Origin of the sequence: Asticcacaulis sp. SL142 (assembly GCF_026625745.1) — a bacterium.
Taxonomy (GTDB): domain Bacteria; phylum Pseudomonadota; class Alphaproteobacteria; order Caulobacterales; family Caulobacteraceae; genus Asticcacaulis.
The window spans coordinates 692,060-749,730 of sequence record NZ_CP113061.1 but is presented as its reverse complement, the minus strand read 5'-3'; the positions used below and the strand labels follow the sequence as shown (position 1 = coordinate 749,730).

39 protein-coding genes, 5 tRNA genes and 1 pseudogene (2 of these 45 running past the window's edge) are annotated in these 57,671 nt (G+C 54.3%); 30 read left to right on the top strand and 15 right to left on the bottom strand.

Annotation, left to right across the window (positions count from 1 at the left end; translation table 11 throughout):
* The 3 genes from OVA03_RS03430 to OVA03_RS03420 form a co-directional block, all read right to left on the bottom strand.
* Positions 1-1,067, bottom strand: partial view of an acyltransferase family protein gene (locus OVA03_RS03430; RefSeq protein WP_267526785.1) — the 5' portion only. 82 nt of this gene lie to the left of the window's left edge; the window shows 1,067 of its 1,149 coding nt (coding positions 1-1,067); it begins with the start codon at positions 1,065-1,067; its stop codon lies off the left edge, out of view.
* A 136-nt stretch (positions 1,068-1,203) separates the two neighbouring features.
* Complete coding sequence (locus tag OVA03_RS03425; RefSeq protein ID WP_267526784.1) at positions 1,204-1,755, bottom strand: GNAT family N-acetyltransferase; 552 nt, start codon at positions 1,753-1,755, stop codon at positions 1,204-1,206.
* Entirely contained in the window at positions 1,756-3,996 is a 2,241-nt protein-coding gene (locus tag OVA03_RS03420) for a S9 family peptidase (protein ID WP_420710469.1), read from the bottom strand.
* A gap of 156 nt (positions 3,997-4,152) precedes the next feature.
* Between OVA03_RS03420 and OVA03_RS03415 the strand changes: the two genes are divergently transcribed.
* Positions 4,153-5,061: a trypsin-like serine peptidase gene (locus OVA03_RS03415; protein WP_267526782.1), complete on the top strand. Its 909-nt coding sequence runs from the start codon at positions 4,153-4,155 to the stop codon at positions 5,059-5,061.
* Here OVA03_RS03415 and OVA03_RS03410 read toward each other — a convergent pair.
* A complete protein-coding gene (locus OVA03_RS03410; protein ID WP_267526781.1) occupies positions 5,058-6,833 on the bottom strand; it encodes an acyl-CoA dehydrogenase in 1,776 nt (591 codons plus the stop codon). The genes OVA03_RS03415 and OVA03_RS03410 overlap by 4 nt on opposite strands.
* A gap of 214 nt (positions 6,834-7,047) precedes the next feature.
* Between OVA03_RS03410 and OVA03_RS03405 the strand changes: the two genes are divergently transcribed.
* Positions 7,048-8,331 carry a YceI family protein gene (locus OVA03_RS03405; protein ID WP_267526780.1) on the top strand — a complete coding sequence of 428 codons (1,284 nt, stop codon included), beginning with the start codon at positions 7,048-7,050 and terminating at the stop codon, positions 8,329-8,331.
* Between the two features lie 36 nt (positions 8,332-8,367).
* The gene (locus OVA03_RS03400) at positions 8,368-9,285 is read left to right on the top strand and encodes an L-threonylcarbamoyladenylate synthase (RefSeq protein WP_267526779.1); all 918 of its coding nucleotides are present in this window, start codon (positions 8,368-8,370) and stop codon (positions 9,283-9,285) included.
* Here OVA03_RS03400 and yaaA read toward each other — a convergent pair.
* Positions 9,282-10,055 (bottom strand): peroxide stress protein YaaA, encoded by a 774-nt coding sequence (yaaA, locus tag OVA03_RS03395; RefSeq protein WP_267526778.1) that lies wholly within the window; start codon positions 10,053-10,055, stop codon positions 9,282-9,284. The genes OVA03_RS03400 and yaaA overlap by 4 nt on opposite strands.
* A gap of 181 nt (positions 10,056-10,236) precedes the next feature.
* Here yaaA and OVA03_RS03390 point away from each other — a divergent pair, with 181 nt between their 5' ends.
* Positions 10,237-11,025, top strand: a complete 789-nt coding sequence (locus OVA03_RS03390; protein ID WP_267526777.1) for a response regulator — start codon at positions 10,237-10,239, stop codon at positions 11,023-11,025.
* Between the two features lie 12 nt (positions 11,026-11,037).
* Here OVA03_RS03390 and OVA03_RS03385 read toward each other — a convergent pair whose 3' ends face one another.
* A complete protein-coding gene (locus OVA03_RS03385; RefSeq protein ID WP_267526776.1) occupies positions 11,038-12,471 on the bottom strand; it encodes an FAD-binding oxidoreductase in 1,434 nt (477 codons plus the stop codon).
* Positions 12,472-12,547: 76 nt separating this feature from the next.
* On the opposite strand from OVA03_RS03385, the gene OVA03_RS03380 reads away from it, so the two are divergent.
* The 4 genes from OVA03_RS03380 (at position 12,548) to OVA03_RS03365 (ending at position 15,339) form a co-directional block, all read left to right on the top strand.
* Positions 12,548-12,991: an NUDIX hydrolase gene (locus tag OVA03_RS03380; protein ID WP_267526775.1), complete on the top strand. Its 444-nt coding sequence runs from the start codon at positions 12,548-12,550 to the stop codon at positions 12,989-12,991.
* A gap of 65 nt (positions 12,992-13,056) precedes the next feature.
* Positions 13,057-13,986, top strand: a complete 930-nt coding sequence (locus tag OVA03_RS03375; protein WP_267526774.1) for an SPFH domain-containing protein — start codon at positions 13,057-13,059, stop codon at positions 13,984-13,986.
* 15 nt (positions 13,987-14,001) lie between these two features.
* Positions 14,002-14,484, top strand: a complete 483-nt coding sequence (locus tag OVA03_RS03370; protein ID WP_267526773.1) for an NfeD family protein — start codon at positions 14,002-14,004, stop codon at positions 14,482-14,484.
* A 75-nt stretch (positions 14,485-14,559) separates the two neighbouring features.
* The gene (locus tag OVA03_RS03365; protein ID WP_267526772.1) at positions 14,560-15,339 is read left to right on the top strand and encodes a hypothetical protein; all 780 of its coding nucleotides are present in this window, start codon (positions 14,560-14,562) and stop codon (positions 15,337-15,339) included.
* Here OVA03_RS03365 and OVA03_RS03360 read toward each other — a convergent pair whose 3' ends face one another.
* Both OVA03_RS03360 and OVA03_RS03355 read right to left on the bottom strand, forming a co-directional pair.
* The gene (locus OVA03_RS03360) at positions 15,340-15,801 is read right to left on the bottom strand and encodes a c-type cytochrome (RefSeq protein WP_267526771.1); all 462 of its coding nucleotides are present in this window, start codon (positions 15,799-15,801) and stop codon (positions 15,340-15,342) included.
* A gap of 346 nt (positions 15,802-16,147) precedes the next feature.
* Entirely contained in the window at positions 16,148-16,414 is a 267-nt protein-coding gene (locus OVA03_RS03355; RefSeq protein ID WP_267526770.1) for a hypothetical protein, read from the bottom strand.
* A 763-nt stretch (positions 16,415-17,177) separates the two neighbouring features.
* On the opposite strand from OVA03_RS03355, the gene OVA03_RS03350 reads away from it, so the two are divergent.
* The 12 genes and pseudogenes from OVA03_RS03350 (at position 17,178) to OVA03_RS03295 (ending at position 42,530) form a co-directional block, all read left to right on the top strand.
* Positions 17,178-20,171 carry a TonB-dependent receptor gene (locus OVA03_RS03350; RefSeq protein WP_420710467.1) on the top strand — a complete coding sequence of 998 codons (2,994 nt, stop codon included), beginning with the start codon at positions 17,178-17,180 and terminating at the stop codon, positions 20,169-20,171.
* Positions 20,172-20,422: 251 nt separating this feature from the next.
* Positions 20,423-22,994: pseudogene (locus OVA03_RS03345) on the top strand (GH92 family glycosyl hydrolase).
* A 126-nt stretch (positions 22,995-23,120) separates the two neighbouring features.
* Positions 23,121-26,234, top strand: a complete 3,114-nt coding sequence (locus OVA03_RS03340) for a glycoside hydrolase family 2 TIM barrel-domain containing protein (RefSeq protein ID WP_267526769.1) — start codon at positions 23,121-23,123, stop codon at positions 26,232-26,234.
* Positions 26,235-26,237: 3 nt separating this feature from the next.
* The gene (locus tag OVA03_RS03335) at positions 26,238-29,006 is read left to right on the top strand and encodes a glycosyl hydrolase 115 family protein (protein ID WP_267526768.1); all 2,769 of its coding nucleotides are present in this window, start codon (positions 26,238-26,240) and stop codon (positions 29,004-29,006) included.
* A 13-nt stretch (positions 29,007-29,019) separates the two neighbouring features.
* Positions 29,020-29,940, top strand: coding sequence for a family 43 glycosylhydrolase (locus tag OVA03_RS03330; RefSeq protein ID WP_267526767.1), 921 nt, complete (start codon positions 29,020-29,022; stop codon positions 29,938-29,940).
* A 16-nt stretch (positions 29,941-29,956) separates the two neighbouring features.
* Complete coding sequence (locus OVA03_RS03325) at positions 29,957-32,026, top strand: alpha-L-fucosidase (protein WP_267526766.1); 2,070 nt, start codon at positions 29,957-29,959, stop codon at positions 32,024-32,026.
* Positions 32,027-32,046: 20 nt separating this feature from the next.
* Positions 32,047-33,549, top strand: coding sequence for a tryptophan halogenase family protein (locus tag OVA03_RS03320; RefSeq protein ID WP_267526765.1), 1,503 nt, complete (start codon positions 32,047-32,049; stop codon positions 33,547-33,549).
* 14 nt (positions 33,550-33,563) lie between these two features.
* On the top strand, positions 33,564-35,216 hold the full coding sequence (locus tag OVA03_RS03315; RefSeq protein WP_267526764.1) for an alpha-L-fucosidase: 1,653 nt from the start codon (positions 33,564-33,566) through the stop codon (positions 35,214-35,216).
* A 307-nt stretch (positions 35,217-35,523) separates the two neighbouring features.
* Positions 35,524-36,255, top strand: a complete 732-nt coding sequence (locus tag OVA03_RS03310; protein WP_267526763.1) for an IclR family transcriptional regulator — start codon at positions 35,524-35,526, stop codon at positions 36,253-36,255.
* Positions 36,256-37,311: 1,056 nt separating this feature from the next.
* Positions 37,312-39,213 (top strand): methyl-accepting chemotaxis protein, encoded by a 1,902-nt coding sequence (locus OVA03_RS03305; protein WP_267526762.1) that lies wholly within the window; start codon positions 37,312-37,314, stop codon positions 39,211-39,213.
* 362 nt (positions 39,214-39,575) lie between these two features.
* Complete coding sequence (locus tag OVA03_RS03300; protein ID WP_267526761.1) at positions 39,576-40,718, top strand: carbohydrate porin; 1,143 nt, start codon at positions 39,576-39,578, stop codon at positions 40,716-40,718.
* A gap of 156 nt (positions 40,719-40,874) precedes the next feature.
* On the top strand, positions 40,875-42,530 hold the full coding sequence (locus OVA03_RS03295) for an EAL domain-containing protein (protein WP_267526760.1): 1,656 nt from the start codon (positions 40,875-40,877) through the stop codon (positions 42,528-42,530).
* A gap of 43 nt (positions 42,531-42,573) precedes the next feature.
* Here the strand turns inward: OVA03_RS03295 and sppA are convergent, their stop codons facing one another.
* The 4 genes from sppA to OVA03_RS03275 all read right to left on the bottom strand — a co-directional run bounded on the left by sppA (position 42,574) and on the right by OVA03_RS03275 (position 46,049).
* Positions 42,574-44,352, bottom strand: a complete 1,779-nt coding sequence (gene sppA, locus OVA03_RS03290) for a signal peptide peptidase SppA (protein WP_267526759.1) — start codon at positions 44,350-44,352, stop codon at positions 42,574-42,576.
* A gap of 119 nt (positions 44,353-44,471) precedes the next feature.
* Positions 44,472-45,344, bottom strand: a complete 873-nt coding sequence (locus OVA03_RS03285) for a rhodanese-related sulfurtransferase (protein WP_267526758.1) — start codon at positions 45,342-45,344, stop codon at positions 44,472-44,474.
* Positions 45,345-45,555: 211 nt separating this feature from the next.
* Positions 45,556-45,629 (bottom strand) — tRNA-Gln (locus OVA03_RS03280).
* Positions 45,630-45,973: 344 nt separating this feature from the next.
* A tRNA-Thr gene (locus tag OVA03_RS03275) sits at positions 45,974-46,049 on the bottom strand.
* A gap of 180 nt (positions 46,050-46,229) precedes the next feature.
* Here OVA03_RS03275 and metG point away from each other — a divergent pair.
* Both metG and OVA03_RS03265 read left to right on the top strand, forming a co-directional pair.
* Entirely contained in the window at positions 46,230-47,945 is a 1,716-nt protein-coding gene (metG, locus tag OVA03_RS03270) for a methionine--tRNA ligase (protein ID WP_267526757.1), read from the top strand.
* Between the two features lie 67 nt (positions 47,946-48,012).
* Positions 48,013-48,420 (top strand): DUF805 domain-containing protein, encoded by a 408-nt coding sequence (locus OVA03_RS03265; protein ID WP_267526756.1) that lies wholly within the window; start codon positions 48,013-48,015, stop codon positions 48,418-48,420.
* A gap of 413 nt (positions 48,421-48,833) precedes the next feature.
* Here the strand turns inward: OVA03_RS03265 and tuf are convergent, their stop codons facing one another.
* From tuf to OVA03_RS03250, 3 genes are all read right to left on the bottom strand, one after another.
* The gene (gene tuf / locus OVA03_RS03260; protein ID WP_267526755.1) at positions 48,834-50,024 is read right to left on the bottom strand and encodes an elongation factor Tu; all 1,191 of its coding nucleotides are present in this window, start codon (positions 50,022-50,024) and stop codon (positions 48,834-48,836) included.
* Positions 50,025-50,072: 48 nt separating this feature from the next.
* A tRNA-Gly gene (locus OVA03_RS03255) sits at positions 50,073-50,146 on the bottom strand.
* A gap of 104 nt (positions 50,147-50,250) precedes the next feature.
* Positions 50,251-50,334, bottom strand: a tRNA-Tyr gene (locus tag OVA03_RS03250).
* Positions 50,335-50,518: 184 nt separating this feature from the next.
* Here OVA03_RS03250 and rlmB point away from each other — a divergent pair.
* The 8 genes from rlmB to nusG all read left to right on the top strand — a co-directional run.
* A complete protein-coding gene (gene rlmB / locus OVA03_RS03245) occupies positions 50,519-51,397 on the top strand; it encodes a 23S rRNA (guanosine(2251)-2'-O)-methyltransferase RlmB (RefSeq protein ID WP_420710466.1) in 879 nt (292 codons plus the stop codon).
* Between the two features lie 69 nt (positions 51,398-51,466).
* Positions 51,467-52,240 carry a YjbE family putative metal transport protein gene (locus tag OVA03_RS03240; RefSeq protein WP_267526753.1) on the top strand — a complete coding sequence of 258 codons (774 nt, stop codon included), beginning with the start codon at positions 51,467-51,469 and terminating at the stop codon, positions 52,238-52,240.
* Positions 52,241-52,354: 114 nt separating this feature from the next.
* Positions 52,355-53,509 carry a GNAT family N-acetyltransferase gene (locus OVA03_RS03235; protein WP_267526752.1) on the top strand — a complete coding sequence of 385 codons (1,155 nt, stop codon included), beginning with the start codon at positions 52,355-52,357 and terminating at the stop codon, positions 53,507-53,509.
* Between the two features lie 90 nt (positions 53,510-53,599).
* Positions 53,600-55,807, top strand: a complete 2,208-nt coding sequence (locus OVA03_RS03230; RefSeq protein ID WP_267526751.1) for a S9 family peptidase — start codon at positions 53,600-53,602, stop codon at positions 55,805-55,807.
* 105 nt (positions 55,808-55,912) lie between these two features.
* A complete protein-coding gene (locus tag OVA03_RS03225; protein WP_267526750.1) occupies positions 55,913-56,782 on the top strand; it encodes a GIN domain-containing protein in 870 nt (289 codons plus the stop codon).
* 186 nt (positions 56,783-56,968) lie between these two features.
* A tRNA-Trp gene (locus tag OVA03_RS03220) sits at positions 56,969-57,044 on the top strand.
* 74 nt (positions 57,045-57,118) lie between these two features.
* Positions 57,119-57,445: a preprotein translocase subunit SecE gene (secE, locus tag OVA03_RS03215; RefSeq protein ID WP_267526749.1), complete on the top strand. Its 327-nt coding sequence runs from the start codon at positions 57,119-57,121 to the stop codon at positions 57,443-57,445.
* 12 nt (positions 57,446-57,457) lie between these two features.
* Positions 57,458-57,671, top strand: partial view of a transcription termination/antitermination protein NusG gene (nusG, locus tag OVA03_RS03210; RefSeq protein ID WP_189487074.1) — the start only. The gene runs 359 nt beyond the window's last position; 214 of the gene's 573 nt are visible here — the first part of the coding sequence; its start codon is at positions 57,458-57,460; its stop codon lies off the right edge, out of view.

Below are 57,671 nucleotides of genomic sequence, written 5' to 3'. Positions count from 1 at the left end.
ATCCCCGGTTTTATAAGCGGTAAAACCGCTATATGCCCTGCCGTAATAAGAACCGACCATATTAGCCATGCCCATGGTCTGAGTGAGATGTGCGCGGCCAACACGGGCGTAGCAAGTACCAGAAAAGCCCCGTTTAAGATCAGCAGGCTCAGGGTGTTTTGACCTATCCAAACCAGAAAGACTGATGCACGGAAGGATTTCACGGCTTGCGCGAGTAAGATCAGGCTAGCAATGCCCAGAAATGCGGTCACCAGAAACAGGGGTAAAAAGCCTAGCTGTCCGGCAACGATATTAACACCAAAGGACGGGTAAATGCTTTGGTTGCAATTTGAAATCGGATCTAAAGCGCATCCCTTATTCAGGGGATGAAGGATGGTAACAAGCCCTATTGTTACCAAGGCCGCGACGGCCGCGAGCCAAGGTGTGACGCTTGGCTTTTTAAGGCCGCTGAACGCACGTCCCATCAGGAAAAAGAATAGACCGATGCCCCAGGTGTTATCCATGAACACGACCTTGAGGCCGTTGGCATCAGCTATGAAAATAGCTATCAGACTGGTTGCAAGGGCTATCCTGACCATGCGCGAGCTATGTAGATAAACCCAGGCCAAGCATTGTACGGCTGCCAAGGATATCAGGAACCACGGTACCATGAGTGCGAAATCCTTACCCAATAACAAGGGACGCACGGCCATCTTAACGAGGCTTGCAGGATGGCTAAAATCGCCGTGAACAGCACCCACTAAGGGCACAGCTATAAGGTGTGTGGTGTAGGCAAAGAAGACGAGCGTTAGGGCTTGCGACACAACCTGGTAAAAATTACGCTCATGCAGGCGCAAGGCCGCCATACCGGAAATGAAATAAAAGGCAGGCATATGGAAGGATTGTATAGCCTGAGCCGTCGCAAAGGCATGAGGATCAAATCCACCATCAGGACGGGCAAGGAAAAAAATCAGCAAGGTATGGCCAAAGATGACGAGCAGCATGGCACTGCCGCGGGCAATGTCTATGACCGGGTCGCGCACAGCACTCACCGGGGGCTGTGGTAATAAAAATTGAAGACTGGTCATATGACACCGTTGCTACGATCTGCTTGTTGGGCAGACTGAGCAATTTCCGGGCCACAATTTCGGGGCACAAATTCTGGGCCATGAATAAGTCGAATTTTCCGAGCTTAAGCGGAATTAGTTATGACAACAGGACGACCTACTGGCTCCAGCCCATCCCCACGGGGGGATTGTCTAATGGCCGCAGTTCGCGACACATGAAAACCACGTCTAGCCAACGGCCAAGTTTGTAACCGGCATTGGGCAGTCGTCCGGTTTCCACAAAGCCCATGGATTTATGAACGCTGATTGAGGCGGCATTTTCACCATCCCCGATTACGGCGATCATGGTGTAATAGCCCAGTTCGGTTGTCGTGGTTACCAATTCGGACAGCAATGCTTTTCCGATACCCTTTCCGTGGTGGTCTGGGTGGATATAGATGCTGTCTTCAATGCCGTAGCGGTATCCGGGGCGGGTGCGGAAGGGCGATGCATAGGCAAAGCCAAGCACATTATTGCCTTCCACGGCCACCAGATACGGCAGGTCCATCTGGCGGATCTCATGCCAGCGCGACATCATCTCCTGCGGTGTCGCGGGCTCAAGCGCAAATGTGCCTGTCCCGTAAAGGCAGTTATGGCCGTAAATTTCAGTGATGATGGAAAAGTCCGCAAAGGTGGCTTTGCGGACTGTGATTGATCCGGTGTCAGACATTTACGCTTTCAAGTACCCTTTATCGACAGCCCAGATAGCAAAAGCATAATCGAACGCGATTTCCTTCAGAAAGTCAAAGCGCCCCGACGCCCCGCCGTGACCAGCTTCCATATTGATTTTCAGCAGCATAGGGGCATCCGACGTGTTGTGCTCGCGCAGAGCCGAAATCCACTTCATCGGCTCCCAGTAGGTGACGCGCGGATCGCTCAGGCCGCCGGTCGCCAGTACAGGCGGATAGGCCTTGGCCGTGATGTTGTCATAAGGGCTGTAGGAGACAATGTAGTCATAGGCTGCCTTGTCCTCAATTGGATTGCCCCATTCCGGCCATTCGGGCGGGGTGAGAGGCAGGGTGGTGTCGCTCATGGTGTTGAGCACGTCAACAAACGGCACAGCCCCGATCACGCCAGCCCACAAATCTGGCCGCATGTTGGTAATGGCCCCCATCAATAATCCACCCGCCGAGCCGCCATAAGCGACGATCCGGCCTTTGGAGCCATAACCGTTTGCGGTCAGGTGTTCGGCGCAGGCGATAAAGTCGGTGAAGGTATTCTTTTTCTTGAATTTTCGGCCATCCATGAACCAGCCACGGCCTTTTTCAGAGCCGCCACGAATATGGGCTGTGGCATAGATCCAGCCGCGATTAACAAGGCTCAGGTTACGGATCGAAAAGCTGGGCTCCATCGGAATGCCATAGGAACCGTACCCATAAAGTAGCATGGGAGCGCTGCCATCCAGCTTGACGCCTTTTTTTATCAAAACCGTGATCGGCACCTCAACACCGTCCGGTGCCTTGGCATACAGGCGTCTGGCGATGTAATCAGCCGGATTGTGGCCGGACGGAATAACCTGCGTCTTACGCAGGCTTTTCTGGCGGCTGTCCATGTCATAGTCGTAGGTCTGCGCGGGCGTCGTGGGCGACGTATAGGTATAGCGCATCACCGTTGTGTCATATTCCAATGATCCACCCATGCCGAGGGCGAAGGCTTCTTCATTGACGGCGATGGTGTGTTCGCTGAGGTCGGCTTTTTTCGTCACGACTATGCGGGAATTGGCATTTTCACGCTCAACCCGCACCATATGGCCCTTATACAGACCTAACCCGGTGATGTAAGTGCCGGGGCGATGGGCGATCCACGGCTGCCAGGTCGATTTTGAGGGCAGGGATGCGGTTGAGGTCATCACCTTGAAGTCCATGGCGTCGTCGGCATTGGTCAGGATGACAAAGCGATCATCCCAGTGATCCACTTCATACATGACGCCTGTCACGCGGGGTTCAACGCAGACCGGAGCCTTGGTAGGATCGGAGGCCGGTATCAGCCATGATTCAGACGTTTCCTGATTGCCAATGCTGATGACGATGTACTTATCGGACGACAGGGTGCCGACGCCAATGAAAAAGCCGGGGTCTTTTTCTTCGTATATCAGAACGTCGTCACCGCCTTTAGCGGGACGGCGGTAAATACGCGATGGGCGGCCATTGTCGTCACGGAACGTCCAGAACAGATATTGCGAGTCCGGCGAAAAGACAAAATCACCGGTCGCACTTTCAACCGGCGTGCCTAGGCGCTCACCCGTTGCCATATCCTTCACGTAGATTTTATAAACTTCAGACCCTTGGGTGTCTTCAGACCAGCCATAAAGCTTGTGGTCGGGGCTGTGGGTCGTCGTACCGGTAGAGTAGTAGTCTGTACCCTTTGCGGCGGCATCTTCATCCAGCAGGATTTGCTCATTGGTCGGGATGGAGGCAAACGGGATGATTTCTTTGCTGATCTTGTCTTTGCCGCGCGGTTTACGGGCGTTGATCGGATGCTGCGCGCCCTTATTATAGCGGACGTAATATTCCCAATCCCCGTCTGCGGCAGGCACCGACGAATCGTCTTCCTTGATGCGGCCCTTCATTTCCTCAAACAGAGTGGCCTGAAGCGCTTCGGTCGGCTTTAGCATATCCTTGGAATAGGCGTTCTCAATGATGAGGTGGTCTTTGACGTCGGCCTTAATCAGGTCGGGATCACGCAGCACCTCTTGCCAACGGTCATCCTTCATCCAGTTGTAATTGTCGATGCGGGTATAGCCCAGTTGCTCGATCTTTAAGGGGATCTTTTTAGCCTTTGGGGCGGTAAGTTTAGACATATGACTTCCTGAAGCGGATAGGGCGGGTGTGACACCAAAACCAGAGTTGACCATAAATCCAACACTTATGCTGCTTACAAGCATGTTTCTGCGATTTATGCGGCTTTTCATGTGATTACACCTTTGACAGATTGCCCGATGACCGGGGATGATGGGGATGGAAATGGTTAATCTTTGTAATGAGATTGCGATAGTTCTTAACCATACGTCAAATGACGGTTTGGTAAGATTCACCGCCAGCCGGGTTTATTCGAGGGCAGAGTGCTTATGGACGCTGATTTAACGCTGGAACTCATCAAAGCAACCGTGCAAATCGATCAGCCTCTGGCCGATGGGAAGCGCATGGTGGGGACTGGCTTTCTGGTGTCTGTGCCCAGAGGGTATAATTCTGCCAGCAATCCCCCCGAAATTGTTCTGGTCACCGCCGCTCATGTTTTTGAGAAGATGCCGTCCAATGATGTCCGTATCGGTTGGCGTTTTGAAGGCGCAACGGGCAAGTGGCAATATGGGCCGTCAAAGCTGACTATCCGTTCTGATCGTGGTCCTTTGTGGGTGCAGCACGGCAAGGAAGATGTGGCGGTAATTCCGGTTGAGGTGCCCGCAGCGTACAAAGACAATGTAGTGCCTATCGGCTGGCTGGCGGATGAAAAGACCTTTAGCGACTACCGCATCGGGCCGGGCGATGAAATGATGACGCTCGGCTATCCGCATGGGTTGTCGGCTAATCCGGCCGGATTTCCTATTCTGCGGGCGGGTCGTGTGGCCTCATATCCCTTAACACCCAGCACGAACTATCCAACATTTCTTATTGATTTAACAGCTATTCCTGGCAATTCAGGTGGGCCCGTATTTATGACGGATCGTACGACCCGTCGTCCGGGCACTGAGCAGCCGTCGATTACCTTTATTGCGGGTATTTTGACTAAGCAGGTTGAGCAGGACAATCGCCGACTTGAACTTGGGTTGGTGACCCACGCCGTGTTTGTGCGGTCTACGATTGATAAGCTGCTGAAATCTCAGGACGAAGAGGCGTTGCGGCAAAAGCTGGTGGTTCGGCCAGTATCGTCAGGCCCGCCAAAGACGCCTGACAATTCAACCGGTGACATTGTGCCAGATCCGACAAGACCGACCAATAGTGGCGCCAAGCCGTCTGCGGTTAAGACGACTAAGCCCTAATCAGGATAAATTGCGGCTGCCATTAAGACCTCAAGAGGGGCGTTGGTCATCTTGATGGCCGTTAAATGAGCGGGGGCTGCGCTTAAAACCTGCGTGCTGTATATTTCATAGAGAGCGATTTTGGACCTTAACCAGTCGTGATCGCCATCACCCTGATCCAACAATTTTTGCGCCGCAAGTGCGCCTTTCGCCAGCAGCCATCCGCCGATAAGATCGCCACACAAGGTCAGGTATCGGCTGGCTGCGGTCGCAACGGCCGCAGCATTTTGCGATTTTTGCATGATCAGCCAGTCTGTGGCGTCATCAAACGTCTGCAGTGCGTTATGCAAATCTGATAATGTGATTATATTCTTATTTTCAGTAGATTTTATGAATTTTCTGATGTCTTCACTTAACTCTTTTGCCGCGAGTCCGTTATCCTGCGATAATTTGCGCCCCACCAGATCAGCGGCCTGAATACCGTTGGTGCCCTCGTAAATGGGGGCAATGCGAGCGTCGCGGTAGTGCTGAGCGGCGCCGGTTTCTTCGATGAAACCCATGCCTCCATGCACCTGCACGCCGGCAGAGGCGACATCGCAGCCGACCTGCGTGCTCCATGCCTTGGCGATAGGCACCAGAAAATCTTCTCGGCGTTTGGCGCGCGCACGATCATTTTCTGATCCTCTGCGGGCGCGGTCAAAGGCTTGCGCGGTCAAGAGGCATATGGCGCGCGCCGCGTCTATTTTGGCCTTTGATACCGCCAATGTCAGACGGACATCAGGGTGATCATAGATGGGGGCATTGGCTTCACCCGTAAGGACCGACTTCCCCTGACGGCGTTCCTGAGCATAGGTTTGCGCCTGCTGCCAGGCCCGGTCAGCGATGCCAACGCCCTGCGTGCCGACGGCCAGTCTGGCGGCGTTCATCATCACAAACATGGCGGCCAGCCCTTCGTTGGGCGGCCCTACCATCTCAGCGATGGCCTCTTCAAAGGCCATAACGCATGTAGGTGAGGCATGAATGCCCATCTTGTGTTCAAGCCCAACCGCACGAACCGTATTGCGATCACCGAGGCGCCCGCTGTCATCGACCAGATATTTCGGACATAAGAACAGTGATATGCCTCTGGTGCCTGCAGGGGCGTCCGGCAGGCGCGCCAGAACCAGATGCGCGATATTATCGCAGGCTTCGTGATCGCCCCAGGTGATGAAGATTTTTTGTCCGGTTAAGCGGTAAGTGCCGTCGCCAGTCGGTTGCGCCACAGTAGTCAAAGTCGACAGATCCGAACCAGATTGGGGTTCGGTCAAATTCATGGTGCCGCACCACGCTCCACTGACCAGCTTTGGCAGATAAATCGTTTTTTGACGCGCATTACCATAGGCGCTCAAGGCTTCGATCGCGCCAAGGGTGAGGGTGGGGTTGAGCGTAAATGCCATATTGGCGGAATGAAACAACTCAAAACAGGCCTGCTCAAGGGTTTTGGGCAAGCCCTGGCCGCCATGCTCAATTTCGGCCGTGAGGCCATTCCAACCACCTTCAGCATAGGCTTTCAGAGCCTCACCGAAACCCTCAGCGATAATAACCTGCTCATTTTCCCGACGCGCGCCCTGATGATCGCCAATGACGTTGAGCGGGGCCAGAACATCCCGCGCCAGATCACCGGCGGCTTCCATAACCGCATCAACTATGTCGGCATCAAGGTCGGGGAAACCTTCGCTTTGATAAAATTCATCAATGCCTATAACCTGTTGCAGGCAAAAGCTGATATCTTTGATGCTGGGGCGGTATGACATTGGGTTTCCTCAGATGTGACGAGTCTCAGTTACGCCTTGGCTGGCGCTTAGGGCTGAGCCGATCTGCAGTATGATCCACATAATAAAAAGATCAAGAAAAGTTTACGTTCACGTCATCTTATATGTAACAATAATAATTACATATGGCTCTTGATTAATCGTTGCCATTGTTCAATATGAAGTACTGGACGCAAACCGTCAGATGAGAGTGACCATGCCTGTTGAAACCTATAACCGTTATAGCCGCTGGCTTCACTGGCTGATGGCTGGCCTGATTATTTTCATGATCATCCTGGGGTGGCGGCTGGAAGATGAAGATGCAGGCCGATTTGCCCGCTTTCAGCTTCATAAATCCATTGGCATCACCATACTTTTTCTTAGCTTTATCAGGCTGGGGCTCCGCTTTGCCTATAAGGCACCGTCGGAAGTTGAAGGCCCGAAATGGCAGATGGCGGCGGCAAAAGCCGTCCATTGGGGATTTTATGTTGCGATGATCGGCTTGCCGCTGACGGGGTGGGCGATGGTATCGGCCAGTCCTATGGCCATTAACACGGTGCTTTATGGTATTCTGCCATGGCCGCATTTGCCGGTTCCAGCTTCGGAGCAGGCCCATGATGCGTGGGTAGCGGTGCATGGTATTCTGGCTAAGTTGATCACCTATGTGTTGATTCCCCTGCACATAGGGGCCGCCCTTAAACATCATGTCATTGATAAGGATAGCACCATCACCCGGATGATTCCAGGACTGACACCGGAGCCGTTATTGAATTGGCGCTGGATAATCCCGGCCGCTACCGTCGCGATCGGCATTATAACGGGTGCTATGATCTTTGGTGGTGCCAAACCTGAAATCCCTGCAACGGCCGCGGCCGTTACCGAGGAGGTGCCTCCTGGCGAAGGCGCCATCTCAAGTTCAGATGCGTCGGAGACGGTGAGCGCTGTCGCAACTTCTGAAGCGTCAAGCCCTTCGACGGCGGCCCCTACGGTTGCGAAATGGACGGTAAACAAGGCCGAAACCCGTCTCGACTTTGTGACGTCTTTTCAGGGTGCTAATATCCGCGGGCGTTTCAGTGACTATAGCGCTGACATTCGCTTCGATCCAGCAGCGCTTGAGTTGTCATCGATTAAGGTCGCCATCAACCTGAACTCTGTGAGTACAGAAGACGCTGAACGCGACAACACGCTCAAAAGCGATTCGTTTTTCAACGTCGCCAGCTTCCCCAAGGCGACATTCGAAGCCAAGTCTTTTACAAAAATTTCCGAAACGCGCTTTGTGGCTAAGGGCAAACTCACCCTACATGGGCAGACAAAGCCATATGATCTGCCCTTTAATCTTAAAATCACTGAATCTGGCGGTAACAAAACGGCCAATGTCACAGCACAGGCCGACCTGGACAGATTGGGTTTTGGGGTCGGTTCAGGCGATTGGGCGTCGACAGATCAGATTCCGGCCAAGGTAAAACTGGACTTCACCCTGCGCGCGTCTGCCGCGAAATAGGTTGAGACCATCAGGGTGGTTTGGTAAGGGCAAGGTATGACTTCTGTTAGCGATGCCGTGGCCGCTCTTAATGCCGGAAATCTCATCTTTTTGCCAACCGAGACTGTGTATGGTCTGGGGGCAAGCGCCAGTGATTCCGTGGCGGTTGCCAAGGTGTTTTCCGCAAAGGGCCGCCCGCACTTCAATCCTTTAATTGCTCATGTCGCTGATCTGGCTATAGCCGAGGGCCTTGCTCACTTTGATGACCGCGCCTGCGCTCTGGCCAAGGCGTTCTGGCCAGGGCCTTTGACGCTCGTTGTGCCATATAGGAATGATGGGCAGGTATGCGATTTGGCACGGGCGGGTCTGGATAGCGTCGCCATCAGAATGCCCGCTCATCCTCTCGCCCTTGAGATATTGAGGGCCTTTGGCGGGGGGGTGGTCGCGCCCTCTGCTAACCGCTCTGGCCGGCCGAGCCCAACCCGGTTTTACGATGCGGTTGAGGAAACCGGCGCCTATGTGGCGGCGGCGATCGACGGCGGTGATTGCCAGATTGGCTTGGAATCCACGGTTGTCAGTCTGATGGACGGTGTTCGTTATCTGCGGGCCGGCGCTGTGACGCGCCAGCAAATAGAAGCCGTGATCGGGCCTCTGGAGGGCGATGATCATGATGGGCACCGTTCCCCTGGGCGCCTTACCCTGCATTACGCTCCTGAGGCTAAGGTTGAGATAAATGTGGCGCTTCCCGAACCGGGCTGTGCGTATCTGGCGTTTGGTCCGACCAATTACACCGGCCCGGTGTTTCAGCTAAGTGCTTCATCTGATTTATCCGAAGCTGCCTCTAACCTTTTTAAATCCTTAAGAGATGCGGATAAACTTAAACCGTCAAAAATTTGCGTAGCCCCCGTTCCGGATGAAGGGTTAGGTGAAGCTATAAACGATCGCCTGAAACGCGCGTCCGGTTTTATCGGTTAGGCCTTTACGGGTGGCTGCGGGCGGGAAAACACCCACTCAGTCGGCGTCGATTGATCGGCCTGGAACCTATAGCCATCGGTATCGAAAGCCTTGGCCTGTTCGACCTCTTCGATGCGATGGTCGATGACGTAACGCGCCATCAGACCGCGGGCGCGCTTGGCAAAAAATGACACTATGCGCGCCTTGCCGTCTTTTTCATCCAGAAACCGCGTATTGATAACCTTAAGCTTCATGGCCTTGGTAAGGGCGGCCTTGGCATATTCCTGACTTGCCAGATTAAGTATCGTGTCCGCCTTTACGGCCTTGGCATCTTTAAGAAGCGCGTTTGCAATATCATCGCCCCAATAAGCATACAGGGACTTCCCCTTATCTGTCGGCAGGGATGTCCCCATTTCGAGGCGATAAGGGCGCATCTGGTCAAGCGGCCTCAGCACGCCATAAAGACCAGATAAAATACGGACACGATCCTGCATCCATGTCAGGGCTGGCTCATCTAGCTCGCGCGCCATCAGGCCATCGTAGACGTCTCCATCGAATATCATGGCAGCCGGCAAAGCATCCTGGCGGGTAAACCGCTGATAGCGACGGTAATTTAACTCCGCTAGATCATCCGATATATCCATCAACCCGCGCAAATCATCCGGACTTTTGGTTTTCATCACGGCCAAAAGGTCTTTGGTGCGAGCGGAAAACCGGGGTGAGGTGGATTTGATCCAATCGGCTGCTGGAGATGTATTGAGCGATTTGGCTGGGGATAACAATATGAGCATGAACGCTTTTTATACTGATTTGGCCTAGTGCGTCATCTTTGTTTTTAAACGCAGACCGTGTTTTGAGGGTATTATTTAGCTGGCTTGAGTTCAGCATCCCTGTCTGTTTAGTTATTGCGTATTAATCATATACACACTGATAACGCGTACTCTGCGAGGATGCGCGCGGGGAGGTTTTCACATGTCTCTGGGGACGGTACTGATTTTAGAAGATAGTCGCGTACAGGCTCAACTGATTTCCAGAATCCTTGAGGGGCTGGGATGCCTCACGCTCGTCAGCCACGATCTTAAAACGACCTATTCTATGCTGCGGGACTTTAAGGTTAATCTGATGTTACTTGACGTTTATGTCGGCGATGGCAACAGCTTGAAATTCATACCAAACCTGCGTGAGCGTGCGCCTGATGTGCCGGTTGCGGTTATGACATCGGGAGGGGCTGGAGGTGCTGCGCTTGAAGAGACGCTCGCCATGGCACGACAAGCAGAAGCCGATTTTGTACTGGCGAAGCCATTCACCCCCCATGCGATCGCCAATATCCTTACCCAGACTAAACTTATAAAGGCCACACCTATACGCCGGCGTCATATGTTAGTCATTGATGATTGCCGTATTGTACGCAAACTTGTGGCAACCGCGCTTGATGATAAGGGCTACCGTGTCAGTGAGGCGGGCTCGATGGAGGAGGCGCTTGAGCGTGTTGATATTGCCCACGTCGATGTGGTGATAACGGACATTTTCATGCCGGGCATGGGCGGGCTGGAAGGTATCAACATAATCCGCAGTCAATGGCCGGAAGTTCACGTCATTGCTATGTCAGCGGGGGCTGAACTTGAGCAATTTGACTGCCTGAAAGCTTTGTCCGCCGCGCGAAAAGTTGGTTCAACGGCGCAACTTCCCAAGCCATTTACCGCGTCAGATCTGACCATGCTGGTTGATGCGGTTTTATCTGAAAAGTTTTTAGCGGCTTAACATCTGAAACTATTAAAATAGTACATGCGGGTTCATGATGCGCTTTGGATCGAGCGCCAGCCGTACCGCCCTCATGGCGGCCACCGCAGTAGGATCCTTGTACAACAGGGCCTCTTGAGTTTTCATGCGGCCAAGGCCATGCTCGGCCGAGATGGAACCTTCATATTGATGCACCAGATCATGAACCACTTTGGAACCTTCATTACGTAAGTCATTGAAGACTTTGGTATCCATGCCTTCAGGCACTATGACGTTAAAGTGGACATTACCATCGCCGACATGACCAAACGCCACCAGTCGGGCACCTGGCAGGAAGGCTTCGATCGCCTTGGCGCCTTCTTCCATATATTCTGCCATGCGTGACAGCGGGACGGAAATGTCATGTTTCCAGGCAGCCCCTTCGACTTTTTCTGCGGCTGAGTGTTCTTCGCGCAGACGCCAAAATGCGGCGGCTTGGGTATCGTTCTGGGCGATGGCCGCATCAAGAATCAGCTCTTCTTCAAACGCTGCCCCCAGCAGACGCTCCATAGAGGTTTCAGCGCCATCAGGATCACCCGATGCGACCTCGATCAGGGCGTACCACGGATATTCACCCTCAAGCGGTTCGCGGGTATCAGGAATGTTCTTGAGCACCAGCGACAGGCCGTAGCGCCCCATCAGTTCAAAGGCTTCGACCTGCCCGCCCGTTTCCTGTTTGGCGCGGGCCAGAAGATCAATGGCTTTTTGTGAGGTTTCAAACCCGACAATAGCCACCGATCGCGAATTCATAACCGGAAACAGCTTAAGCGACGCCGCCGTGATGATGCCCAATGTGCCTTCGGCACCGATGAACATCTGCTTGAGGTCGTAGCCGGTATTGTCTTTGCGTAGGCGTTTCAGGCCATGGAAAATGTCACCATTGGGCAAAACCACCTCAAGACCGGACACCAGATCGCGGGTGACGCCATAGCGCAGAACGGCGGTGCCGCCGGCATTGGTGCTGATGACGCCGCCAATGGTGGCCGTCCCCTCGGCCGCCAGAGATAACGGGAAGTGCCGTCCGGCTTTTTCGGCAATCTGCTGCGCTTCCAACAGGGTGATGCCAGCCTCCAGTACCATAGTGTCATCGGTCGGCGCGACATCACGAATGGTACGCATGCGCTCCAGCGACACCAGAATTTCGCCAAATGGAATTTGCCCGCCGACCAGGCCTGTGTTGCCACCTTGCGGGGTAATAGCCACGCCATGTTCATAGCAAATCTTGACGACTTTAGAGAGTTCCTCAGTCGTTTTGGGTAAAACGAGTAAGGGGGTATGCCCCTTCCACTTGCCGCGCCATTCGGTCAGTTTGGCTTCGACGCGTAAAGAGTCTTCGCTATAGCCACCTTCGCCCAGTACGGACTTGATCTCTGCCAGAATTTCCGGTGCAACTGGCGGGCATTCAGCAAATTGGGCGGCGGCGGTCATGGCAAGTATCCCTAAAAGCAGCGCTGTTGTAAGTGTTTGGCTTATAAGGGTTGGGGTTTATACGGAGAATCTGTAAGTGCAAGTCAAAACTCACTATCCAATACCGGCGATCGGCGTTGTGTGCTGGCGAGGTGATGAGGTCTTGTTGATCCGGCGCGGTCGAGCCCCTCGCCAAGGCCAATGGTCGATCCCCGGTGGCAAGATGGATCGGTTCGAGCCGATAGCGAATACGGCTTTGCGGGAATTGCGTGAGGAAACCGGCATTGAGGCTGAACTTGGCCCCTTGATCGAAGTTTATGAGATTATGGAACCGGCCTCCGAGGCGTATCCGGATGGGTTTCACTATGTGCTTATTGATTATCTGGCGCGCTGGCTGGCCGGAGAACCTGTGGCCGGTGACGATGCCGATCAGGCGTGTTTTGTGACGCTGGAGGCGGCATTGGATATGGTCGTTGAAGATGATCTCAAAGATGTGCTCCTGAAATCGAGCGCACTTATGGGTACACGCTGGACCGATTAGGCTTTGAAATCGTGTGATTTAGGGTAGAGTTAAACCGGGCAAAACAAGGCAAGAGGGAACCCTGAATGTTTGTAAGTGCATTTTCCGCAGTCACCCTTATTTTGGCGATCGTTATCGCCTTCAGCATCATTAAAATCGTACCGCAGGGGCGTGAGTTTACGGTGGAGCGTTTTGGCCGCTATACCCGCACCTTAAAGCCCGGTATTTCTTTCCTGACGCCCTTTGTTGAAAGCATCGGTCGGCGGGTCAATATGATGGAGCGGGTTGTTGATGTGCCCCAACAGGAAGTCATCACCAAGGATAACGTGGTGGTCAAGGTTGATGGTATTGTCTTTACGCAAGTCATGGATGCCGCGGCGGCGGCGTACCGTGTCGATAATCTCGATAATGCCGTCACGCAACTGGCCATGACCAACTTGCGGACTGTGGTCGGCGGTATGGAACTGGATGAAGTTTTGTCGCAACGCGATTCCATAAATTCGCGTCTTCTGACCGTGATTGATCAGGCGACCAGCCCGTGGGGTGTTAAGGTAAATCGGATTGAAATCAAAGATTTGAAACCGCCTCTTGATATCACAGATTCTATGGCCCGCCAGATGAAAGCTGAACGTGAGCGCCGCGCTCAGATCATTGAAGCGGATGGTGATAAGCAGGCGGCCATCACCCGTGCTGAGGGTAATAAACAGGCGACCGTGCTTGAAGCTGAAGGCCGTCGCGAAGCGGCCTATCGTGACGCCGAAGCCCGTGAACGCGCCGCCGAGGCTGAGGCCAAGGCGACGGAAATGGTGTCCGAAGCGATTGCCAAGGGTGATGTCAACGCCATCAACTATTTTGTTGCGCAAAAGTACGTTGAGGCGTTCGGTAAGTTTGCAATGTCTCCGAATACTAAGACCATTATTTTGCCGACCGAATTGTCCAGTCTGGCCGGAACCGTAGGTGGTGTGACGGAACTCGTAAAATCCCTGACCAATGATCAAGCTTCAGCTAAAAAGTAAGGACAGGAGATAAATATGCCTGATTTTGCAACGCTTTTGACGTCTGAGCCGGTGGGCATGCAGGCCTTTTGGGTATGGCTGACCTTGGGCGTTATTGTGCTTGGTCTTGAGATTATGTTGGGTACGGAATGGCTGCTGTGGCCTGCGGCATCAGCCGGGGTTGTGGCCTTGCTGACCCTGACCGGGTTGCCCATTGGCTTTGTGTTTCAGGTGATTATCTTTTCCGTTCTGACCCTTACCCTGTCGATATTGTCGCGCCGCTTTATGAAAAAGGACGCGCCAGCGGGTGACATTAATGATCCCGGTCAGCGTTTAGTCGGCAAGACCGCCACTGTGCTTGAAGGCTTTGGCGGCTCACATGAAGGCCGCGTAATCTATGACGGTGTAGAATGGCCGGCGGTCATTGAGGGGGAAGAGGACGCCAAGCTTAAGGCACGGGAGCCTGTGAAAATTGTGAAAGTCAGTGAAGGCAAGCTGGTGATTTCGCGCGCCGCCTGATGCGCGCCATTAGGGAACTTTTTACCGATTCGCCCAAAGCTTGATTTATCGAATGAACTGGCTTCGGGGGCGAGGATGAGGCTTTTCTGTAGAGTGTTTGCGGTATTTGCGCTTTTGGTTACGCCCAGCCTAAGTCTTGCCGGTGGATGGCCGCAAGAAAACGGTCGTGGGCAGGTCATTATTAAGCTGGAACCTTCTACGGCCAATAAGGGCTTTGATGGCGATGGCAACACAGCGTCTATTGGTAAGTGGGATACGCGTAATGTCTCGGTCTACAGCGATTATGGTCTTAATGATCGCGTAACTGTGTATGCTAAGGCTGATTATCAGGACTTTAAAACCGACAGCACATCCTATTCGGGGCTGGGGTCTGTTGAGATTGGCGGGCGTGTGACTGTGGCGAAGACAGATACGGCCATCTTAGCGGTGGGTGCAGGTGTCGAAGGGCTGGGCAAGGGACGCCGTAGTGATTTTGATCAGGCAAGGTCCAAAGGCACCGATACCGAGGTGCGGGCCTATGGTGGCAAGAGTTTTAAGGTCGCGGGCAAGGACGCCTTCGTTGACCTACAGGTGGCGAAACGCTGGCGCGAAAAAGAAGCCGATCAGGTGCGGGTGGATGCGACGGTTGGCATAAAGCCCGATCCGAAATGGATTGTCATGGCGCAAGTCTATGCGGGGCAAACCGATAAGGAATCCTGGGGGCGTGCCAAGTGGACAAGCGCTGAGGTAAGCGTTGTGCGCCACTTCGGAGGCAAACAGGATATTAGCGTACAACTGGGCGCGCGCCAAACTCTATCGGGTGAGAACGTCCCGCAGGTAAAAGCCTTATCCTTATCAATATGGAAGCGGTTTTAGTTATTGCGGTTTCTTAGCCGTTTCAACCGCAATATAGGCCAGCAGGTTCTCGCGGTCTTTAGCGTCTTTGATGCCTAAAAATGCCATTTTGGTGCCCGGAACCGCGTCGCGTGGTTTGGTCAGGAACGCATCAAGCGTGGCGAAATCCCAAGTCACATCATGAGCTTTCATGGCATCAGAGTAGGGGTATCCGCCTTCGGTTCCCGCTTTGCGACCAAATACTCCGTATAGATGAGGGCCGGTCGTGGTCGCGGTCGTCTCAATCAGCACATGGCATGACCGGCATTTGCCGAACTGCTTTTTACCCTCTTCTAGGCTGGCGGCATTATAAGGTGTAGGCAGTGATGCCAGAACCTGTGCTTTTTCAGCTTCGCTCAGGTCGGCCGAAGGCGCATGAGATGACGATTCAGGGGACGTGGTGGGTTTGGGAGCCGGTTCGCACGCCGTCAGAGAGACGGCCATGGCTAATACAAAAAACCGTGATTTTACTCCGAACCGCATGTCCAAACCTCAAGCTTAACCTATGAATTACATGGCTTTTACAAGACAGATCAGCCTTTGGCGAGCCGGAAAGTGCATGGACAGCATTTGTTGATAATGTGATTAGTTACCTTTAGTTGCAGGGGATAATGCGTACGGCCCCCCGTTTTTACGCAGACTATTATTGAACATTCGGCCATGTATGAAAAGTTGGTGCAAATTGTCGAACGCCTGCGACCTGAATACAGTAATTCGTATTGCGCGTGACGCTAAGCAGAAATTGCTTGATGCGGGTTCGGAGGGCTCGGCAACTCAATTTACCATAAGGCTATGACCTTCGATAACCGTCTTCCTGATCTTGGGTGTTCAGTATCTCTTCGGCACCATCAACATAGACGAGCAGTTCCACTTCGTCGCCCTGTTCATCACCGGCTTCAACACGATTTACGACCGCGGGGCCACCATAGCGTTCCCGAAATTCAGGATCAGATATCCGGTGGTTTATCGCGGGCACGGCTGTAAAGCGGAAGTCATCGGACGCATAAATTTCCTCGCCGGTATTCTTATCGAAAAAGCGATGGCTGTAGGTAGTCATAGTTGTCTCCCATAGGTTTTATGAAATGTAGCTTACGCCTGATTATTTTAAGATGCGATGCGGCGTGTGCGCACATAAAGAAAATGTGAACCCTGACCTGTAGGGTCGGCCGCCGATTATGAGACCGCACCCCAATTCGGCACTCATCAGGCTAAAGATAAAGTACTGATAGGGGCCGCCACCGCCCAAATGCAGTTCTCCGATCCCGACATTTGGGTCAACCTCATTGACCGACTACCCAAAACCCTCATGGTTTCAGAGGGGGTATCCGGGACAAACCTTGTACGTGCGTCGAGGCCTGATGCTTTCTGCGCAATCGACCTACTTATGGCATTACCAATTAAGTGAAGTGTTTATTGAGGTTAGCGTGGTTTGATGCGGTATTGGCCTTACCATTAAAAAATTTCGTAACCAACCTTGGCGCACACGATGGCGCGCGCAAATTGTGTTTTAAAAATAAATATTTCAAATATTGTATTTAAAACCGAGCAAAAACAATCAATTATGTCTATAATGTGACTTTTTTATCTCATTGTCAAAATTTAAGAGCGGTGTATGGTCATACAAATTGACGACTCTATCTGACCTTGATAGTAAATTGGTCAGACCTATAACGCCGCTGTTGGCGTGAGGCTTTGAAAAGAAAAAAGAAGTCGGCTTAAGACCGGCATGCAAGGAAAGGAAACCTGCGGTGTACTCAATAAATTCTCGTACCAGGCATGCCTGGAGGGCGGCGCTGCTTTGTGCCACAGTTATCGGCGGCATGCCTATGATTGTCAGTGCGCAGGAGGCGGCGCCAGCGCCTGCGGAAGATGATATTAATACGGTCGTTGTTACCGGTATTAAGAAGAGCTACCTCGATGCGGTTCGCGCCAAGCGCAGCAATATTGAAATCACTGACGGTATTTCGTCGGACGGTCTGGGGCGTTTCCCGGATCTGAACGTCGGTGAAGCCTTGCAGCGCGTGCCGGGTGTGCAAATCAACCGTGAGGCCGAAGGGCGCAACGCCACGATCAATGTGCGGGGTATGCCGGGCTCTTATGCCCAGACAACCATCAACGGGGTTTCGTTTGCCGCGCCGCCATCTCTGGCTAATGATCAGGGAACGCCTCTGGGGGCTTTCAATTCCGATATCTTTTCGGCATTTGTGATCCAAAAGTCACCTATGGCCAATGCGCCGTCCGGCGGTCTTAGCGGCAACGTCGATATGCAGATTGCTCCAGCCTTGTCACGCAAGGATGGCGGTACGTTCAAGGCGTCTTATGAATATAACGAGCTGGGCAAAAATCTCGCGCCAGCCTTTACGCTGGGCTACAACAAGCACCTGAGTGAAAGCCTAGCGGTATTTGGCACGGTGGCCTTCAAAAAAGAAAACTTCCGCCGCGATACCCTGCGCTTTAACGGCTATAGTCGTCTGACCCCGACTCTGACAGGTCTGACTAATGCGCAGTTTGCGTCGACCTATGGTGATTACTATTCGGCATCGGATTGTCCGTCGGGCTCTACGTCATTTTGTTATTCGCTCAAGAATGCGCTGGGTTTACCAGCTACAGGCGATGTCACGCCCTTCCTGAGTAGTGCTACCGGCTCAAAAGGCAATACGGGCGTTTATGCGCTTGATGCGATCCGTCAATATACCCGCACCAACGAAGGTGACCTGTGGACGGCCTCGGGCGGAATTGAATGGAAGCCTAACGACAGCACCAAGTTGGGTATCGTTGGTTACTACACTGACCGCGACCTGCCCAAGACGACCCAGCACTTCCTGATTAATGCGGTCTGGGCGGGTGCGGGTACTATGACTCCGTCGGGCACGCCGGTGCAAACCTCAGACGGTCGTTGGCTCTATGAGACGGTAACTCACGACAACTTCCCGGCCAAGATTTCGACGCGGCAGTATGGTCAGCACCAGAAGGCCGGCGGTATTGTCGCCAATGCTGAATGGTCGAACGAAGACTGGAAGGTTGATGGGGTGCTCGCGCTCTCAAAGGGCGAGAACTCATCGATTGAAACCGAACTGAATCTTCAGACCAACTCGGTCAGTGGTGGCGGAACCAATGGCATCAGCGGGACGATCACCACCGGTTTCGGCGATCTGGATGACTTCAGCTATACGGTTACGCCCTCGCCACAGAACATACTCTTTACGTCGGGATGGGTCTGGCAGGGCGCCTCCAACAGCATTAATGCAAATGCCTCTGATCCAGCCGGATATCTGCAACCGGGCGGTGTTTATTACTTCAGCCTGAGCGGTTCTGAGTCGCTGGCGGAAGAAACCGTCAACTCGGCGCAGGTCAATGTCGAGCGCTTCGTGAACTTCGGCCCGATCAAAAGTATCAAGGGTGGCGTTCAACTGCTGCAAAACAAGTTCGAATCCCGCGGGTTCCGCAATATGGGCTATGGCCTTCAAATGCAGAACATCACGGCGGACATGGTTTATACGCCGTCGTTCGTCGGTGACTTTATGAATGGAAATGCCGATATCACCACCAACTGGATCACGTTTGATGCTGAACGCTTCATTGACGCTGTAACGCCGGTGACGCCCTATACCGCATCAGGCGGCGGGCTGACGACGGCGGGCTTTAACATCCAGTATGCCGATGGCGCTTTCGCCGACTATAACTACAATACCCAAAACGATGTCTCTCAGGCCTATATTCAGTTCAAATTCGATACGGATATATTGGGGCATCGCGTTCGCGGTAATTTCGGCACACGTTATGAATCGACTGACAATAAGATCGATTCCTACGATGTCATCACGCCATTCACCAACTCCATCGGTTCGCTATCGAATTTCGAGTGGCAGAGCATTGAGAACAGCTATGATTATTGGCTGCCGTCGGCCATTTTTGCCGCCGACATCACCGATGACCTGATCCTGCGCGGGGCTTACTATAAGACCTATGTCCGCCCGCAAGCGCGTCAATATTCGCCGGTCACGCGCATCTCACCTTCCCCGATCCTCAACGCCAATCTGTCGACACCATCCGTCAGTATCTATGATACCAGCGTTCGTATCGGTAATAATAAGCTCGAACCATATCTGGCCGACTCTTACGATCTATCACTTGAATGGTACAATCGTCCGGGCGGCATGGTCTCTCTGGCCTATTTCAAGAAGATCATCACCGGCCGCGTGGTGGCAACCTCTGACCCGGCCATTCTGTGTCCGTCTGACGGTTCGACCTGGGGCTTTGGCTCCTTGTCATGGGATGGGCAATATTGTACCGCAACGTCCCTGTCTACGGCGAGCAGTATTGTTCACGTCAATGCTTCGGGGGCCTATAACCTTGACAAGGACACGACCGTTGAAGGGGTTGAGTTCAGCATCCAGCAGAATTTCGACTTCCTGCCGGGTTTCTGGCGTAACTTCGGCGGTAACTTCAACTATGCCTATACAGAATCCAAGAGCCCGGACATCGCGCCGTTCCCGGGGATTTCAAAGCATGCCACCAACGCAATCCTGTTCTATGAAACGTCGAAGTTCGGTGTCCGGGCTGTTTACAACTACCGCACGGATTACCCGCTCAATGCCAACGGCACCTATACCGGCGGCGCCCGTTCGGTGAAGGAGCGCGGTCAGCTTGATCTGTCGGCATCCTATAACCTCACCGACGCGATCACGCTGTCTCTGGATGCTTACAACATCACCGATGAAAAGCGTTACGAGTATGAGAACGATGAGCGTTTCGTGCGCTGGATCGATTATGACGGTCGCACGTTCACACTGAGCGCCCGCGCCGTTTTCTAAGGTCTTCCTCCCCTGGGCGGGCCAGTGTCTCCTGCTGGTCCGCCATTTTTCTTGTGAAGATACTTTATCAGATGCGGGATGGCTCAAGGCCAATAGTCGTCTGGTCATCGATCAAATCACAATGATTGGTCTTTTCGGCGGGCCTTTAGGCATCGCCATATTTTTACTCTGACCAGTGACCTTAGGGCTTTACCGGCAGGTCTGCTGGTCTAGAGTGCGTAATATAAAAGCATAAACAGGTAGGGACTCTCATGACGGAATTCTATCGTGCCTTGTGGCTGGCGTCAGGGGTAGCTAGTCTGTCTCTTATCAGCGTGCCTGTGGCCGCACAGACGGCTCAAGACCTCTATACCCTGCCGGATCTTCGCATCGGGCTCGGCAACGATAATGAAGGCGATACTATCCCCGGTGTCGCGCGTCCCAACGGTTCGATCCATCCGTCGCCGGAAACGCTCAATCCCAATAATTCCGGTTACAATCCCGTCGAAAAGATCAGTGGTTTTGGCCAGTTGCACACCCAGGGCTCCGGTGGGGTCACGACCTATGGCACCTTCCTGTTGTCGCCGCAGGTGGGGGTGCCCGAATTTGATGAACCGGCGCACCTGTCGGACAAAGCCAATGTGACGATGGCCGCCGACTACTACAGCGTCGATCTGGCCCGCTACGCAACGCGGGTGGAGATCACGCCGGCCCATTATTCGGCTATTTATCGTCTGACCTACCCCAAAAGTAACGAGGCGCAACTCGTCTTTGATGTGACGCGTAAAGTGGGTGGGGTGGTTGCCTCGGAACTGGCGGATGTAAAGCTCTACCCGAAAGAGGGTAAGGTTGTCGGTCACGTTAAGGCTAAGGGCTATTGGAATCCGGCGCTGATTGACATTTGGTTTGTTGCCCGCGTCAGCCAGATGCCCACAAAGTGGGGCATTTTCGACAAGGGGGCGGTAAAGGCGGGTGCCACACAGGCTGAGACCGGCCTTGATGAGCGTCTGGGGGCATGGCTGACCTTCAAGGGTGCGCCGGACAAGCCCGTTCTGGTTAAACTGGCCGTGTCGTTCACCAGCGCTGAAACGGCCGAAGCTCTGCTTGATAAGGAAATTCCGGGCTGGGATTTCGAGCAGGTGCGCAAAGACACGCAAACGGCCTGGAATACGCGCTTGTCGAAGATTGAGGTGTCCGGTCTTGATGAGGCTCAAACCCGCCGCTTTTATACCGCCCTGTACCACAGTTCGATTCAGCCGCGCGACCGCTCGATGGACCAACCCGCCAAGGAAATGGGGCGGCCAAACTGGGATGATCACTATACCTTATGGGATACCTATCGGACCCTGTTCCCGCTGATGTCGATCCTGTCACCGAAGGATTACGCGTCAAACATTAATTCGCTGGTCCATACCTATGATAAGCTGGGCGCGGCGGATACGGCCATCATAGGTGGTCAGAACTATCATGTGGGCCAGGGCGGCGACGAAGCGGACAATGTGACCGGTGAGGCCCTGCTGCGCGATGCCACGGGCGTCGACTGGAATGAAGCCTATCGTCTGACGCATTTCAATGCATTTGAGCGCCGCCGTCCGCGTTATCTGGAAAGTGGCTATTTCGGTGTCGGTGATCTTAGCCCCGAACCGAATAATCAGCGCGCTAAATCGGGCTCATCGACGCTTGGGTTTGCGCTCAACGACTATTTCGCCGCTCAGGTGGCTAAAAAAGTCGGTAAGATTGATGAGGCCGAACGGCTGATGACGCGCTCCGCCAACTGGCGGAAAGTCTGGAACCCGGAAACGACCAGTGACGGTTTCAGCGGCTTTATCATGCCTCGCTATCCCGATGGCCGGTTTCAGGACATCGACGCCAAGCTGGGATGGGACGGTAAAGTTCACAATAATGTCGGCTATTACGAAGGTACGGCCTGGATCTATTCTTACGGCGTGCTGCACGATATCGACGGCATGGTCGAAGCCATGGGTGGGCGGGTGCGCTTTAATGAGCGTCTGGTTCACGCCCTCAGTTCCCAACCTGATCGATATCACCAACGAGCCGTCGTTCTCGACGCCGTGGCTGTTCCACAATATTGGCCGTGCCGATCTGTCGTCCTATTGGGCGCGTGAGGTATCCCGCCATTTCACGGCCACCGCCTATCCCGGTGACGAAGATGCCGGGGCGATGAGTTCCAACTATGTCTTTAACCGTCTGGGCCTATTCCCCAAGCTGGGCAGTGATCGTTATTACCTGCATGGGCCACGTCACGCGCGCAGCGTCATTCAGCTTGGCGAGGATAAGTCTCTGGAAATCATGGCGGATAATGCGGGGTACGACCGGCCCTATATTGCGGGCGTGACCCTGAACGGCACGCCACTTGAGGCACCGTTTGTCACCCAGGCGCAGGTACAGGCAGGTGGGAAACTGGCCTTTAGCATGAGTGCCGCACCGGGGCGGTGGCTCTATGACGGGGCGGTGGTGACTGCATCCTCAAGCGTGGCTGAACTGGTTGATGGTAAATCCGCAACGGTCTGGACCGCCAAGGCCGGCGATCACGCCACCTTTGAGCGGACGGCGCCAGTATGTCTTAAGGCCTACACGGTCAGCACCAGCGCTCAGGCAGCGCCGCCGTCAGCCTGGCGCGTCGAGGGCTGGGATGGCAAGCGCTGGGTCAGGCTCGATACCCGCAAGGGTGAGATGTTCGATCAGCCCTATATGACCAAAACCTATGGTCTGAAAGCCAAGGCCTATTCCCGCTATCGTTTTGCCGTGACGGCAGGCAAGGCGGTCAAGGTTGCTGAAATTGAACTGATCGCGGCAGCGCCATCGACCTGTATGGCTAGCTAATCGGAAGTTAAGGCCGCGTCCGCGGTGCCTGATAATATCCGCAGTCTGAATTAATGGTCTAAACTGCGCTTGCAAATTGGCAAACCAATTATATGGTGCTGTGTTTACGTTGTGAATGAGGAAGACATGCCTAATATATCTCGTAGAACTAGTGCGGTTATGGTGACTGTCCTCATTCTGTTTTTGTCGCCGTCAGGATTGGTCGCCCAATCTGTACCCGCGGAGTGGGAACAACCTGATGTGGTGGCGGTGAACCGCGAGCCGATGAAGGCGACGTTCTTTAACTTTGAGAGCCGCGATCTGGCACTCAAAGGGGATAAGTCAGCGTCGCGTTATTTTCAGTCGCTGGACGGGACATGGGATTTCAAGTTCTCCAAAGGCGTAGAGGCGCGCCCGAAGGACCTGCCCACCGCCGATACGTCCGGCTGGGACAAGATTCAGGTGCCCGGCATGATCCAGGCGCAAGGTGAGGGCAAGTTTGGGACGCCGGAATTCTGGAACATCAAATATCCGTTCCCGGCCAATGAGCCCTATATCCCGCACGATCTGATCGAGGTCGGATCGTACAAGCGCAGCTTTGAAGTGGCCGCTGACTGGTCGGGTAAGGATGTATTTCTGCATATCGGGGCGGCGGGGGCGGCCTATTATATCTGGGTTAATGGCGAAAAGGTGGGCTATTCCGAAGATTCCAAGCTGCCGTCGGAGTTCAATGTCACCAAATTCCTGAAACCCGGCGCGAACACTGTTGCGATTGAAATCTATCGCTATGCCGATGGCTCTTACCTTGAGGATCAGGATTTCTGGCGGCTGTCGGGGATCGAGCGCTCGGTCTATGTGTATGCCGAACCGAAGACCCGTTTGAGGGATTTCACGGTCACGGCAGGGCTGGATAAGACCTATACGGACGGCACGTTTGCGCTGGAGGCCGAACTGGCGGGTGCAAAAGGATCGGGCACCATCACTGCCACGGTCTATGACGGCGACACGCAGGTGCTGAAAACGTCGACTAAGGCTTCGACCACCAAGCCCGCCAAGCTGACGGGCACGATAAAGGGCGTTAAATCCTGGTCGGCGGAGACGCCCAACCTCTACCGTCTGGTGATTGAGTACACAGACGCCAAAGGTAATCTGATCTCGGCGACCTCACGCCAGATCGGCTTCCGTACGGTCGAAATCCGCAATGGCGAGGTCCAGGTCAACGGCAAGCGCATCATGATCAAGGGCGTCAACCGCCATGAGCATGATCCTGAAACCTATCGCATCATGAGCGAAGCCTCGATGCGCAAGGACATCGAGCTTATGAAGCAGGCCAATGTCAACGCGCTGCGCACCTCACACTATCCGAACGATCCGCTCATCTATGATCTGGCCGACGAATACGGCCTCTATGTCATGGACGAGGCCAATGTCGAGAGTCACGAATATATGACGCTGGGCCGCGACAAGGGCGATACCAGCGTCCAGTTGGGCTTCAAGCCGCACTGGAAAACCGCGCACCTTGACCGCATCTCGCGCATGGTTGAGCGCGACAAGAACTCGCCCTCAATCATCTTTTGGTCGTTGGGCAATGAAACCGGTGTCGGCCCGAATTTTGAAAATGCCGCTAAATGGGTTCGGCAAAATGACCCGACGCGCCTGCTATCCTTCCTGGGCTATAGCGCGCTGACTGAGGAACATAGGCCTAACTCCTATGTCGATATCTATGCGCCTATGTATGATGACATCGACCGGATGCGCGACTACGCCGAAGACCCGCAATTCACCCAACCGATGATCCAGACCGAATACGCCCACGCTATGGGCAATTCTCTGGGCAATTTTGAAGACTATTGGCAAACCATCCGGGCCCACAAAAAGCTACAAGGCGGGTTTATCTGGGACTGGGTGGATCAGTATGTCTATGCCAAGGACGACAAAGGCCGCACCTACTGGGCATCGGGCTTTGATCTCAACCCCAAACGCGGCGACAACAGTGTCATCGGCGACGGCGTTATCAAGGCCGACCGCACCCCTGATCCGGAATATTACGAGCTGCGTCAGGTGCAGGCACCGGTCGCTTTTGAGCGCGATGCGGGCGGCAATATTGTCGTAGAAAACCGCTACGACTTCATCGATCTGTCGGGCTTTGACCTGCGTTGGGACGTCCGCATCGATGGCCGTGAACATGCGCGCGGTGTGCTCACAACGGTGCCGGTCAAGGCCGGACAACGCCAGGCGATCCCCCTGAGCATGCCCGCTATCGGTGATGAGGGCGAGGCCATACTGACGGTGCGGGCTGTGGCGCGTGAGGGGGCCATTAAGGGCGTGCCTGCGGGTACCGAACTGGCCTTTAATCAATTCACCTTGCGGGCGACAGCACCCTTAAGTGTCGCCGCCTCCGGCGGTGTGAAAATCGCGAAAGCCGCCAACGTCATCTCCTTAAGTGCGGCGCGCAATCAGTTGACGGTCGATACCCGCACGGGCCTGATCCGCTTTGATGAGGCGGGCAAGGTGCTGCTGAATGGGGGTGCGCCCAACTTCTGGCGCGGTCTGACTGATAATGATGTGGGCATCGGCCTTGAGAAAAGCCACCGTATCTGGAAGAACTATACCGAGCACCGCCGCGTGCGCGGCATTGAAACCGGCGCTGATTTCGTCCGGGTCAATTATGCGCTGGGGCAGGGCGGGGGCCGCTTTGATATCACTTACCGGATGGCCGGCGACGGTCAGGTCGATGTGACGGCGGCGTTCACCCCCGAAAAAGACGATTTGCCTGATCCTTTGCGGATCGGCCTGCGTTTCAATTTCGATCCGGCGATGGATGACCTGAGCTGGTACGGCAAAGGCCCTCACGAAAGTTACGGCGACCGCCATACGGGCGCGGCCCTTGGCCTTTATCGCGGTTCGGTTCGGGCTCAGTATCATGACTATGCCCGCCCGCAGGAAAGCGGCAATAAAACCGATGTGCGCTGGGTGTCGCTGTCGGACGATAAGGGGCACCGTCTTAAAGTCACCGGGGCGCAACCTCTGTCGGTCAATGCCTTGGCCTTCCCGTATGAAGACCTTTACGTCCGGCCGCAGGGCACCTGGAAGTCCTCCGATATCGCGCCTCACGGTGAAGGTTCGCTGCTGATCGACATAACTCAGTCGGGCGTAGGCGGCGATACGGGCTGGAATTCGATCGGACGGCCACTGGTGAAGTACCGCGTGCCACTGGCGCCGGTCAGTTATAGTTTCCGTCTGTCGTCCGGTCAGGAATAGGAGATGTCCATGCTGCGCTCGTGGCTTTTGTCCGGAGTCATGCTGCTGTCGGCGTCGTCGGCGCTCAGTGCCGAGGTTACCCTGTTTGACGGCACGAATAAGATTGGCGTCGTCCACGATAAGGGCCGCACACTTGAGCTGGCCGCGGAGATGTTGTCGCGTGACGTTGAGGCGCTTACCGGACATACCGCGAAGGTCTCAACCCGTCTGCGCGATTGCCCGCAGGTGTGTGTTATTATTGGCACCTATGACTCAGGCGTAGTGGCAGACCTTGCCAAATCGGCAGGTATTGATCCCTTGGCCCTCAAAGGGCAGTGGGAGCGCTATGGCCGGGCCGTGCTGCAAAACGACGGTAAAACCTATGTGCTGATCTATGGCTCTGATCGCCGGGGCGCCGTTTACGGTGTCACCGACCTGTCGCGCGAACTGGGGGTATCGCCGTGGGAGTGGTGGGCCGATGTCAAGCCGCGCCGGACTGAGCGGCTGGTGATGGATGACACGGCGCGCCTGTCGAACGCGCCGTCGGTGCAGTACCGCGGCATATTCCTGAACGACGAGGACTGGGGCCTTGAGCCCTGGGCGGGCAAGACATTTGAGCCCGAAGTCGGCAATATCGGGCCAAAGACCTATGCGCGGGTCTATGAGCTGATGTGGCGGCTGAAGGCCAATACTCTGTGGCCAGCCATGCACATCAATACGGTGCAGTTTTACGGGCTTAAACAAAACCCGAAAGTGGCCGATGACTATGCCATCATTATCGGCACCTCCCATGCCGAGCCGATGATGCGCAACAATCTGCGCGAATGGGATGAGGCCCGCGACGGGCCGTTCAATTTTACCGTCAACCGCGATAAGATTCTCAAATACTGGCGCACCCGCCTTAAGGAAAGTGCCGCTTATGAGAACATCTATACCGTAGGTCTGCGCGGGATTCACGATGGACCGATGCAGGGCGCCGATACGCTGGAGGCGCGCAAGGACGTGTTGCAGTCGGTGATCGGCCTTCAGCGCAAACTGTTTAAATCAGCTCTGGGACGGTCGCCGGAGACCGTGCCGCAGACCTATGTGCTCTATCATGAGCTTCAGGAAGCCTATGACGCCGGGCTGAAATTGCCGGACGATGTCACCCTGATGTGGGCCGATGACAATTACGGCTATATCCGCCGCCTGAGCAATGCTGAGGAGCGTAAACGCTCCGGCGGGTCAGGGGTATATTACCATGTCTCCTATTGGGGGCGGCCCCATGATTATCAGTGGCTGGGGAGCAACCATCCTGAGTTGCTGCGGTCGGAAATGCAGAAGGCCTATGAGCTTGAAGCGCGTCGCATCTGGATACTCAATGTCGGTGATGTCAAACCGCTGGAATATCTGACGCAGTATTTCCTTGATCTGGCATTTGATGCTGACCTTCTGAAATCAGGCCCAAGGGCGCATCTGACGCGGTGGGCTGATGAAACTTTCGGAGCCGGGAATGGCGCCGAAGTTGCCGATATCATGATGGGCTTTTATGATCTGGCGTTCGAGCGAAAGCCTGAATATATGGGCTTTTCCGAAACTGAGCCGGTGACGCCGGTCACCCAGAGCGATTTCGTAAAGCCCGACGGCGAAAAGGCGCAGGCGCGACTTGCGGCCTATGCCGATCTGGTGACACGGGCCGAGGCCTTGGGGGCGCGGTTGCCGGCGGATCGTCAGTCGGCCTATTTTGAACTGGTGCTCTATCCGGTCAGAGGGGCGGCCAATCTGAATGCGCGGGTGCTCAATATCGATCTGGCCGGTCTCTATGCCCGTCAGGGGCGGGCCAGTGCCAATATTTACTCTGACCGTGCCCGCGCCGCCCATCAGGCTATCGTGGCCGATACCGCGACCTATAACGGTCTGGAAAATGGCAAGTGGAACCGCATGATGGACATGGCACCGCGGCGATTACCGGTGTTTATGGAGCCGGTCTATCCGCAGTGGTCACCGTCATCACAACCGGGCTGTGCGACGGCCGTTGCGGGCGGCTGGTGGAATGATGAAAACGCCCTGACCTTTGTGACGGGCCAGCCACGCAGCCGGGTGATCGAGCTTTTTTCGCGGCAGGCAGCGGATCAGAACTGGACGCTGAAAGCCCCCAAAGGGGCGCTTAAACTATCATCCGAAAGCGGCACCCTTAATGCCACCAATGGCTGGGAGCAGCGCCTGACCGTCACCTATGACGGCACAACCGAACTGGGCCCGATCGATATCCAGTGCGGCGGCAAAACCATCCGCATCCACACAAAGCTTTTGCCCGCACCGGCTCCGGCCGATTATGTTGAAAATGACCGGCGCGTGATCATACCGCTGGCCAGCCAAAGCGATGCGCGCTGGGAGCGGCTGGAGGAACTGGGTCATACTGGCGACGTGCTTCGGTCGCGCCTTGATCTGCCAACCTTACAGAGCCCTGATGGTGAGCCGCTGCGATACCGGTTTTCGACCTACAGTTCCGTGGGCGGTAGCCTAAATCTGGTCGCCCTGCCGGTTCATGCGCTCAATCCGGGCACGGGGGTCAGGATTGCGGTGCAACTGGATAGCGGCCCCATCGAAGTGCTCGATTTTTCCACCATCGGCCGCAGTGATCAATGGCGGGCCCATGTGCTGACGAATAAGGCCGTACAAACCCTGCCGCTGCGGATGCTCAACGCAGGGGTCCATGAGCTTAAAGTTTGGCCGCTCGACCCCGGTGTGGTTCTGGACCATGCTGAGATCCGGCTGGACGGGGCCGATAAATATTATGGCATTGTCGAATAATAAGGAACAGGACATGAAACGCAAAATAGCCGGGTTTATCGCGGCGGCTTTGATGATCTCAGGCAGTGCGGCCTTGGCGCAGACCCCAATCTCGCCACGCTTTAATGCCGATCCTTCGCCCCATGACTTTAAGGGCAAGGTCTATGTCTATGCCACCGATGATGCGTCTAATTCGGGCAAGTACTGGGACTCGACCTCATGGCGGCTCTATTCGTCAAAGGATATGAAAACCTGGTCGGACGACGGCGCTTTCCTCAGCGTCAGTATCTTTAAGTGGGCCAAGCCCGACGCCAAGGCCTGGGCGCCGGAAGCGGCCTATCGCAACGGCAAATATTACTTTTATGCGCCAGTCGGAGGTGACAAGATCGGCGTCGCCGTCGCCAGCAAACCGCAGGGACCGTTTAAAGATGCCCGTACCGATGCCCTGATCGACAAGGCCCGCGACGCCAATGCCGGTGATGAACCCATTGATCCGGCGGTGATGATTGATGATGATGGGCAAGCCTATTTGTTTTTTGGCGCGCGCGTGCCCAAGGTCATTAAGCTCAATAAGGATATGGTCTCAACCTCCGGGCCGATCATGAACGTCGAAATCACTGGCTTTCCTGCCAGCGACCCCAAGAAGAAATACGGCGAAGCACCCTTTTTGCATAAGCATAACGGGCTATATTATTTCAGTTTTTCAACCGGATGGCCGGGGCAAATTGTCTATGGTACCTCTAAATCACCTATGGGGCCGTTTGAATATCGCGGCGTGATTTTCGATTATCTGTCGATCAGCACCAACCATCAGGCGATCATGAAACGCGGCGGTAAATGGTGGTTCTTTTATCATGACAATCTCCTGCCGGGAGGCGGCAGTCACCGGCGCTCAATCAGCTTTGCGCCCCTGACCCATCTTCCTGACGGCACGATAGAAGAGATCAAGCGCTAAAATCAGGATACAGCCTATGTTTCACCTATCGCGCAGGCAAGTTATGTTGGGCGGGGCCGCGGGCGCCAGCGCTTTTGGGACCGGAGCCTTTAGGAATGGGGCCTTTGCGGCCTCCGGTATTCAGCCCTTTGGTGCCTTACCGTCTGCACGTCAGGCGGCGTGGCATCGGCTTGAAACCTATGGCTTTGTGCATTTCACCATTAATACCTTCACCGATCGGGAGTGGGGATACGGTGACGAACCTGCGTCTCTGTTCAATCCGTCTGACTTTAGTCCGGATCAGATTGTTGATGCCGCACAAGCCGGTGGCCTGAATGCCTTGATCCTGACGGCCAAGCATCATGACGGCTTTTGCTTGTGGCCCAGCGCCTATACCGAACATTCAATCAAAAATAGCCCCTACAAAGCCGGTAAAGGCGACATCGTGCGCGAACTGGCTGAGGCCTGTGCGCGTAAAGGGCTTAAATTCGGCACCTATCTGTCGCCGTGGGATCGTAACCACGCCGAATACGGCCGCGACGCCTATGTTCGCTATTACCACAATCAACTGGAAGAACTGACCACACAATACGGGCCCTTGTTTGAGGTATGGTTTGACGGTGCCAACGGTGGCGACGGCTATTATGGCGGGGCGCGGGAACGCCGGCGCATTGACGGCGCCACCTATTACCAGTGGGACCGCGTGCGCGACATCGTTCGCCGCAATCAGCCGCAGGCGGTGATGTTTGCCGATGCCCATATGGACATCCGCTGGGTGGGCAACGAAGAGGGCCACGCGGGTGATCCATGCTGGCCCACGGTTGACGCGACGCCGTTCACCAAGGCCAAGGGCAATAGCGGCACACGTAATGGCGACATCTGGAATCCGGCGGAAACCGATGTGTCGATCCGCCGCGGCTGGTTCTGGCACGCCGACGAAGCGCCGCGCAGTGCCGCCAATCTGCTTAGGATATATTTTGAGTCCGTAGGACGGGGTTCCAACCTGTTGCTTAATATGGCCCCAGACCGACGCGGGCGTGTGCCCGACGAAGATGTGCGCGAACTGAAAGCCTGGAAGGCCCTGCGTGATCAGCTTTATGCGGTCAATTTGGCAAAGGGCGCCACGGTGACGGCATCAAGCCACCAGTCGTCGCACTATAAGGCCGCCAACCTGCTGTCCGACACGGCATACTGGGCGGCTAAGGCTGAGGATCGCAACCGCGCGTGGGTTGAGGTCAAACTGCCGACAGCTCAGACCTTTGATGTCATCCGGCTGGCCGAAGATATCGGGCTGGGCGTTCGGGTGGATAGCTTTGCCATTGATGTATTTAAGGCGAGCGGCTGGCAACAGGTGGCGCAACTTCAGTGCATTGCCTATAAACGCCTTGTGCTGCTGCCGGAGCCGGTCACGACCGACCGTGTGCGGGTGCGCTTCGTTAAGGCCGATGCTTCGCCGGTTATCGGGCAGTTTGCCCTCTTCCTGAAGCCGGCCGTGGTTGAAGCGCCGCAGATCCAGCGCGACCGGGCAGGCATGGTCACACTTGTGGCGGCTAACCCGAAAGCATCGATCCATTTCAAGACTGACGGTTCAATGCCTTCCGTATCCAGCCCGGTCTACACACAGGCTGTATCTCTGGTGAACGGTGGTTTGATTAACGCGGTCGCCCGGCTGCCGGACGGCACAGTCAGCGAGGTGTCATCGGCCAGTTTTGATGTGTCGTCGGCGTCATGGCGCCTTGTGAAACCAGATGTCATGCCGTTCTCAGACGCAAAGTTTTCAGGCCCTGTCGACGCCGCCTATGAATTGATTATCGACCTGAGCCGTTCTTACGATCTTTTGGGTATTACCTTGTCACCGGGGGAGGCCAATCCCTTGCTCAACGAAGGGCCGCCCGCCGGATATCAGATATGGATCAGCACGGACGGACAAAACTGGGGTGCGCCGGTGGCGCAGGGCGAGTTCTCAAATATCGCCAATAGTCGCGCGGTTCAGACGGTTCGGTTCAAAGCGTCTGTAAACGGGCGCTTTGTCCGGCTGGTGCTGCCTCAGCCCGTCGTCGGTAGTAAAAAAGTTGCTTTCAAAGACTTTGGTATCGTCACGCGCTAAGCGCCTATCGGGATTTCACCATGTCTCAACCCATCAGAAAAGTAGTCATTGCCGGGGGCGGCACCGCCGGGTGGATGACGGCGGCGTGGTTTGCCAAAACGCTCAAATCTGATGTCGAAGAGATCATTCTGGTCGAAAGCGATGATATCCCGACCGTGGGGGTCGGTGAGGCGACAACGCCCTATATTCAGGTTTATAATCAGGTGCTCGGCATCGATGAGGCCGCCTTTTTGAAATTCACCGGCGGCACCTATAAGCTGGGCATCGAGTTTGAAGGCTGGGGGCGGGAAGACAATCGCTATTTCCATCCGTTTGGAGCCTTCGGGCGTGATTTTGGGGCCTTGCCGTTTCATGCGGCGTGGTTGCGGCATGCGCTGGATAACCCTTCGGATAGTCTTGAAGCCTATAATCTTCAGGCGGTAGCCGCGCGGGCGGGGAAGTTCATGCCGCCAGCCGGGGCCAATTCCCCGCTGGCCGAAATCACCTATGCCTATCACTTCGATGCCTCGCTCTATGCCCGCTTTCTGCGTCAGATGTCGGAAGCCGGCGGGGTGACGCGGATCGAAGGCAAGATTGAGACGGTGCTAACCGATGATCGCGGTTTTATCACTGGCTTGAAACTGAATGGCGGTCGTCAGATTGATGGCGATCTGTTTATCGACTGCACCGGCTTTCGGTCACTGTTGCTGGGTGAGGCACTAGGTGTCGGCTTTGAGGACTGGTCGCACTGGCTGCCCTGCGACCGCGCCTATGCTGTGCCCACGGTGACAACGGCTCCGCCGCCACCCTTTACTCGCTCAATTGCGCATAGTGCGGGGTGGCAATGGCGTATTCCGCTTCAGCATCGCAACGGCAACGGCATCGTATTTTCAAGTGCGTTCATGGATGAGGCAACGGCGGTTTCGCACCTGATGTCGAGCCTGAGTGAGCCAGCGCTGGCTGAGCCGCGGCGCATTGCCTTTACCACCGGCCGCCGCAAAAAGTTCTGGCACAATAACTGTGTGGCAATCGGGTTGGCGTCAGGCTTTCTGGAGCCCCTGGAATCGACATCGATCATGCTGATCCAGAATGGTATTGCCCGCTTGCAATACCTGTTCCCGGACCGGGCGTTTGAGACTGCCGACATAGAGGCCTACAACGCCGACATGACGCGCGAATACGAAGAGGTGCGTGATTTCCTGATCCTGCACTATCATGTCGGTCAGCGTCAGGACAGTGACTTCTGGCGCTATTGCCAAACCATGCCCATACCGGAGACTTTGGCGGCCAGAATTGCCCTGTTCGAGAGCCGGGGCCGGATTCCGCCTGAGCGTGGCGAGCAGTTTCGCACCGGCAACTGGCTGGCCGTCATGTGGGGGCAGGGCCTGCGTCCGCGTCAGGCCGATCCACTGGCTTTGAGCATAGCTCATGCTGACCTTAGCCGCGCCTTATCGGACATGCGTCAGGTTATCGCCGCCTGCGGTGACCGGATGCCCCCGCACGACGCCTTCATACAGCACTATTGCCGCGGCCCTGTGGCATGAACAGGAGACACCGAATGGATAGCACAAAACGTAATCTGCTGCGGGGTGTGGCTGGACTGGGGCTGGCAGGTGCGCTGCCTGCCAAAGCAGTAGAATTGCCCGAGTCGGGCTATGACCGGATCGCAGACGGCGCTTTTAAACCCAACTGGGAGTCGCTTTCAGCCGGTTATAAGACGCCCGACTGGTTCCGTGATGCTAAATTCGGGCTGTGGGCTCATTGGGGGCCGGGGTGCGTGCCTGAGTACGGGGACTGGTATGCCCGCAGCATGTACCTGCAAGGCAATGGGGTCTATGATCATCATGTCAAAACCTATGGCCACCCGTCGGATTTTGGTTTTATGGAGTTTTATCCGCGCTGGACGGCCGAAAACTGGAACCCCGGTGAGCTTCTTGATCTCTATGTGAAAGCGGGTGCGAAATATTTCGTAGCCATGGCCAATCACCATGACAATTTCGATATGTTCGATTCGAAGTTTCACGACTGGAATTCTGTCGCCATCGGCCCGAAAAAGGACATCATCGGCATCTGGGAAAAAGAAGCCCGTGCGCGTGGCTTAAAATTCGGTGTCTCCAATCACGGAGCCCATGCCTGGCACTGGTTTCAGACGGCCTATGGCTATGATCCGGAAGATCCGCGGGCGGGCGAACGCTATGATGCCTATAAGCTGACCAAACTGGATGGCAAGGGCAAATGGTGGGAAGGGCTGGACCCGCAAGCGCTCTACAGCGGGGCGGTTATGCCCCTGCCAGACGGCATCACGTCCATCAAAGAAGCCAATGACTGGCACGAAAAGAATGACCGGGTATGGACCGAGGCGCCGCCTTTGGCCAATCCGGCCTTTACGCGTCAGTGGTATCTGCGTTGCAAGGATCTGATCGATAGTTGTAAGCCCGACCTTGTGTACTTTGACAATTTTGATTTGCCGCTGGGGCGGGCGGGACTGGATATCGCGGCCCATTACTACAATGCTTCGATCCAGTGGCACGGAAAGCTGGATACCGTGCTGAACATCAAGCCACAGGGCGAGCCTAAAAAAGGCTATGTGGCCGATGTCGAACGGGGTTTCCGGGCGGATATAAGCCCCGAACCGTGGCAGACAGATACCTGCATCGGCCACTGGCATTATGATCGCCGGGTTTATGAGCAAAATAAGTATCTGCCGGCAGCTGCGGTCATCCATCGTCTGTGCGATATCGTTTCCAAAAACGGTAATTTACTGCTGAGTATTCCCGTCCGCGCCGATGGGTCGATTGACGATCAGGAACGCCGTATCGTCGAAGGCATAGGCGAGTGGATGGGGCGTTTCTCAGAAGCGATCTACGGTACGCGCCCCTGGAAAATCTTTGGCGAAGGCCCAACACAGGTGGGTGTCGGCATGTTCGGTGAAAGCCAGCAAAAGCCCTTCACGCCGCAGGATATCCGCTTCACCACCAAGGATAAGGCGCTCTATGCCATTAGTCTTGGCCGCCCGGTCAACGGTAAGCTTACGATTGCATCTCTGGCGAAGGGTACCAAACTTGCCCGCGGTCAGGTTCGGCGCGTGCATATGGTTGGGGACACCAAGCCGCTTAATTACTGGCAGGACAGTCAAGGTCTGCACATTTCTGTATCAGAAACCGCCAGTCATGATATCGGCGTGGCGGTAAAGATCATAGGAGTGTTGTGATTACCGCCGACGGCAATTCAATGTGAGCCCCTTGCCGTAAATGATGGCGCTTCTCCAGTAACCCCAGGTGTAGCGCCTTAGAGGCGGCATTTGGGATACCAGCCTTAGCGTTTGTATAAGCTAGTGGCTATCGCTTGTAAAAGTCCGAAAGGTCGTTGGAGTACTTTCTGCGTACATTGGGTTGTGAACGACGAGTAAAGCCGTCACGACTAAAAGCATGTGCTAAAACCGAATCTGTGACAGGCATAGCTTGCCAAGCGCCGGGTTTATGAATACTCAGAAACACTCACACACTCCAAGAAGCAGAATGTCCGCCAAAACCACGACCTATGCCGCACCCGCCCTTGAAAAGGGTTTTAATGTTATCGAACTGCTGGCCAATGAGCCTGATGGGTTGAGCATTTCTGAAATCGCTTCGGGGCTTGGGCTGTCGATCAGCGAAATATTTCGCGTCATCATGGTTATGGAGCGTCGGCGGTGGTTAAAAAAACGCAGCAACGACAAATACTGCGTGACGCCGCGCATTCTGGCCCTGGCGTTTAAGGCGACACCGGCCGAAGAATTGTCGGCGGTGGCGGCCTCCTTCATGCGGGATTTTTCGCTGGCTACCGATCAGTCGTGCCATCTGGTCATTCCCAACGGCGATAAGGGACTGCTGATCTTGAGGCAGCAAAATCCCGGACCAAACGGATTTTACGTCCGGATAGGCACCGAGCTTGATCTGGAGACAACCTGCTCTGGCCGGGTGTTGCTGGCGTTCTCACGCAAATATGACGATAAGGCTGCGGATGATAGCGCAAAACTTTCGCCGGCACTGACGGCTATCCGCCAGAGGGGGTATGAGCGTATGGAAAGCTCACGCACTCTGGGGGTTACCGATGTCAGCTTCCCGATTTTTGATTTCCACGGTGATATCGCCGCAGCACTTACCATGCCGTTTTTGAAATTCATCGACGGCACGCAGCGCATGACCCTTGATGAAGCCCAGCTTCTTTTGGGGGCGGCGGCCCAAAAAATTACTGATGAACTTCTGGCTTAGACACTCTAAAAAGGGCGTGGGGTTACCACGCCTTTTTTATATCTAGCCAAAGGTAATCTGGAAGGCTCTGGCATGGGCCGTGGGTAGCTTGAGCGGCAGGCTGATGATCAGGGCGTCGTCGGTTTGCTGAAAGCGCAAGGCTGCGGATGAGCCCAAAACCTGCACCTTGCGCACTGGCCGTTCAGCCAGATTGGAGGTCTTCCCGAGGGTTTGATGACCACATCGGTGCGCGATTCGCCTAAGGTAATGGCATAAAGGGTCTTGCCCCTGGTCGTAAACCGGATGTCGCAGGCGGATTTCCCCAGGAATATTGAAAAACATAACCCTTCGGTCGCTAAATATGCTGTTGGCTGGGAGACGGTTAATCCAACCGATCCGCAAATCGTGGCTTTTGTGCGGGATTACTCATCAATAATCGCCAGATACCTACATAAAATGACTACCTGACAAGTAACTGAGCCATATCATTCATGGGGGGCAGCAGAGTAAAGGGTTCTTCATTGCATACTTATATGGAGCGTCTCAATTTGCCGTATGCGATATCCGGCGCATGTATTTGAACGTGTCCAAAAAGCTCTCACTGCGGTCGGCAGCGGCTATGGCGTGTTGAAGATCTGGTCATGGTTCTGGTCAATGCCTTTGAACAACAAGAAATGACTGAGTGACTGACTGAAATATTTGTGATCGTTTTTTTGATGGGGGCCGCGCCTGCGATGCGTTACCTTGATAAGACGTCATGGCAAAAAGAAGTTATGACACGTCGTTAGGTGAGACTTTATTCGGCGTGTGTAAGTGATGTGGAATATGCAAATTAATTCAATTGGTTATGCATATATTGCTCTACGTAGGCTTACCTTTGGCACACCGAACGCTGTTATATTAATTGTGAGTTAAGCATATTGTTCTAAAAACCTCTCATCGATGCCAACGGCTTTTGGGTAGCGAATCTCGCCTCTCAAGATTGACATATAAGGCATAACTGGGAGGGGCTAGCTGATGCAGCTTCGTGGAAAATTCATCATTCTCGGGGTTATCAGTGCCCTCTTGGTCGCGGGTATGGCCTTCGCTAATTGGGCCGCGGGGCAGTTATCCAGCACTCACATGCAGCAGGCCTCCACTATTTCCCGGATAACCCAGCGCCATATGGAAGGCGACATGATGCACGACGCCATGCGGGCAGATGTGCTGGCGGCCTTGGTCGCTCATAACCGCGGTGACGTTGCTGGGTTGTCTCAGGCACGAGAAGACTTTCAGGCCCATGCCGCCAAGTTTGGAGACAATTTAAAACAGAATCAGGCTGAAGCCCTGCCGGACGATCTTAAAGTACGTTTTGACACGGCCCTACAGAGCTTGAACGATTACCGCGCGGCAGGTGACGCCATTATCTCATCGGTGGCGCAAGCCTCAACAGAAAGCGGTGCGGCGACCGACACCTCGCTTTTTGAGCAGCAGTTTTCAGCGATGGAAGATAGCAATGAGTCTCTGTCTAATGAGATCGAAGTCTGGATGAAGGCTACTGAGGCGCGGGCCGGCGAGGACGAAGGCCGCATTGGACTACTGGTTATGCTTCTGTCGGGACTGGCCGTGGCCAGCGTGGTCGCCACAAGTGTGCTTCTGTGGCGGGACATCCTGCGCCCCTTAGCCGGGTTATCACAGGGTATTGCCCGCATCGCCGACGGCGACACTGATGTTAATGTGCCCTTCGTCGCTCGCCGGGACGAAATCGGGGCATTGGCCCGTGCGACCGAAACGCTCAGAAACACGGCCAGGCAAGCCTTTCTCGTCAACAATATGGTTCAGGCTATGCCGACCCCGGTAATGGCTGTGGATGTGCATAATGATTTCAGCATTACCTATGTTAACGCGGCAACCCAAAGCCTGCTGGATCGCATGAAAGCGCATCTTCCGTTTTATGACGGCACTCTGGTCGGTCGCTCAATCGATATTTTCCACAAGAATCCAGAGCACCAGCGACGCCTGCTGTCGGATGCTGCCAACCTTCCGCATCGGGCACGTATTCATCTGGGCGAGGAAAGCATCGACCTGCGTATTTCGGCAGTGCTTGATCATAAGGGCAATTATGCCGGGGCCATGCTGTTGTGGGATATAGTGACTGATCAGGCGCAACTCAGTCAGGAATTTGAAGTTAAGGTTCAGGACGTGGTCGCCGGTTTGGCGGCCTCCGCGGTCAATATGTCTGAAATGGCTGAAACCGTATCTGGCGAATTGAAAAAAAGTGCGGATCTGGCCGTTTCAGCCTCTTCGGCCGCAAGTCAAACCACCTCCAGCGTCCAGACTGTTGCGGCGGCGGCTGAGGAAATGGCCGCTTCAATCCGCGAAATCTCCGATCAGGTGCAAACGGCCAACAAGTTGGTATCGGAGTCGTTTCAGAAAGTGCTCGACGCCGATCAGGTGGCCCAAAAACTATCTGGCGCATCAGACCGGGTTACCGAAGTGACGACGGTTATCGCTGATATTTCAAGCCAGATAAACCTCCTTGCGTTGAATGCGACTATTGAGTCAGCGCGGGCGGGTGAAGCCGGGCGCGGCTTTGCCGTAGTCGCAGGGGAAGTTAAGAATCTCGCCAGCCAGACCAATCGATCTATTGGTGAGATCAATGTGGTGATCGATGACATGCGGGATGCAACCCGCGACATCATCAGCGTACTTGGGGATATTCGTACCGCCGTTGATGCGATCACCAATGCGACCACCTCAGTGGCCGCGGCGGTTGAAGAGCAGACGGTGACGACCCAGGACATTGCTCGAAACATGGCTTTCGCCGCTGACGGCACCCGGATGATCAGCGAAAATCTTGAAAAGGTGTCATCAGTCACGTCTCACAGCGAAGAAGCTTCGGCGCACCTTCTGGGCTCTTCTCAATCCGTATCGCACCAGGCCGACGACTTGAGTGGCCGCGTGGCAGAGTTCCTAAGCCGACTGAATCGAGCCTCTTAATCCTAAGCGCTTTTGCAAGACCGAAGCCGCGTCTGCATCCGTGAGCTCCGCATCAATGCCTGCTTTTCTCGAATTGAGCCATGCCGCCACGCGGCGGTTTGTTTCAGGCTGTTTGCGGCTTCAGTACGACAGGCGCTCGGGCTGGCCGAAGCCGGGGACACAAGCATTAGCGGCAAAGACACGGCTAATAGACACAATAAAGGTTTCATCTTGGGATTCCTTACACATACAGGCGTTACCAAAGCAAACTTTGCGCCGCACTTAGTCATCTCCGGTTAACCCTGTTTGTAAACCGTAATCTAGGGCTTTTAGCGTAACATTGATATTCGGGGCATTGACCCCCAATATCACAGGGACGATCTATGTCTATGGTTTCAGCCTTTCGATTAACATGGTTGCTGGCAGCTTTAGCGTCAGGGGCCGGCGGCACGGCCCGCGCTGAGATCGAATACGATGCGGTGCTCACAACGGACCTGCTGCGCAATCACTCAGGCGGCCTGCGTGAGGGCTCGCGCGTGATGAGCAATCTTGATTTATCCGCGGCATGGCAAGGTCAGGGACATTGGGATGGATTTGCCTATGTCCTGGCCGACGCCGGCGGCGGCTTCTCAGAACGTTACAGCGGGGACGCTCAGGTTATATCAAACATAGATGCTCCGAAAGGCGTGCGCCTGTTTGAGGCCTGGTTGCGCCGGACAGCCGAAAGCGACCGCTGGTCTGTGACCGGGGGCTTGATTAATTTGAACGGAATTTTTGACGTTCAAGAGGCTGGAGCGCTGTTCCTGCATGCATCTCACGGTATAGGGCCGGACTATTCCCAGACCGGTCCGTCGATTTTTCCGTTTGCGGCGCTGGGTGTCGTCGGCGACTGGCAGGCGACGGATTCCTTACGGTTACGCGGGGGGCTGTTCGACGGCGTTGCTGGCGATCCCGCACACCAGAGCAGCTTTGTGGGCATCAGGCTGGGTGATGAAGACGGCGCCCATTGGGTCGTGGAAGCAGAGCAAAATTTCAGCCGTGGCTATGTCAAGGTAGGGGCCTGGGGCTACACGGCCGAGGCGGAGCGCTTGGATGGCTCTGGCCTGTCACGCGCTAACCGCGGTCAATATGCGCAGGCAAAATATGATTTTTACCGCCCTGATCCTGAGAGCGATCGCGGCATATCAGGATGGCTGCGCTGGGGTCAGGCCAACAAGGATATTCAGGCGATTGACACCTATATCGGGGGCGGCGTGGTCTGGACAGGGCCTGTGGCGGGGCGCGAATCCGATGCCGTAGGTCTGGCTATCGCCAGGGCGGATTTTGGTACGCCTTACGCGACGGCGCTTGGTGTTGCCCTAAAGCCCGAAACGGCTTGGGAACTGAGCTACCGTTATGCCATTCGCGACGGCCTAAGCGTGCAGCCGGATATTCAATATATCCAAAACCCGTCTGGCGACCCGGATACCGAGGATGCGCTGGTGTTGGGGTTGCGCCTGCGCGTCGGACTTCAGGCGTTCGAGTAGGGTGGCTAAGTTCCTAGGCGGTCGTTCATTGAAGTGCATTTACCATTGTAAAGACAACGTTCATAATTTGGCAGGAATCCAAATTCCATTCGCTTTATATGACTATATTTTAACGAATTGCCCCCAAATATGGCTATAAGATTTCGGGAGTGAAACATGCGCGGTCAAGATCTAAAACAACAGCGCGACAGCTATCTTGCGTTTGCCTTGGCTGCGGCGGATGTACTTATTTCCAGTGATGTCCAGAATAAAATTACGCAGGTCGTCGGTGCGACCAATGCACTGCTTGGCGGTTGTGCGGGTGATCTGGCCGGGCGGGATGTCCTGAGCCTGTTTGAAGGTGCCGAGGCGATTTATATCGGCCATTTGATCAAGAACGCCAGGGCCGCAGGGCGTATTGATCCATGCATTGTGAGCTTAACACCTCGCAACGGTGAGGCCGTATTTGTCAATTTGGGTATAATGTCACTGCCGGCGACCGACAATATCCATATGACCTTTACCGTGCTTCCCCCTCATATTGTCAAAGATATCCCAAAGAGAGACCTGGCCACCGGTCTGCTGGACCGGGGCGCGTTTCAGCAAATTGCCGCCGGCATGGCGAGCCCTTTTGACGCGGGCTCCGGGTCGCAAATGCTGAGTGAACTCAGAATGATAAGACTTGAGGGACTGCCGTCTAATCTGGAGCGGCTGCCCAGCGCCAAGTCTAAACTCGTTATGGCTGAAATTGGCGCCTATATGCGAGCTCAATCCACTGAAGGCGGCATTGCCACTCAACTGGATGACGATAAGTTTGGTATTATAGCGTCGGCCATGACGTCGGCACCGGAGCTTTCGTCTGTAGGTTCTCATGTCGGTGATTTGTTACGCGCCGCCGGAATCGCCAATCCAAAGATTAATGCGACATCAGACTCGATTAAGTTGGATTTAACCAATATCAATTCGACAGAAGCCGCTAAAGCGCTAGCCTATGCCATCAGCATTTTTGGCAAGGGTGAGCGTTGTGGACTAACGTCACTCTCTGCGTGTCTGGATTTGGTTGTTGAACGCACCGTATCCCAATTTTCAAAAATTAAGCTGGCTATAGCGCTCAATCAGTTTTCGCTTAACTACCAGCCTATTGTCGATATTCGTTCCCGATCCATACATCATCATGAGGCTTTGGTGCGATTGCAGGATGGGTCAGATCCGTTTGGAACCATCGCGTTTTCCGAGCAGGTTGGCTTGATACAAGATCTCGACATGGCAATCTCTTCACGCGTGCTCGGTGAACTGCGGGAGCATCCGGCTGAGACCGTCGCTGTGAACTTGTCAGGACGTTCTCTTGAGAGCGAAGCGTTTCGTAACCGCTTATTTGATGAAATTAAGGCCGAGAATGCTTACGCACATCTACTCATGATTGAACTGACTGAATCCGCAATGGTTGAAGACATCGAACCCGTGGCTAAATTCATTCAAAAACTTCGGGATAAAGGTATTCGCGTATGCCTTGATGATTTTGGAGCGGGGGCCACAGCGTACAATTATCTCTGCAATTTTGGTGTCGATTTTGTCAAAGTGGACGGCCCCTTTTTGAAGCGTGCCACCAAAGACCGACGTCAGCGTGCAATCGTTCAGTCCATCGTGGTACTGTGCCGAGACCTTGGCACATCCCTTATCGCTGAAATGATTGAGAGTAAAGATGATGAGCAGTTCGCTATCGATTTAGGCATCGAATACGGCCAGGGTTATCTCTACGGGCGTCCGATCAATCAGTTGCCATCGGGCCTCAAAGGTGAGCAGCGCCTGGGTAAAGTCGAATCCTGGCAGTAGAATATTAGCTTCAACCATTAGTATGCTTAAAAATGCTCTGAGTTTATCTGCCGCTGGACTGCAGGGGCTCATTAGCCAGAACATTAGCGCCTTGGGCACGCAGGCGGGCCTGAGACATTTCTTGTAAGGCCGCCTTGGCCTGAGGATCGCTCATCGCCCAATTGATCAACGATAAAGCCTTAAGTCCGCTATTGGCACTCTCTACGCTCTTGTTGAACATCGAGAAGGGGGAGCGATTGTTGGGGTATTTGATCAGTTTAACATGCTCATCCGACGGAATTTTCGCCAAGGATTTTGCCTTGGCCAGTGCGACGTAAAACCCGCCTAAATCGTCGACCAGCCCCAGCTTCTTAGCCTGCTCGCCCGTCCAGACGTGACCCTTCGCGATTTCACGCACCTTGTCTTCGGGCAGTTTGCGGCCTTTTGAGACGCGCACGACGAATTCATTATAAGTCTCATCAATCTGCTTTGAGAAGCTGGCGCGCTGCTCAGGGCTGAACTCCGTACCGGCATTATACATCTGGCTGAGGTCGCTGCCGACATGGACGCTTTTCAGGTCAATCCCGAAACGGCCCAGACCGTCTCCGATGGCAAATTTACCGCCATATACGCCGATCGAGCCGGTAAGGGTGGTGGGGTTGGCAATAATGGCTGAGGCATCTGACGAAACCCAGTACCCGCCAGAGGCGGCATACTCGCCCATCGACACGACAACAGGCTTATTGGCCTTCTTGGCGGCCTGCAGCGCCGACAGAATTTGCTCAGATGCGGTATCTGACCCGCCAGGGGATGATACGCGGAACACAATGGCCTTGACGTCCTTGTCATTAATGGCGTCGAAGAATGCATTTGCCACATCATCAGACATCATCATCGGGTCGCTGTTGAAGCTGGAGCCATTCGTACCGGTCATGATAGCGCCTTCGCCACCGATCACGGCGATGGTAGATTTGCCGGAAGCGCGCGGCATGGTTTTGGCGTAATCGCGAATATCGACCAGTTCGATCTGGCTGCTACCTTTTTTGAGCACGGCCTCTTCGGCATCATGAACCTGTCCCTGCTTATCGATCAGTCCGGCTTCCTGAGCCGCATTGGCGCTATAAACGCCGCTTTCCAGCAGGCCTTTAAGTTTGCCAACCTCAATCTTACGGTCGCTGGCAATGTTGGTAAGCACCGAGTTATAGATGCTGCCCATCCACGACAGGGTCGCTTCGCGGTGCGCTGGGGTATAATCGCTGTAGAGGTAAGGGTTAACAGCATTCTTGAATTCATAGCGCTGCTCGAACTGCGGCGTGATGCCGTATTTCTCGAAAGCACGCTTGAAGAACATGCTCTCAGACGCAATCCCCGTTACCTGAAGCGAGGCATTAGGCTGCATCCACAATTCCGAGGCCGCGCTGCCGACCATGTAGGAAGCGGCGACCAGTGTATCGGGGTAGAGGCCCTGAGAATGGGCAATGACGGTTTTGTTGGCCGCGCGGAATTCTCTGAGGGCGTTGCGAATTTCCTCAGCCGCCGCCGGTGACATGCCGCCTTCGGGCAGACGAATGAGCAGGGACTTTACCTTGGGATCGCTGGCGGCATTATGCAGCGTGGTGACGATCTCAAGGGTCGATAAGCCTTCGCCGGTTATAAAGGCCAGCGGGTCATCCAGGGATTGATCGGTCAGGCCTTCACGCAGGTCGATGCTCAGCGCAACTTCCGAAGGTGTCTGCGGCTTGGTTGATGCCGCCAGAGTGACCAAAAGCAGGAACGGCAGGCCGATAAAGAACAGCACAAAGGCGGTTACAACGGCGGCGACCGTAATCAAAAACTGTTTCATGCGAAGATCGTTGTCCTGCTCATATTCATGCCCGCCCCACACGCGCAAATCCAGCCAAACATAGACGGTTATGATAACAGGTCAAATGAAGACAGCGTAATAATTGAATCCGTGAAAAATCAGAACTTGGTGCGGCCGCGTCTGGTGTTAGTGGATGGGCGGTCGTACTGATAGGCCGGGTCACCGTGACAGTGGGGGCAGGAGACGCCTTTGACATAATGAGGATGCGCCTGATCTTCGGCTGTCAGGGCATGATCGCAGTAAAGGCAAAGTGCCGCCGATTGCGATGGTTGCAGATTGTGATCGACGGCAATGCGTTCATCAAACACAAAACATTCGCCGTCCCATAGGGTCTCCTCAGCCGGAACATCCTCAAAATACTGCAATATGCCGCCTTTGAGATGGTAGACATCATCAAAACCGTTATCGATCATCCATGAGGTGAACTTCTCGCAACGGATGCCGCCGGTACAGAAGGTTGCGATTTTCTTGCCTTTAAGACTATCGGCGTTGTCGCGCACCCATTGGGGAAGGTATTTGAATGTAGGGATGGACGGATCGACGGCACCTTTGAAGGTTCCCAGATTGACCTCATAATCATTCCGGGTATCTAAGATGACAACGTCATTGCCGCGAATGAGATTGTTCCAGTCCTTGGGTTCGACATATTGCCCGAACCGTTTCATCGATACCGGCTCCCCCAAGGAGATCGTCTCTTTTTTCAGGCGTACCCGCGCTTTGCCAAAGGGCTGAAACTCAGCGTACGATTCTTTGTAGGTGATCTTTGCACCAATCAGGTCGTTTTGGAGGTAGTTCAGAAAGCTGTCGATCGACTCGCGCGTGCCGGACAGGGTGGAGTTCACGCCTTCGCGCGTGATCAACAATGACCCTTTGATGCCAAGCGTTTGCAGCCGCTCCAGCAAGGGAGTTTGCATGGCCTCAAACTTTGGAAAATCGAAAAAATGATAAAAAGCGACGATAACATAGGACATGCTGCCCCATAGCACAGGCGACTTTGGCGGAAAAGGGGGCAGATAAAACGGGCATCCCCGGCATGCTCAGCGGGTATGCGGAGATGCGCCTTAGCGTGAGAATATCGACTCAGTGGAAGCCAGATGTCTGTTGCCTGAAGATGAACAATAAAAATGACAAATCAGCCATGGGGAAAACTGAATTGGTAAAAATAATGCTGGAAAATAAAATTGGCTGGGGAACTAGGACTCGAACCTAGAACGACGGTACCAAAAACCGCTGTGTTACCATTACACCATTCCCCAACACGGCTACGATTTTGTTGCAAACCGGTTGGTCTTCGTATGTTGCCCGAAGAGGGGCTGGAAATAGCGCAAGCCTTTGCGACTTGCAATCCCTTGGCTGAATTTTCTTAAAAGTTCTGAGCAGTTTTCCCCAAGCTTGTCAAACAACAGCTCTTTTGCTAGCCGTGTAACGTGCATACCGCTGTTTCCTCTCCGGCTTAAGGCACCGCCTGATTGACGAGCGAGCCATACGTATAGAGAGTTTGTGTACACCTCAGACATTAGGTGGTGTAGTTCCAGTGAAGGCCTAAATGTCGTATGTCAGGGCTAGTCCGGAACATGCCGTCGGCGACTAGGTTAGCTTCTGGTGCCGGTTGCAGGAATCGAACCCGCGACCTTCGGTTTACAAAACCGCTGCTCTACCAGCTGAGCTAAACCGGCACACAAGCAAGCCGTCTGAAAATCAGACGGGAAGTCGCCTTATGCCTATTCACATCCATAAAGGCAACGGCTTTCCGTCGAAAATATCCGACTTTTTTGTTCAAAACCGTATCATGGCTATGTTTTGTGATGGGAAATGCGTTATGAGGGGCGTCTGTCTTTAGGAACCTCATCTACGCCATGTCCCGCATTCTTATTACCTCAGCCCTGCCTTACATCAATGGTATCAAGCACCTCGGCAATCTGGCCGGTTCGATGTTGCCGGCGGATGTGTATGCACGGTTTAAGCGCGCGCAAGGTCATGAGGTGCTTTATATTTGTGCGACCGATGAGCATGGGACGCCCGCCGAATTGGCGGCGGCCAAGGCGGGGCAGGATGTCAAAACCTACTGCGACGAGCAGCACCTGATCCAGAAATATGCCGGTGAAGCGTTTGGCCTGTCCTATGACTGGTTCGGCCGGTCATCTTCGCCAGAAAACCGGGCGCTTACGCAGATGTTTTGCGATGCGCTGGATGACAACGGCCTGATTGAAGAACGCACCGACAAGATGGTTTACTCCATCGATGACGGGCGTTTTTTGCCGGATCGCTATGTCGAAGGGACTTGCCCACACTGTAAATTTGAGAAGGCGCGGGGCGATCAATGCGATAACTGTGGGCGGCTGCTTGATCCGACCGATTTGATTGATCCTTATTCGGCAGTGTCGGGTTCGCGTAATTTGGAGGTGCGCGACACCAAACATCTTTATCTGCTGCAAACCAAGGTCGAGCCGCAACTGCGGGCCTGGATCGACTCTAAGTCCGCTTGGCCGCAATTAGCTAAGTCGATCGCCAATAAGCATCTTGAAGAAGGATTGATCGACCGGGGGATTACACGCGACCTGAAATGGGGGGTGCCGGTTGCCAAAAATGGCGAACCCAGAGAGGGCTTTGAAAACAAGGTCTTCTACGTCTGGTTTGATGCGCCGATTGAATATATTGGCGCCACTCAGGAATATTTTAATGCGCGCAATGAGCCGGATGGCTGGCAAAACTGGTGGCGGCTGGATCAGGGCGCGGATGATGTCAGCTACATCCAGTTCATGGGTAAGGACAACGTCGCCTTCCATACCGTAAGTTTCCCGGCCACGGTCATTGGATCGGGGCAGCCGTGGAAAATGGTCGATACCCTAAAGGCCTTCAACTGGCTGAACTGGTATGGCGGTAAATTCTCAACCTCAATGAACCGCGGCGTGTTCATGGATCAGGCGCTTGAGATTTTACCGGCCGATTATTGGCGCTGGTATCTGATCGCCAATTCGCCTGAAGGCTCGGATTCATCGTTCACCTGGGATCATTTCCAAAGCACGATCAACAAAGATCTGGCGGATGTTCTGGGCAATTTCGTCAACCGCATTGTCAAATTCACGGAGTCGAAATTTGGCGGCACGGTGCCAGAAGGTGGCGAGGCGGGGCCGCTGGAAGAGAAGCTTTATGCTGATCTGGCAGCGCTTTTAATCGAAGCGACCGAAGCGTTCGACGCCATGGAAATGCGCAAAGCCGCGCAGACGGTGCGTCGTATTTGGGTTCTGGGCAATGAGTACCTGCAGGAAGCCGCACCCTGGACGGCTTTTAAAACCGATGCGGATCGGGCCGCGGTCATTGTCCGTCATGGTCTCAATCTGGTGCGGCTGTATGCGGTGCTGGCCCAGCCCTTGATACCCTTTGCGGCGCAATCGATCGCCGATAGTGTCAGTGTGACCTTGCCGCTGGGCTGGCCGTCAACCGATTCCAAATCGGAATTGTCGAAACTGCCTTTTGGCGCGTCGGTAAAATCCGGTGAGGTTCTGTTCAAAAAAATTGAGGACGAACAGGTAGCCGAATGGGCTGCGCGTTTTGGCGGGAATGAAGGGTAGGTTTGCGTAGTTAAAGGTTGCTGCGATTACGCAAATCACTTAGCCTGAAATAAGTTAGGGGGGTAAAATGAAACCTGCAAAAATATTGTTCAGCACCGAAGGCAGAATCCGTCGGCGGACTTATTGGCTATATTCTATCGCGTTAACCGTGGCGTATCTGGCCATATATTTCTGCGTTGCGGTGGCTACCGGAACCTTGGATACCTTGGCGAGTGATACGACCAGTCCAATTTTGGATGTCACCGAGGCTATATTGTCAATTGCCATGATATGGCCGAGCCTGTGCATACAAATAAAACGCTGGCATGATCGCGACAAATCCTGGGTATGGATTTTTATCAACCTTATCCCCATCATAGGGTGGATATGGTCGTTTGTGGAACTGGGTTGTCTTGATGGCACTAAGGGGCGAAATAAATATGGTAATTCCCCCAAAGGAGCTAATCATGAAGCTGTTGCCGCCACATTCGATTAGGCTTGGCCTCAGTTGGTAACCTATTAGAGTCCGTTTACCATAACCCTGTTTTGTGCCTATAATGGTGCAAATATAATTCACAGGGGCGGGTGTGGCTTTTGCTTATTCCCGTAAGCTGGAGATATTTTTGTCTGGCCGTAAAGCGCTGGCATGACATGGGCTTGTCCGGCTAGCTTGTTGTCATCAGTTTTGTTCCGGTCATGGGACGTTATTGACCCTGATTATATGCGGTCTCGTTTCCGGCCAACCATGCTAACCGATACGGGCGACAGCCTTTTGCAAGTGAGGCAAGGCGCTACGCGGGTTATGACGAAGCTCATGAAGTAAGCCCCTTCGGTTTGCACCGAAGGGGTTTGATTTAGCTACAAGTTTGTCCGCCGCGCCTAGTTAGGGGTGCAGGGACAAGTCCCTGCTTAGGCGATGATCTTGGAGACGACGCCGGCGCCGACGGTACGGCCGCCTTCACGGATAGCGAAGCGCAGCTTCTCTTCCATGGCGATCGGGGTGATCAACTCGACGTCCAGCTCAGCATTGTCGCCCGGCATGATCATTTCCACGCCTTCTTTCAGCTTTACGATACCGGTCACGTCCGTCGTACGGAAGTAGAACTGCGGACGGTAGTTGGTGAAGAACGGCGTGTGACGACCGCCTTCTTCCTTGTTCAGGATGTAGGCTTCGGCGATGAACTTGGTGTGCGGGGTGATGGAGCCTGGCTTACACAGAACCTGACCGCGCTCAACGTCTTCACGCTTGGTACCACGCAGCAGAACGCCGACGTTGTCACCGGCCTGACCTTGGTCAAGCAGCTTGCGGAACATTTCAACGCCCGTGCAGGTCGTCTTTTGGACCGGACGGATGCCGACGATTTCGACTTCTTCACCGACCTTAACGATACCACGCTCGACGCGGCCGGTCACAACCGTACCACGGCCAGAGATCGAGAACACGTCTTCAACCGGCATCAGGAACGGCAGGTCGATCGGACGCTCAGGCTGCGGGATGTAGTCGTCAACCGTTTGCATCAGAGCCAGGATCTGGTTTTCACCGATTTCCGGGTTCACGCCGTCAGTGGCGGCCTTAGCCGAGCCCTTGGTGATGGGGATATCGTCGCCGGGGAACTGGTAGGACGACAGAAGTTCACGAACTTCCATTTCAACCAGCTCAAGCAGTTCTTCGTCGTCAACAAGGTCAACCTTGTTCATGAACACGACCAGAGCCGGCACGCCGACCTGACGGGCCAGCAGGATGTGCTCGCGCGTTTGCGGCATCGGGCCGTCAGCGGCCGAAACCACCAGAATAGCGCCGTCCATCTGAGCGGCACCGGTGATCATGTTCTTCACATAGTCGGCGTGGCCTGGGCAGTCGACGTGCGCATAGTGACGGTTAGCCGTCTCATATTCGACGTGGGCGGTGTTGATGGTGATGCCGCGTGCTTTTTCTTCAGGGGCAGCGTCGATGTCGGCATATGCCTTGGCGACCGCGCCGCCGGACTTGGCCAGCGTCATCGTGATCGCTGCCGTCAGCGTCGTCTTGCCGTGGTCAACGTGACCAATCGTGCCAATGTTGCAGTGCGGCTTAGTACGGTTGAATTTTTCCTTGGCCATAGGTCAGGCTCCGTATTGCCCAGTCGGGCTAAGGTTTTGAAATGAATTTGGAGCGGGTAGACGGGATCGAACCGACATCCTCAGCTTGGAAGGCTGCTGCACTACCATTGTGCTATACCCGCGCACGAGAGCATTCTGCTATTCAGCAAAACACTTTCGTAAGTTCGATCGGGGGACTACAGTTTTTCAAGCCTTTAAGACCTGTCGCGGCAGACAGGTCGTGCGATGGTGGGGGAAGCAGGACTCGAACCTGCGAAGCTTACGCAGGGGATTTACAGTCCCCCCCCTTTGCCGCTCGGGACATTCCCCCATGCGCACGTCTGATTTTCAAGGCTTGAAAACCTGCTGCTTTAAACTCGACCTTTGAAAAAAGGACAAGCCCAAAAACAAAAAAACTTTATGGTTTCTGTGGATGTCCTCTCTACACATATGTAAAGACAACATCGTAATTAGCCAAAAAGCCTGTCAGGCCTCAAATCGGAGCGCGTCTTATAGTGTCCATTAATCGCGAACGCAACGGTCACAAATCCCGTCAGGGCCAAAAATCGCACTTTTCAGCAAAAAGTGTGCCCGTAAAGCCTGACGGTGCCGGTCGCGAACGCAGTGAGGCAAAGCCTAAAATGCCACAAATTCAACGTCATAAGGTGTCCGAAGATGGCTGGATCTGGGGTGTTCATGCGGTCGAAGCGGCCTTAAAAAATTCAGCTCGCAAAGGGCCTTTTCAGCTATTTGCGACCGAAGACCGTGCCAAAGCCCTGCCCCAGGCCCTGATCAGACGCAGTGATCTCAACTTTCGCCCCACGCCGATGGCCGATTTTATGCGCATCCTGCCGCAGGGCGCGGTGCATCAGGGAATCGCCCTCAATGCTCCGCCTCCGGAAGGTGACGACCTCGAAGCCTTGATGCAGGATCATGGGGTACTGCTGATGCTTGATCAGGTCACCGACCCTCAGAATGTCGGCGCCATCTTCCGCTCATCGGCGGCATTCGGTGTTCAGGGCCTGATCATGCAGGATCGCCATTCTCCGGTCATGCAGGGCGTGCTGGCCAAAACCGCCGCCGGTGCCATGGATATGGTGCCTTTCGCCAAGGTCACTAATCTGTCGCGCGCACTGGAAAGTTTACGGGATGAAGGCTGGATCAGTATCGGCCTTGCCGGAAACACCGACGACACCTTGCAAGGCGTCCTGAACACCCTGCCCCCACCGCGTAAAGTCTTGCTGGTGCTAGGTTCCGAAGGCGATGGCCTGCGTCGTCTGGTGGCCGAACACTGCGATCATCTGGCCAAAATCCCCATGCCGGGCGGGTTTGAGAGCCTGAACGTCAGCCACGCCGCCTCTATCGCACTCTATGAAGCCTGCGCCCGCAACTGATCGCTGGACAAGGCCCGTCATTACCGATTAGGAACGGGCGAAGCCATTAAAATATAAAATGAGTGCCTTATGGATTTTCTGTCCAATCCTGAGCTTGCCTCGCAAGCCTCTGCCCTGCTTCAGGTTGTTTTCATTGATCTGGTTATGGCCGGTGACAATGCTGTTGCCGTAGGTCTGGCGGCGGCTGGTCTTGCCGCCACCCAACGTCGTAAAGCTATACTATACGGCCTGATCGCTGCCGTCGTGATGCGAATCGGCTTTGTGCTGGTCACCGCGAAACTGCTGCTGATCATTGGCCTGTTGTTTGCCGGTGGGCTTTTGCTGTTATGGGTTACCTGGAAAATGTGGCGCGAACTGCGCGAATCCCACACCCACGACGAAGCCCGCGCTGAAGCGGCCTTGGAAGATGCCACCGGCGCTGATATCAATGCTGATGGCACTATGGGCGGCGCTACCGTTCCTACAGCCAAGCCCAAAAGCTTCAAAACTGCCGTGATTCAGATTTTGATCGCCGACCTTTCGATGTCGCTCGATAACGTGCTGGCCGTTGCGGGGGCGGCTCATGAGCATCCGTCGATCATGGTGTTCGGCCTAATTCTTGCCATTGCCCTTATGGGGGTAGCGTCGCACTTTATTGCTAAGATCCTGCACAAACACCGCTGGATCGGCTTTTTCGGCCTGTTCGTTATCCTCTATGTGTCGCTCAGCATGATGTGGGAAGGCCACCGGGATATCGTTGTCGATCTGAATAAGGTCGCTGAATACAACCGGATCGTGCCCGACTTCATGGATATCACGCCCAAGGATGTTGAGCATTTTAGTCACAAACCACCTGCCCATTAAAATGATAAAGGCTTCGGATCATTTCGAAGCCTTTATTTTACGGCATAGTGTTTATGTGGTTGTATTGACAAAAGCGCGGCAAAAAAACTGGTCAATGGGGTGGGGTTCGGTCGCATGAAATTAACTCATATCGAAGTCATAACCGCGGATCAGCTAAACGCAGATGACCTGGCATTGTGGACGCAATGCTTGAAACAAAGGCCTGAACTGTGGGGGCCTTATTTTAATGTTCGATATTTTCAGGCTATCGCCAAGGCTGTTCCCCAGACCTTCATCGCCAGATTGTATGCCGGTGATCGGCTGCTCGGTTTCTTTCTCTTTCAAAAACGTGGCCGCATAATTCAGGCATTCGGTGCCCCACTGACGGATTTTCAGGCCGTAATCACTGTCGAAAATATTGGTCTGAGCGATATTGTTAGCCTTTTGAAAGCGCGGCGCTTTGAGTTTCATGGATTGATTGACCGCTCTGCTCCACGTGAAAACCAGCAGTCACAAAATCGTCTGTACGCCGATTTATCCGCCGGTTTTGAAACCTATTTAAGCGCCAATTACGAACAGCACAAAAAGGTTTTCCGCAACACCGAACGCTGCCGACGTAATCTGAATAAGGACTATCCTGATATTGTCTTCAGTTGGGAGTCTGTCACATCGGAAACTCTAAAATGGATTGTTGCTTGCAAGCGAAGTCAGTATCACCAAAGCGGGCTGCATGATGTATTCGCCTGCGGTTGGACCGCAGATATGTTGCAGGCGCTGGCAAAACAAAACAGTGATGACTTCGGACTGATGGCCGGTGTTTACAGGCAAGGCGAACGCATCATCGCGGTTGAGGTTGCCTTAAAAAGTGGCAGCGATCTTCACCTTTGGTTTCCGGGCTATGACCCGGCCTTTGCGCGTTACGGTGTCGGTATTTTGATGACGCTGGACATTATGAAAGCGGTATCAGGCCATGTGAAACGCGTGGATTTCGGCTGCGGCGATGAAGCCTATAAATCGCCGCTAACCACCCATTCTGAGCCATGTTGGGAGGGGTATGTGTCAGGGACGCCTTCCCGTGATCAACCGCTGAGCCGTATGAATGGGCTACGCGCGCAATTGATGCGGCGGCTGCGTATAGTCCGCGCCTGCGAGTTGAAACTTAGCGGACAATTGCATGGGGGCTGGCAGATTGTGCGCAGAGCCATTAAGCGCAGCCGTTTGTCGGTGAGTATGGCAATTTCGGTCATGCTGCCTGAATTGCTGCTCAGGGGCACATATGCTTGTTTCTGACGTTACTTTTTGATTTGTGAAGCTCTATAACCTTGACGTTCGTTATGGGCACCCGTTAGCGTCCTGACGAGATAGGTTTTGAGGTTGTAAATGTCAGTATTTCGGTTTGGCGTGTCGGCGTGGATATTGTGTTTGGCTGTAAGTGCGCAGGCGGAAATCCTGACACCCGAACGGGTGTTTTCCGATCCGGCCTTGTCCGGGCCAAAGGCCGTTGGCGCTAAGCTATCCCCTGACGGTGAAATACTGACATGGCTCAAACCCAAGGCCAGTAACGCGCAGGTTCAGGATTTATGGGCGGTGCAAGTGAGGGGCGGGGCGCCTTACGTGCTGGTCGACGCTGATCAATTGTCCTCTGCAAGCAAGGTGTTGTCCGAAGCGGAAAAGGCCCGCCGTGAGCGTATGCGCGTATCGGCGCATGGTGTGGTGGCTTATGATTGGGATGGATCATCGAAGTCCATTCTGGTGCCGCTGGATGGTGATATTTACCGCGTCGATCGGGCCAGTCGCAAAATCACCCAAGTCACCGATACGCCCGACGATGAAGTTGATGCCAAGCTTAGCCCATCGGGCAAGCACCTGTCTTATGTGCGCGACAATACGCTTTATGTGAAAGATTTGGCATCTGGAACCGAGACGACTATAACGCCCAAAGGTGAGGGCGCTCTAAGCTATGGTGTGGCGGAATTTATCGCGCAGGAGGAACTGGGGCGGTACACCGGCTATTGGTGGTCGCCGGACAGCACACGCATCGCCTATGCCAAGGTGGATGAAAGCCAGGTCGATATTGTCCCGCGCATCGAAATTGGCGGATCGGCGTTCAAACTGATTGAACAGCGCTACCCCAAGGCGGGCACTAAGAACGCAGTCGTTGAGCTCTACGTCAAACCCCTGAACGGTGAAGCGGTCAAGGTCGATCTGGGGGGCAATAATGATATCTATCTGGCGCGGGTTAACTGGTCGGCGGACGGCAAGACCCTTTATGTGCAGCGCTTGAGCCGTACTCAGCAACGTCTGGATCTGCTGAAGGTCGATCCGTTGACCGGTGCCGCGTCTGTGCTGTTGTCGGAAACATCGGATAGCTGGATTGATCTCAATAACGATTTCAAGCCCTTGAAAGACGGTCGCTTTTTGTGGGCCTCCGAGGCCGATGGCAACAACCACATCTATCTTTACGGGGCTGATGGCAAGCTGATCCATCAGGTTACCAAAGGCGATTGGCCGGTCGATCATATTGCTTCGGTCAACGAGGCGACAGGAGACCTATGGTTTGAAGCGTCAAAAGATACACCGATCGAAAACCGCCTGTATAAAGTCAGTTATAAAACCCCAACCGTTCCGGTCGCGGTGACCTCAGCGGGTGGCTGGTGGGCTACATCTGTATCCGATGGCGGCAAGGTATTTATAGGCACCTATTCTGACCCGAAAACACCCTCACAAACGGGCCTTTATGATGCGCGGGGCAAGCTTATCCGTTGGATCGAGGAAAACGCGTTAGATAAAAATCATCCGTACTTCGCGTTTAAAGATGAGTATTCCGCACCTGAATTTGGCACACTAAAGGCTTCTGATGGCCAGGACCTGCACTGGTCCATGCTGAAACCTAAGGGCTTCGATCCGTCTAAAAGGTATCCGGTGATTGTCTCCATATACGGCGGTCCGGCTAAGGCTATGGTGCAAAAGACGTGGGTTAATCCGGCGGATTGTCTGTTCCAAGAGGCGGGCTATATTGTCTTTTCACTGGATAATCGTGGCACGCCCAATCGATCCGTGGCGTTTGAGCGGGCGATCTATAAGCAATTCGGCGGGCCTGATATCGACGATCAGATCATGGGCGCTAACTGGTTGAAAACCTTGCCTTACGTGGACGGCGAACGCATTGGCATAATGGGCTGGTCGCAGGGTGGATTTGTCACCCTGATGGCCCTGACCGCTAAAGATACACCCTTTGCCGCGGGGGCTGCGGGTGCCCCGCCGACAGAATGGGGGCTTTACGATACGGCCTACACTGAGCGCTACATGTCGACGCCTCAGGCAAATGCGGAAAACTACGCGAAATATGATGTCGTAAATCGCCTTGATAGTCTGAAACCCAACAGCCTGCTGCTGATGCACGGAATGGCCGATGATAATGTTATTCTGGCGAATTCGACCCGCGTGATCGAAGCCCTGCAGCAAAAATCCATGCCCTTTGAGCTTATGCTTTACCCCGGAGAGCGTCACGGAGTCCGGGGCAACGCTAAAAATCTGTTTCGCTACAGGCTTTATCTGGACTTCTTTGATCGCAAGCTGAAACCGTGACAATCCCTTCATGACAAGTAATTAAGTTGTTTTTGGCGACCGCTGGTCACACAATTGACCTGCGGTCTCTTTGGCTGTGCTCAAAATGTTGTCTGGAAAGCGTAAATGACCCAAACCCATATGGTCGCTTATACTACGGCAAGTCTGATTTCAGGACTTGTAATAGCGGCCGCAGCGGCACCTGCTAACGCCCTGATGGCGACCGAACTTGAATTGCGTAATATGGCGGCCAGAGTTGTCATCGTACCCGAGTCCGGGCGCAGCGATATTGATCTCAAAGTCGCCTATGGTTCGTCCAGTGTCCCCAAGATTATGGTCAGAACGTCCGGAGATTCTTTGATCGCGGATGGTGGTCTTAAGGCCAAGACGATACGATGCGTCAATGGCAAAGACGGAGATATCACGTTTGGCGGCATGGGCGGGGCGACGGTGCCGGTCAAGGACTTGCCGGTCATCTATGTTAAAATGCCTGCCGATGTAGTCATCAGTTCAAATGGCGGTGTTTACGGTGAAATGGGAGCGGCGCAACGGCTTGAGCTATCGGTTTCCGGCTGTGGCACCTGGCATGCAGGCCATGTCGCTGAGACGGTTGACATAAGCATCGGTGGTTCCGGTGATGTCACGATCGGAAACGCCCGCTCAGCCAGTATCGCCATTGGTGGCTCAGGCACGGTGCGCACCGGAAATATTTCTACGCTTGAAGCCGCTATCGGCGGCAACGGCGACATAACGGTTTTGCGGCTTAACGGGCCGGGCGAGGTGGCTATTGCCGGATCGGGTGATGTTAAGATCATAGATGGCGCATCCCCCAAGCTGGAACTCAATATTGCCGGTTCGGGTAAGCTTCACTACGGCGGCACCGTAAAAGATGTCGATATCAGTATTGTCGGTTCCGGAAATGTTTACCTCAAAAAGGTCACCGGCAATATACAGCGGTCTGTGATGGGGTCGGGCAACATAAGCCTTGGTAACTAAAGCTGGGCTAACTGATGATTGACCACAATAAAATCAAGTTGAAAGCTGCAAATCCCCTTGCCCTAGGCGTTAAGCGCTGATACACCGCACGGCTCTTAAGGGTCGAAAGTTGTCATAATAACTGAGATTCTGAGTGCACGGCATATCTTGCAGACGTCTACTTTGTGCATGATATGTCACCAACATAGGGGTATAGCTCAGCTGGTAGAGCGCCGGTCTCCAAAACCGGAAGTCGTGGGTTCGAGTCCCTCTGCCCCTGCCACTTTTTTTCTGAGGCTCAAAAACGATTATTTTGGGCCTCCGTTTTGTTGTTTAGAAGTCGGAACGTCGATTCTTATGGCGAAGAAACCTACCTCGAAGACCCCCACGGTATCGTCGGCTAAGGCCGGGGCTGTGGATGTGGCCAAGCCTCAGATGTCTGCGCAAGGGGCGGGGACGAGCGCGTCTTCGGCACCGGTTACACCTAAGAAAAAGACAAGCCCGGCCAAATTCATTCAGGAAGTCCGTCAGGAAGCCCGTAAGATCACCTGGACGTCGCGCAAGGAAACCTGGATCACGACCGTTATGGTTCTGATCATGGTGGTTGTCGCTGCGGCATTTTTCTTTGTGGTTGACGGTATTTTGGGCTTCAGCGTCAGTTGGCTGACGAACATCGGTAGATAAGGACCATCGCACATGGCAAATGACACACTCGACGCTGCCCTTGCTCCGAATCCGCGCCATAAGTGGTACATCGTTCACGCCTATTCAAACTTCGAGAAAAAGGTAGCTGAATCTCTGCGCGATCAGGCTAAGTCGCAGGGGCTTGAAGACAAGTTCTCTGAGATTCTGGTGCCGACCGAAGATGTGGTCGAAATCCGCCGTGGTCGTAAGTTCAACAGCGAACGCA

Coding starts and splice junctions, on each gene's coding strand:
- OVA03_RS03425 (WP_267526784.1), bottom strand. CDS start 1,755: ATGTCTGACACCGGATCAATCACAGTCCGCAAAGCCACCTTTGCGGAC.
- OVA03_RS03420 (WP_420710469.1), bottom strand. CDS start 3,996: ATGAAAAGCCGCATAAATCGCAGAAACATGCTTGTAAGCAGCATAAGT.
- OVA03_RS03415 (WP_267526782.1), top strand. CDS start 4,153: ATGGACGCTGATTTAACGCTGGAACTCATCAAAGCAACCGTGCAAATC.
- OVA03_RS03410 (WP_267526781.1), bottom strand. CDS start 6,833: ATGTCATACCGCCCCAGCATCAAAGATATCAGCTTTTGCCTGCAACAG.
- OVA03_RS03405 (WP_267526780.1), top strand. CDS start 7,048: ATGCCTGTTGAAACCTATAACCGTTATAGCCGCTGGCTTCACTGGCTG.
- OVA03_RS03400 (WP_267526779.1), top strand. CDS start 8,368: ATGACTTCTGTTAGCGATGCCGTGGCCGCTCTTAATGCCGGAAATCTC.
- yaaA (WP_267526778.1), bottom strand. CDS start 10,055: ATGCTCATATTGTTATCCCCAGCCAAATCGCTCAATACATCTCCAGCA.
- OVA03_RS03390 (WP_267526777.1), top strand. CDS start 10,237: ATGTCTCTGGGGACGGTACTGATTTTAGAAGATAGTCGCGTACAGGCT.
- OVA03_RS03385 (WP_267526776.1), bottom strand. CDS start 12,471: ATGACCGCCGCCGCCCAATTTGCTGAATGCCCGCCAGTTGCACCGGAA.
- OVA03_RS03375 (WP_267526774.1), top strand. CDS start 13,057: ATGTTTGTAAGTGCATTTTCCGCAGTCACCCTTATTTTGGCGATCGTT.
- OVA03_RS03370 (WP_267526773.1), top strand. CDS start 14,002: ATGCCTGATTTTGCAACGCTTTTGACGTCTGAGCCGGTGGGCATGCAG.
- OVA03_RS03365 (WP_267526772.1), top strand. CDS start 14,560: ATGAGGCTTTTCTGTAGAGTGTTTGCGGTATTTGCGCTTTTGGTTACG.
- OVA03_RS03360 (WP_267526771.1), bottom strand. CDS start 15,801: ATGGCCGTCTCTCTGACGGCGTGCGAACCGGCTCCCAAACCCACCACG.
- OVA03_RS03355 (WP_267526770.1), bottom strand. CDS start 16,414: ATGACTACCTACAGCCATCGCTTTTTCGATAAGAATACCGGCGAGGAA.
- OVA03_RS03350 (WP_420710467.1), top strand. CDS start 17,178: ATGCCTATGATTGTCAGTGCGCAGGAGGCGGCGCCAGCGCCTGCGGAA.
- OVA03_RS03340 (WP_267526769.1), top strand. CDS start 23,121: ATGCCTAATATATCTCGTAGAACTAGTGCGGTTATGGTGACTGTCCTC.
- OVA03_RS03335 (WP_267526768.1), top strand. CDS start 26,238: ATGTCCATGCTGCGCTCGTGGCTTTTGTCCGGAGTCATGCTGCTGTCG.
- OVA03_RS03330 (WP_267526767.1), top strand. CDS start 29,020: ATGAAACGCAAAATAGCCGGGTTTATCGCGGCGGCTTTGATGATCTCA.
- OVA03_RS03325 (WP_267526766.1), top strand. CDS start 29,957: ATGTTTCACCTATCGCGCAGGCAAGTTATGTTGGGCGGGGCCGCGGGC.
- OVA03_RS03320 (WP_267526765.1), top strand. CDS start 32,047: ATGTCTCAACCCATCAGAAAAGTAGTCATTGCCGGGGGCGGCACCGCC.
- OVA03_RS03315 (WP_267526764.1), top strand. CDS start 33,564: ATGGATAGCACAAAACGTAATCTGCTGCGGGGTGTGGCTGGACTGGGG.
- OVA03_RS03310 (WP_267526763.1), top strand. CDS start 35,524: ATGTCCGCCAAAACCACGACCTATGCCGCACCCGCCCTTGAAAAGGGT.
- OVA03_RS03305 (WP_267526762.1), top strand. CDS start 37,312: ATGGCCTTCGCTAATTGGGCCGCGGGGCAGTTATCCAGCACTCACATG.
- OVA03_RS03300 (WP_267526761.1), top strand. CDS start 39,576: ATGTCTATGGTTTCAGCCTTTCGATTAACATGGTTGCTGGCAGCTTTA.
- OVA03_RS03295 (WP_267526760.1), top strand. CDS start 40,875: ATGCGCGGTCAAGATCTAAAACAACAGCGCGACAGCTATCTTGCGTTT.
- sppA (WP_267526759.1), bottom strand. CDS start 44,352: ATGAAACAGTTTTTGATTACGGTCGCCGCCGTTGTAACCGCCTTTGTG.
- OVA03_RS03285 (WP_267526758.1), bottom strand. CDS start 45,344: ATGTCCTATGTTATCGTCGCTTTTTATCATTTTTTCGATTTTCCAAAG.
- metG (WP_267526757.1), top strand. CDS start 46,230: ATGTCCCGCATTCTTATTACCTCAGCCCTGCCTTACATCAATGGTATC.
- OVA03_RS03265 (WP_267526756.1), top strand. CDS start 48,013: ATGAAACCTGCAAAAATATTGTTCAGCACCGAAGGCAGAATCCGTCGG.
- tuf (WP_267526755.1), bottom strand. CDS start 50,024: ATGGCCAAGGAAAAATTCAACCGTACTAAGCCGCACTGCAACATTGGC.
- OVA03_RS03240 (WP_267526753.1), top strand. CDS start 51,467: ATGGATTTTCTGTCCAATCCTGAGCTTGCCTCGCAAGCCTCTGCCCTG.
- OVA03_RS03235 (WP_267526752.1), top strand. CDS start 52,355: ATGAAATTAACTCATATCGAAGTCATAACCGCGGATCAGCTAAACGCA.
- OVA03_RS03230 (WP_267526751.1), top strand. CDS start 53,600: ATGTCAGTATTTCGGTTTGGCGTGTCGGCGTGGATATTGTGTTTGGCT.
- OVA03_RS03225 (WP_267526750.1), top strand. CDS start 55,913: ATGACCCAAACCCATATGGTCGCTTATACTACGGCAAGTCTGATTTCA.
- secE (WP_267526749.1), top strand. CDS start 57,119: ATGGCGAAGAAACCTACCTCGAAGACCCCCACGGTATCGTCGGCTAAG.